The 43,705-nt window shown below is 36.5% G+C and carries 50 protein-coding genes and 1 tRNA gene; 14 read left to right on the plus strand and 37 right to left on the minus strand.

Annotated features, from left to right (window positions below; all coding sequences use genetic code 11):
- Nucleotides 1-59: 59 nt before the first annotated feature.
- On the minus strand, nucleotides 60-1,868 hold the full coding sequence (pepF, locus tag HMPREF3103_RS03445; RefSeq protein WP_070437229.1) for an oligoendopeptidase F: 1,809 nt from the start codon (nucleotides 1,866-1,868) through the stop codon (nucleotides 60-62).
- Nucleotides 1,869-1,961: 93 nt separating this feature from the next.
- Between pepF and HMPREF3103_RS03450 the strand changes: the two genes are divergently transcribed.
- The gene (locus tag HMPREF3103_RS03450; protein WP_070437231.1) at nucleotides 1,962-2,687 is read left to right on the plus strand and encodes an N-formylglutamate amidohydrolase; all 726 of its coding nucleotides are present in this window, start codon (nucleotides 1,962-1,964) and stop codon (nucleotides 2,685-2,687) included.
- Nucleotides 2,688-2,720: 33 nt separating this feature from the next.
- On the opposite strand, the gene HMPREF3103_RS03455 is transcribed toward HMPREF3103_RS03450, so the two are convergent.
- From HMPREF3103_RS03455 to trpX, 5 genes are all read right to left on the minus strand, one after another.
- Nucleotides 2,721-2,981, minus strand: coding sequence for a hypothetical protein (locus tag HMPREF3103_RS03455; protein WP_070437233.1), 261 nt, complete (start codon nucleotides 2,979-2,981; stop codon nucleotides 2,721-2,723).
- Nucleotides 2,982-3,033: 52 nt separating this feature from the next.
- Nucleotides 3,034-4,581 (minus strand): ClC family H(+)/Cl(-) exchange transporter, encoded by a 1,548-nt coding sequence (locus HMPREF3103_RS03460; protein WP_070437235.1) that lies wholly within the window; start codon nucleotides 4,579-4,581, stop codon nucleotides 3,034-3,036.
- 96 nt (nucleotides 4,582-4,677) lie between these two features.
- Entirely contained in the window at nucleotides 4,678-5,460 is a 783-nt protein-coding gene (locus tag HMPREF3103_RS03465) for an ABC transporter ATP-binding protein (protein WP_070437237.1), read from the minus strand.
- A complete protein-coding gene (locus tag HMPREF3103_RS03470; protein ID WP_049555774.1) occupies nucleotides 5,461-6,357 on the minus strand; it encodes an ABC transporter permease in 897 nt (298 codons plus the stop codon).
- A 106-nt stretch (nucleotides 6,358-6,463) separates the two neighbouring features.
- Nucleotides 6,464-7,498, minus strand: coding sequence for a tryptophan ABC transporter substrate-binding protein (gene trpX / locus HMPREF3103_RS03475; RefSeq protein WP_005606920.1), 1,035 nt, complete (start codon nucleotides 7,496-7,498; stop codon nucleotides 6,464-6,466).
- Between the two features lie 496 nt (nucleotides 7,499-7,994).
- Here trpX and HMPREF3103_RS03480 point away from each other — a divergent pair, with 496 nt between their 5' ends.
- The gene (locus HMPREF3103_RS03480) at nucleotides 7,995-9,506 is read left to right on the plus strand and encodes a flavocytochrome c (RefSeq protein WP_039849121.1); all 1,512 of its coding nucleotides are present in this window, start codon (nucleotides 7,995-7,997) and stop codon (nucleotides 9,504-9,506) included.
- 77 nt (nucleotides 9,507-9,583) lie between these two features.
- Here the strand turns inward: HMPREF3103_RS03480 and HMPREF3103_RS03485 are convergent, their stop codons facing one another.
- Entirely contained in the window at nucleotides 9,584-9,814 is a 231-nt protein-coding gene (locus HMPREF3103_RS03485) for a hypothetical protein (RefSeq protein ID WP_005606923.1), read from the minus strand.
- A 61-nt stretch (nucleotides 9,815-9,875) separates the two neighbouring features.
- Nucleotides 9,876-10,322: a flavodoxin gene (locus HMPREF3103_RS03490; protein WP_039849122.1), complete on the minus strand. Its 447-nt coding sequence runs from the start codon at nucleotides 10,320-10,322 to the stop codon at nucleotides 9,876-9,878.
- Between the two features lie 625 nt (nucleotides 10,323-10,947).
- On the opposite strand from HMPREF3103_RS03490, the gene HMPREF3103_RS03495 reads away from it, so the two are divergent.
- The gene (locus tag HMPREF3103_RS03495; protein ID WP_005606926.1) at nucleotides 10,948-11,835 is read left to right on the plus strand and encodes a cation diffusion facilitator family transporter; all 888 of its coding nucleotides are present in this window, start codon (nucleotides 10,948-10,950) and stop codon (nucleotides 11,833-11,835) included.
- Nucleotides 11,836-11,875: 40 nt separating this feature from the next.
- Here the strand turns inward: HMPREF3103_RS03495 and HMPREF3103_RS03500 are convergent, their stop codons facing one another.
- The 3 genes from HMPREF3103_RS03500 to HMPREF3103_RS03510 all read right to left on the minus strand — a co-directional run bounded on the left by HMPREF3103_RS03500 (nucleotide 11,876) and on the right by HMPREF3103_RS03510 (nucleotide 13,790).
- The gene (locus HMPREF3103_RS03500) at nucleotides 11,876-12,643 is read right to left on the minus strand and encodes a class A sortase (protein ID WP_005606927.1); all 768 of its coding nucleotides are present in this window, start codon (nucleotides 12,641-12,643) and stop codon (nucleotides 11,876-11,878) included.
- Nucleotides 12,644-12,646: 3 nt separating this feature from the next.
- Complete coding sequence (locus tag HMPREF3103_RS03505; RefSeq protein ID WP_070437239.1) at nucleotides 12,647-13,267, minus strand: class I SAM-dependent methyltransferase; 621 nt, start codon at nucleotides 13,265-13,267, stop codon at nucleotides 12,647-12,649.
- Between the two features lie 250 nt (nucleotides 13,268-13,517).
- Nucleotides 13,518-13,790, minus strand: coding sequence for a GNAT family N-acetyltransferase (locus tag HMPREF3103_RS03510; RefSeq protein ID WP_070437241.1), 273 nt, complete (start codon nucleotides 13,788-13,790; stop codon nucleotides 13,518-13,520).
- 171 nt (nucleotides 13,791-13,961) lie between these two features.
- On the opposite strand from HMPREF3103_RS03510, the gene cbiM reads away from it, so the two are divergent.
- The 3 genes from cbiM to HMPREF3103_RS03525 are packed head-to-tail and all read left to right on the plus strand — an operon-like array spanning nucleotide 13,962 to nucleotide 16,461.
- Complete coding sequence (cbiM, locus tag HMPREF3103_RS03515; RefSeq protein ID WP_070437243.1) at nucleotides 13,962-14,942, plus strand: cobalt transporter CbiM; 981 nt, start codon at nucleotides 13,962-13,964, stop codon at nucleotides 14,940-14,942.
- Complete coding sequence (locus tag HMPREF3103_RS03520) at nucleotides 14,935-15,723, plus strand: energy-coupling factor transporter transmembrane component T (protein ID WP_070437245.1); 789 nt, start codon at nucleotides 14,935-14,937, stop codon at nucleotides 15,721-15,723. The genes cbiM and HMPREF3103_RS03520 overlap by 8 nt, the downstream gene beginning before the upstream one ends.
- A gap of 12 nt (nucleotides 15,724-15,735) precedes the next feature.
- The gene (locus HMPREF3103_RS03525; protein ID WP_070437247.1) at nucleotides 15,736-16,461 is read left to right on the plus strand and encodes an energy-coupling factor ABC transporter ATP-binding protein; all 726 of its coding nucleotides are present in this window, start codon (nucleotides 15,736-15,738) and stop codon (nucleotides 16,459-16,461) included.
- A gap of 130 nt (nucleotides 16,462-16,591) precedes the next feature.
- Here HMPREF3103_RS03525 and HMPREF3103_RS03530 read toward each other — a convergent pair whose 3' ends face one another.
- The 5 genes from HMPREF3103_RS03530 to HMPREF3103_RS03550 all read right to left on the minus strand — a co-directional run bounded on the left by HMPREF3103_RS03530 (nucleotide 16,592) and on the right by HMPREF3103_RS03550 (nucleotide 21,262).
- Entirely contained in the window at nucleotides 16,592-17,644 is a 1,053-nt protein-coding gene (locus HMPREF3103_RS03530; protein ID WP_070437250.1) for a HAMP domain-containing sensor histidine kinase, read from the minus strand.
- On the minus strand, nucleotides 17,637-18,320 hold the full coding sequence (locus HMPREF3103_RS03535) for a response regulator transcription factor (protein WP_039849128.1): 684 nt from the start codon (nucleotides 18,318-18,320) through the stop codon (nucleotides 17,637-17,639). Before HMPREF3103_RS03535 ends, HMPREF3103_RS03530 begins: the two co-directional genes overlap by 8 nt.
- A 38-nt stretch (nucleotides 18,321-18,358) precedes the next feature.
- Entirely contained in the window at nucleotides 18,359-19,048 is a 690-nt protein-coding gene (locus HMPREF3103_RS03540; protein WP_371440378.1) for an ABC transporter ATP-binding protein, read from the minus strand.
- Nucleotides 19,038-20,129, minus strand: coding sequence for an ABC transporter permease (locus HMPREF3103_RS03545; RefSeq protein ID WP_070437254.1), 1,092 nt, complete (start codon nucleotides 20,127-20,129; stop codon nucleotides 19,038-19,040). The genes HMPREF3103_RS03540 and HMPREF3103_RS03545 overlap by 11 nt, the downstream gene beginning before the upstream one ends.
- Nucleotides 20,130-20,368: 239 nt before the next feature.
- Nucleotides 20,369-21,262 (minus strand): DUF2268 domain-containing putative Zn-dependent protease, encoded by an 894-nt coding sequence (locus HMPREF3103_RS03550; RefSeq protein ID WP_070437256.1) that lies wholly within the window; start codon nucleotides 21,260-21,262, stop codon nucleotides 20,369-20,371.
- Nucleotides 21,263-21,423: 161 nt separating this feature from the next.
- Here HMPREF3103_RS03550 and HMPREF3103_RS03555 point away from each other — a divergent pair, with 161 nt between their 5' ends.
- Nucleotides 21,424-21,825, plus strand: coding sequence for a GNAT family N-acetyltransferase (locus tag HMPREF3103_RS03555; RefSeq protein ID WP_070437258.1), 402 nt, complete (start codon nucleotides 21,424-21,426; stop codon nucleotides 21,823-21,825).
- Between the two features lie 255 nt (nucleotides 21,826-22,080).
- On the opposite strand, the gene HMPREF3103_RS03560 is transcribed toward HMPREF3103_RS03555, so the two are convergent.
- Complete coding sequence (locus tag HMPREF3103_RS03560) at nucleotides 22,081-22,284, minus strand: CsbD family protein (RefSeq protein ID WP_039849132.1); 204 nt, start codon at nucleotides 22,282-22,284, stop codon at nucleotides 22,081-22,083.
- Nucleotides 22,285-22,475: 191 nt separating this feature from the next.
- A complete protein-coding gene (locus tag HMPREF3103_RS03565) occupies nucleotides 22,476-22,715 on the minus strand; it encodes a GlsB/YeaQ/YmgE family stress response membrane protein (RefSeq protein ID WP_005606947.1) in 240 nt (79 codons plus the stop codon).
- Between the two features lie 285 nt (nucleotides 22,716-23,000).
- Between HMPREF3103_RS03565 and HMPREF3103_RS03570 the strand changes: the two genes are divergently transcribed.
- The gene (locus HMPREF3103_RS03570; RefSeq protein WP_070437260.1) at nucleotides 23,001-24,482 is read left to right on the plus strand and encodes an AcpB/EbpR/MafR family transcriptional regulator; all 1,482 of its coding nucleotides are present in this window, start codon (nucleotides 23,001-23,003) and stop codon (nucleotides 24,480-24,482) included.
- A 215-nt stretch (nucleotides 24,483-24,697) separates the two neighbouring features.
- Here the strand turns inward: HMPREF3103_RS03570 and HMPREF3103_RS03575 are convergent, their stop codons facing one another.
- The gene (locus HMPREF3103_RS03575; RefSeq protein WP_070437262.1) at nucleotides 24,698-24,997 is read right to left on the minus strand and encodes a hypothetical protein; all 300 of its coding nucleotides are present in this window, start codon (nucleotides 24,995-24,997) and stop codon (nucleotides 24,698-24,700) included.
- A gap of 115 nt (nucleotides 24,998-25,112) precedes the next feature.
- Nucleotides 25,113-25,352, minus strand: a complete 240-nt coding sequence (locus tag HMPREF3103_RS03580) for a hypothetical protein (RefSeq protein ID WP_246826951.1) — start codon at nucleotides 25,350-25,352, stop codon at nucleotides 25,113-25,115.
- An 82-nt stretch (nucleotides 25,353-25,434) separates the two neighbouring features.
- On the opposite strand from HMPREF3103_RS03580, the gene HMPREF3103_RS03585 reads away from it, so the two are divergent.
- Nucleotides 25,435-25,668, plus strand: coding sequence for a DUF2188 domain-containing protein (locus HMPREF3103_RS03585; RefSeq protein ID WP_070437263.1), 234 nt, complete (start codon nucleotides 25,435-25,437; stop codon nucleotides 25,666-25,668).
- Here the strand turns inward: HMPREF3103_RS03585 and HMPREF3103_RS09515 are convergent.
- Nucleotides 25,665-25,808 carry a hypothetical protein gene (locus HMPREF3103_RS09515; RefSeq protein ID WP_168132817.1) on the minus strand — a complete coding sequence of 48 codons (144 nt, stop codon included), beginning with the start codon at nucleotides 25,806-25,808 and terminating at the stop codon, nucleotides 25,665-25,667. The genes HMPREF3103_RS03585 and HMPREF3103_RS09515 overlap by 4 nt on opposite strands.
- A gap of 422 nt (nucleotides 25,809-26,230) precedes the next feature.
- Between HMPREF3103_RS09515 and HMPREF3103_RS03590 the strand changes: the two genes are divergently transcribed.
- The 5 genes from HMPREF3103_RS03590 (at nucleotide 26,231) to HMPREF3103_RS03610 (ending at nucleotide 29,565) form a co-directional block, all read left to right on the plus strand.
- On the plus strand, nucleotides 26,231-26,704 hold the full coding sequence (locus HMPREF3103_RS03590) for a helix-turn-helix domain-containing protein (RefSeq protein ID WP_070437265.1): 474 nt from the start codon (nucleotides 26,231-26,233) through the stop codon (nucleotides 26,702-26,704).
- 266 nt (nucleotides 26,705-26,970) lie between these two features.
- Nucleotides 26,971-27,663: a DUF3800 domain-containing protein gene (locus HMPREF3103_RS03595; protein WP_083278728.1), complete on the plus strand. Its 693-nt coding sequence runs from the start codon at nucleotides 26,971-26,973 to the stop codon at nucleotides 27,661-27,663.
- Nucleotides 27,664-28,176, plus strand: coding sequence for a hypothetical protein (locus HMPREF3103_RS03600; protein ID WP_210387105.1), 513 nt, complete (start codon nucleotides 27,664-27,666; stop codon nucleotides 28,174-28,176). It begins immediately after the preceding gene.
- 298 nt (nucleotides 28,177-28,474) lie between these two features.
- Nucleotides 28,475-28,690 (plus strand): Arm DNA-binding domain-containing protein, encoded by a 216-nt coding sequence (locus HMPREF3103_RS03605; RefSeq protein ID WP_070437271.1) that lies wholly within the window; start codon nucleotides 28,475-28,477, stop codon nucleotides 28,688-28,690.
- Nucleotides 28,691-28,767: 77 nt separating this feature from the next.
- Nucleotides 28,768-29,565 carry a tyrosine-type recombinase/integrase gene (locus HMPREF3103_RS03610; RefSeq protein WP_070437273.1) on the plus strand — a complete coding sequence of 266 codons (798 nt, stop codon included), beginning with the start codon at nucleotides 28,768-28,770 and terminating at the stop codon, nucleotides 29,563-29,565.
- Between the two features lie 26 nt (nucleotides 29,566-29,591).
- On the opposite strand, the gene HMPREF3103_RS03615 is transcribed toward HMPREF3103_RS03610, so the two are convergent.
- The 16 genes from HMPREF3103_RS03615 to HMPREF3103_RS09595 all read right to left on the minus strand — a co-directional run.
- Nucleotides 29,592-29,664 (minus strand) — tRNA-Lys (locus HMPREF3103_RS03615).
- A 134-nt stretch (nucleotides 29,665-29,798) separates the two neighbouring features.
- Nucleotides 29,799-30,149, minus strand: a complete 351-nt coding sequence (locus tag HMPREF3103_RS03620; protein ID WP_070437274.1) for a type II toxin-antitoxin system PemK/MazF family toxin — start codon at nucleotides 30,147-30,149, stop codon at nucleotides 29,799-29,801.
- Nucleotides 30,142-31,257, minus strand: a complete 1,116-nt coding sequence (gene alr / locus HMPREF3103_RS03625; RefSeq protein ID WP_070437276.1) for an alanine racemase — start codon at nucleotides 31,255-31,257, stop codon at nucleotides 30,142-30,144. The genes HMPREF3103_RS03620 and alr overlap by 8 nt, the downstream gene beginning before the upstream one ends.
- Before the next feature lie 18 nt (nucleotides 31,258-31,275).
- Complete coding sequence (gene acpS, locus HMPREF3103_RS03630) at nucleotides 31,276-31,665, minus strand: holo-ACP synthase (protein ID WP_083278723.1); 390 nt, start codon at nucleotides 31,663-31,665, stop codon at nucleotides 31,276-31,278.
- 50 nt (nucleotides 31,666-31,715) lie between these two features.
- Nucleotides 31,716-32,279 (minus strand): anaerobic ribonucleoside-triphosphate reductase activating protein, encoded by a 564-nt coding sequence (gene nrdG / locus HMPREF3103_RS03635; protein WP_070437280.1) that lies wholly within the window; start codon nucleotides 32,277-32,279, stop codon nucleotides 31,716-31,718.
- Entirely contained in the window at nucleotides 32,272-34,470 is a 2,199-nt protein-coding gene (gene nrdD / locus HMPREF3103_RS03640) for an anaerobic ribonucleoside-triphosphate reductase (RefSeq protein ID WP_070437282.1), read from the minus strand. Before nrdD ends, nrdG begins: the two co-directional genes overlap by 8 nt.
- A gap of 161 nt (nucleotides 34,471-34,631) precedes the next feature.
- Nucleotides 34,632-35,747 carry a phosphotransferase enzyme family protein gene (locus HMPREF3103_RS03645; RefSeq protein ID WP_070437284.1) on the minus strand — a complete coding sequence of 372 codons (1,116 nt, stop codon included), beginning with the start codon at nucleotides 35,745-35,747 and terminating at the stop codon, nucleotides 34,632-34,634.
- A gap of 262 nt (nucleotides 35,748-36,009) precedes the next feature.
- Nucleotides 36,010-37,764, minus strand: coding sequence for a flavocytochrome c (locus HMPREF3103_RS03650; protein WP_070437286.1), 1,755 nt, complete (start codon nucleotides 37,762-37,764; stop codon nucleotides 36,010-36,012).
- Between the two features lie 187 nt (nucleotides 37,765-37,951).
- Nucleotides 37,952-38,545, minus strand: a complete 594-nt coding sequence (gene clpP / locus HMPREF3103_RS03655) for an ATP-dependent Clp endopeptidase proteolytic subunit ClpP (RefSeq protein WP_070437288.1) — start codon at nucleotides 38,543-38,545, stop codon at nucleotides 37,952-37,954.
- A gap of 71 nt (nucleotides 38,546-38,616) precedes the next feature.
- The gene (locus tag HMPREF3103_RS03660) at nucleotides 38,617-38,811 is read right to left on the minus strand and encodes a DNA-directed RNA polymerase subunit beta (RefSeq protein WP_005606963.1); all 195 of its coding nucleotides are present in this window, start codon (nucleotides 38,809-38,811) and stop codon (nucleotides 38,617-38,619) included.
- Nucleotides 38,808-39,887, minus strand: a complete 1,080-nt coding sequence (locus HMPREF3103_RS03665) for a rod shape-determining protein (RefSeq protein WP_049555528.1) — start codon at nucleotides 39,885-39,887, stop codon at nucleotides 38,808-38,810. Before HMPREF3103_RS03665 ends, HMPREF3103_RS03660 begins: the two co-directional genes overlap by 4 nt.
- A gap of 14 nt (nucleotides 39,888-39,901) precedes the next feature.
- A complete protein-coding gene (locus HMPREF3103_RS03670; RefSeq protein ID WP_070437290.1) occupies nucleotides 39,902-40,543 on the minus strand; it encodes a Pr6Pr family membrane protein in 642 nt (213 codons plus the stop codon).
- Nucleotides 40,544-40,663: 120 nt separating this feature from the next.
- Nucleotides 40,664-41,224: a rod shape-determining protein MreD gene (gene mreD / locus HMPREF3103_RS03675; protein WP_005606966.1), complete on the minus strand. Its 561-nt coding sequence runs from the start codon at nucleotides 41,222-41,224 to the stop codon at nucleotides 40,664-40,666.
- Nucleotides 41,224-42,072, minus strand: coding sequence for a rod shape-determining protein MreC (gene mreC / locus HMPREF3103_RS03680; RefSeq protein WP_005606967.1), 849 nt, complete (start codon nucleotides 42,070-42,072; stop codon nucleotides 41,224-41,226). The genes mreD and mreC overlap by 1 nt, the downstream gene beginning before the upstream one ends.
- A gap of 34 nt (nucleotides 42,073-42,106) precedes the next feature.
- On the minus strand, nucleotides 42,107-43,108 hold the full coding sequence (locus HMPREF3103_RS03685) for a rod shape-determining protein (RefSeq protein ID WP_005606968.1): 1,002 nt from the start codon (nucleotides 43,106-43,108) through the stop codon (nucleotides 42,107-42,109).
- A 306-nt stretch (nucleotides 43,109-43,414) separates the two neighbouring features.
- A partial coding sequence (locus tag HMPREF3103_RS09595; protein ID WP_148128800.1) for an LPXTG cell wall anchor domain-containing protein occupies nucleotides 43,415-43,705 on the minus strand: 291 nt, incomplete at its 5' end.

The following is a 43,705-nucleotide window of genomic DNA, read 5'->3' on the forward strand; positions in this document are numbered from 1 at the left end:
AAAATGTGTCCAGGATTCTGGGTACATATCAATTGTAGCGCGTTTTTTATTTACTATGATTATGCTTTTAATTCTGCTGTTAAGCTTTCTAATTGGTCTACTAAATGTCCAACGTAAGCAATGGCTTGTTTTAATGGTTCATCTGTTGAAACATCACAACCCGCATGAATCGCTAAGTCTTTGGCAGACATGCTTCCACCTTTAGATAAAGTATCTAACCACACTTTAGCGTGTTCAGGATTCTCTTCGATTTGGTTGGCAATTGCAGTACCGATTGTAAGCCCTGCTGAATACGTATATGGATATAATCCCATGTAGTAGTGCGGTTGACGCATCCAAGTTAATTCTGCACCTTCATTGACAACTAAGCTGTCTCCGAAGAATTCTTGCATCACTTCTTTTTTCACATTTGATAATACATCCGCATTCAACATTTCGTTATTATCAATCATCTTGTAAATACGATCTTGGTACACAGCTTCCATATAATGCGTTACCATGTTGTGGAAGTACGTACGGCTAATCATATTGCTGATCACCCAACGTTTAAAACGAGCGTCTGTACTTGTCTTGAGTAAGTAGTTCGAAACAATCACTTCATTACATGTTGAAGGAGCTTCAACGAAGTATAATGAACATTCATTGTTTAAAATCGATTGATGTTTCCCTGTTGACATGAAGTGGTATGCATGCCCTAATTCGTGCGCTAACACGAACACTTCGTTCATTTTACCTGTCCATGATAATAGGATAAATCCGGCAACGTTAGGAACAGTCGCACAGAATCCACCAGTGCTCTTACCAATGTTTTGTGGGAAGTCTGTCCAGCGTTTGTCATAACTTTCGTCAATCATCGCCTTGTAGTCTTCGCCTAGAATACCTAAAGCTTTCTTCAAGTATTCACGAGATTCTTCAATTGTCATATCCACTTCGAATTCTGGATCCAAGTTGATTTTGGCATCCATAAATTGCATATCAGAAATGCCGTGTTCTTTCGCTAATAATTTAATGTAGCGTTGCATATGAGGCGCTAAGTCTGTCATCAGCATACGAATTTGACGGTCGTATAATTCACGATTCCCATCTTGTTCGTCTATTAAGTAGTCAATCACACTATCATATCCACGCATTGTTGCCATCATTTTTTCTTTCTTCAATTGAGAAATGTATTCATTGGCAAGTGTATTTTTATATGCGTTTAACGTCTTGTAGAAGCTCTTAGCCGCAGCGCGACGCACTTCTTTGTCCGCGTCCATTTCGTGCAAGTTTTCGTATAATACAAAGCTATTTTCAAGTGTCTTCCCATTTGCTTCAAATGACTCGAATTGCATATCTTCATGTTTTGTTACTTCATATAATTGGTAGAAACCTGGTAAGCTGCTTAAGTTTGATAACACTTGTTCTGCATCTTTTGAGAGCGTATGTTTCTTTTGACGAATCACTTTTTCAACAAAGTAGGCTAAGTCTGGTCTCTTCTTGGCTACGAATTGATTTAAGAAATCTTCGTCTAATGAAATGAGTTCTGTCATTACAAAGCTCATATTTTCCGCATAGGATACGCTGACTGCTTCAAATGCTGTCGCATTTTCAATCACTTTCGGATTCAAGCGGTCAACCGTCATTGGGAGTTCTGCATAATGAGAAGCGCGGTATACTGCTAATTCGATTGATTCATATTGGCGAATCGCTTCATCTAATACTTCTAAATCTCCTAATTTATTTTCATATTTTTCTTTGAAAGCTTTCATTTCTTTCTTTAGTTTGTCCAACTCTGCATAAAATGCTTCGTCACTTGGGTAAAGTAAAGTCATATCCCATGTAATAGAAGGATCTACTTCACTTCTTGGTACTAATTTAATTTCAGCCATAATTTCACTCCTTTTCAGTTAGTATCAATTATACACAATCTCCCTATCGTTTGCTATACTAGGACTATTAGAAAATCGAAAGCAGGTGGCTCTTTGTATATTCAAAACGAACTTTCTAATAGTTCTCTTTTACTGTCTATTCCTCATAGTGGGCTCCATATTCCAGAAGAAATAGAAATTCTTTGTAATCCACTTGCCAAACGAAATCATACCGATTGGTTTCTTCCTGAATTAGTCGATTCTAATTCTTATACAATCATCCAAGCTACTGTTTCTAGATACATTGTTGATGTGAATAGATTTAAGCCGACACAGAAACACTCCATTCAACCGATTATTCCAAGGACGGATGAAGAAGGTGTTCCTCTATTTAAAAACTTCCCTTCTAAACAGAAGCAAAGGCAATGGATTCAAGATTATTACGAGCCTTACTATCGTAAAATTCAAGAGCTCTTAACTCAAAAATTGAGCATTCATCAACAGGTTTTTCTTTTAGATTTACACAGTTATGATGATTCGCTTTTTCCTTCTCATGAAATGATACTTGGGAGCAGGAAACAGACTTCTATCAGTAAGAATTCCCTTCAGAGAATAGAAGCTCTCTTTCAAGAACAAGACCTCCCTACTCGTTTAGATACTCCTTTTTTAGGAGGATGTATTGTTGCCACATTTGGAAAACAAGAACGTGTTCAAGCTCTACAAATAGAAATTCCTTACTCCTTCTATTTAAATGGAAAGAAACCAGACGACATAAAGTTTAATAAATTGCAGAAAAAACTACATCATATTTTTGATCAACTCAATAACGAAAACACCTAGATACCTTCTTACGATTGTATCTAGGTGTTTATTCTAATTTGTGTTTTCCTGTAATTTTTTAATTTGCTCTTCGAGGAGTTGAATCTTCTCCGCTTGAGAATTAATTTGTTCTTGCATTTTCGTCATTTGATCTTGATAGTTCTCTAATGGAGTTGATGTCGTTTTCGAGAAACTTCGGAAGATAAATACTGATAAAAATATTATTACGAGCGTTAGAATAATAAATACCCAACCTTGATTTCTTCTGACGTATTGGTTAAATGTTCTTTGAAAATTTTTCCCTGAGTTACTCATTCATCTTCACCTCTTGACTTTTCAACAGTATACCATTTATTTTGAAATATCTCTAGATGGCACTTGCAATTTTGGTCATTTGTTCGGTCATTGCACCCACTATACCTTCATCACACACAACGATTAAGATGTCACCAGACAGAAGAATCGTATCTCCTTTTGCCACTATTTCTTTTGCACCACGTCTTATGGTTGCAATAATAATCTCTTTTGGCCACTCCACTTCTCGAATGGCTTTTCCAACCAGCGAGCTATCCACCATAATTGGAATTTCAAAAGTCGTTCGTTCTCCTTTGGTAGTAGTAGAATGTTCTTTATCTAAACGTTCTGCTAACACTTCATAAATTGGGTCCATCTTCAAGAAGTCAGCCACAATATACGCCACTAAAGTACAAATTCCAAGCGGCATTAATTGGTTTAAGCCTCCCACCATTTCTGTTACAAGAAGTAAAGCTGTTAGGGGCGCTTTCCCAATCGCCGCAAAATACCCTGCCATCGCAAAGAACACAAAGCTAACACGAACACTTGGATCTACCCCTAAAAATTCAATGAGGAATTCAGCATATGCCAACCCAAGAAGAGCTCCAAGTGAAAGAATCGGTAAAAAAATTCCCCCAGGAAGTCCTGTTCCGTATGAAATCATTGAGTAGACAAAACGAATCACAAATAGCCCCACTAAAAATTGTACAGTATGATTTTCTTTAACGAGTGCTAATACTAACTCACCACCTCCACCTAACACATGCGGATTCCACATTCCAAGAGGAATAATCAACATAAAGGCAATGAGACAGTAATTATATGGTGCCACTTTTGGGAAAAGCGTCTTGTAAATCTTTGGCAAAGCTAATGTGAGACGATGGTACGCTAATCCAAAAATTGCAAGGACAATGCCAAGAAGGACAACATACCCATAATATTCCATCGGAAAACGTTGGTCATTCCCAAGGTTAAGCGATGGATGCGTCCCAAATACATTTAATGAAATAAAGTTAGCCACAATTGCTGCTGTTAGAGTTGTCACGGCGACAAGTGGACTGAAAGTATGATGAACTTCTTCTAATACAAACATGAGTCCAGCAATCGGAGCATTAAACGCTGCGGCTAGTCCAGCTCCAGCTCCACTGGAAATAAATACATTCTTCTGTACACGATTTGCCTTAAAGGTCTCTGCCACTCCTTGGCCAACTGATGCTCCTAATTGAATCGAAGGACCTTCACGTCCAAGCAAGAGTCCTGAGCCAATCGAAATCGCTCCACCGACGAATTTCTTCCAACAGACAGACCACCAATTCATATCCATCTTTCCTTGAAGTTGTAATTCTACTTGTGGAATCCCACTCCCTTTTATATCAGGATCGCTCTTTACAATCTGCCCTAAAATAACCCCCATTACAAGGCTAAAGAGAATCCATGCCGGAATCCATTGCGGTTGTTCTCTTAAAAACGAATAGACGGTCACTACTTGTTCTAAAATAAAGCCAATCATATATCTAAATAAACTAACCGCACTTCCTGCTAGGACTCCGATTAATGCGCCAATAGCAATATACCCTGATTTTCGGTATCTCCGAGGGTTCAAATGACTCCAAAACTCCACTCGCACTCATCCTTTACAATTTATTCTCTTTCATTATATCAAAGTCTGCCCATAAAAAAAGGAAGAAATGAAAATTCTTTCACTTCTTCCTTTATTTTATTCACCTTGTAAGTCTGCTTCATCAAGAGCATTCATTAAACGGAATAGTTCTTCCTCTGTTAATGCTGCTTTTTCCTCTTTTGAAAAATCGCGTACAATCTCGCCACGATGCATGACAATGAGTCTGTTTCCAAAATGAATCGCGTCAGATAGATTGTGTGTAATCATAAGCGCGGTTAAGTTCTTTTCTTCGATGGTTTCTTGTGTTTTCTGCATAATTTTGCGCTGTGTTTTCGGATCAAGCGCTGCTGTATGTTCGTCTAATAGTAATAGTTGCGGAGCGTTCATCGTTGCCATGAGGAGTGAAATGGCTTGGCGTTGTCCGCCTGATAAGAGTCCGATTTCTGTATGAAGACGGTCTTCTAAGCCAAGTCCTAGCGGGGCTAGTAAGGCTTCGAATTGTTGCAATTCTTCTTTAGAAGACGTTTTAAAGAGGCTACGTTTTTGACCTCTCCGATTCGCTAAGGCTAAGTTCTCAGCAACTGTCATCCGAGGAGCCGTCCCTTGCATTGGGTCTTGGAAGACACGACTAATATAAGCCGCACGTTCAAAGTCCGCAGTCTGTTCGATTTGATGACCTCCAAACGAAATCGTTCCTTCATCTAAAGCAAAATTACCGGCAATCGCGTTTAGGAAAGTCGATTTCCCAGCACCATTTCCGCCGACAATCGTAATGAAGTCCCCTTCTTGAATCGATAAGCTGACGTTTTTTAGCGCCTTATGCTCACGAGATGTTCCAGGGAAAAATGTTTTAGATAAGTGTTGAATTTCAATACTCATTTAGTTTTCCCCCTTTCTATGACGTGTGCTTTTTTGCTGAATCCAGCTCTTTATTTGTGGCACTGTTAAACAGAAGGCAATCAGTGCTGCTGAGATAAGTTTGAAGTCATTTGCTTGGAAGACATTGAGTAATAACACAAGCATTAATAGTAAACGATAAATAATCGATCCGTACAAAATGCAGACAAGACGTCCAACGAAGGACTCGTCCGCAAAAATCACTTCACCGATGATAATCGCAGCTAGAGCAATAACGATGGTTCCAAGACCTGAGTTCACATCTGCGTATCCATTATTTTGCGCTAAAATCGCACCGGCTAAGGCGATGAGTGCATTGGAAAGCATCAAGCCAAATACTGTCATCTTACGCGTGTTAATTCCAAGTGCACGCGCCATCTTTTCGTTGTCCCCTGTTGCAATCAGCGCTTGTCCAAATTCTGTTTTGAAGAAGCAATACATCAAGAAGATTAAAATCCCAATCACGACAAGCCCCATAATGATGATGTCAAAATACTTTGGTAAGCCCAGTTTTGAAAGGACACTAAAAATGGTATCTTGCCCAAGCAGTGTGATATTGGCTTTCCCCATCACACGTAAGTTAATTGATAAGAGTGACGTCATTGTTAAAATCCCTGCTAATAAACTTGGGATTTTACAAACAGTCATCAGAAATGCCGTCACTCCACCAGCAAGCGCCCCAGCAATCATGGCTACAAGCGTTGCTAAAAATGGATTTACCCCTTGTTGAATCAAAATCACACAAGTGGCAGCCCCAAGAGGAAAGCTCCCCTCTGTCGTCATATCTGCAATATTTAAAATTCGAAAACTAATGAATAACCCTAGGGATAATACGCCCCATAATATCCCTTGAGAAATCGAAGAAATTACTAAATCCATTTCGAAAAAAATCCTCCTCTGAAACGATCATTATGACGTTTAAGTCATATTGTGTATGAATCACCACATCATATAGTCGTTATCATATCAACGTTTCTAAACTATCTTATTTAATTGTTGGTGTTACTTTTTGTGCATCTTTTAAGATACTTTCTGGAATTGTAATGCCTAATTTTTTCGATTTTTCTTCGTTGACATAAACAACACCTTTGTTTGCTAATGTGATTGGTGTATCGGCTGGGTTTGCACCTTTTAATACTTTTACAACTACTTTAGCTGTTTCTACACCGATTTGGTATTGGTCAACCCCTACTCCTAATACTCCACCATCAGCAACCATTGTATCTGCTGATGGGAATACTGGCACTTTAACTGCATCTGTTACTTGAACGACTGTTGCCATTGCACTTGCGATTGTGTTATCAATTGGAACGAAGATGGCATCTACTTGGCTTGCTAAACTTTCAGTTACTTGTTGAATATCGTTTGTGTTTGCAATTGTTGATACTTTAACTTCTAGGCCTAATTCTTTCGCTGCTTTTTGCGCTTCTTCGGCTTGTTTCACAGAGTTATCTTCGCTTGAAGTGTAAAGGATTCCCACTTTCTTCATGTTAGGAAGAACTTGTTTCATGATTTCTAATTGTTGTTTGATTGGTGTACGGTCACTCACCCCTGTGATGTTGTTTCCTGGTTTTGATTCGCTTGCGATTAGGCCTGCTTCAACTGGATAAGTAATCCCACCCATGATAATTGGTGTTTCTTTTGTATTGTTCGCCAACGCTAAAGTCGCAGGAGTTGTAATCCCTACTAAGATGTTGTTTCCGCCTGAAACTAATTTTTCAGACATGCTGGCTAAGTTACTTTGGTCTCCTTGCGCGTTTTGAAGGTCGATTTCTAAGTTTTTACCAACTTCGTATCCTTCGTTCTTCAATTCGTCTTGTAGCCCTTTATAGATGGCATCTAAAGCTGGGTGGCTAAGTAATTGTAATACCCCAATTTTAACATTTTCTGTTTGTGTAGATGAAGTGTTAGTTGTATTTGTATCTTTATTTTTATCGCCTGATTGATTGAAGAATAGTGCTCCTATCACTACTAATACTAATAATACTCCGAATAAATAAATGCCTTTGTTCTTTTTCATGATGAATTCCTCCAAAATTGAATATGATATTGCAAACTCTATTAAAAAAAGAGACTACGTATTCCACTACGAGTCTCTCATACAAATAGAAAGACCACGTCAGCTCTAGTCTATAGATCTACGTGGTCGAGTTTGCTTTAAAAGATAAATTCCACATAGATACAAGTTCACGTCAATGAAGGTTGTATCTACATGTACAAATGTACGTTAAGAACAACCTGTATCTAGTGGCTTTGCCAACGCGAATTTAATTTTAATACGATACAAATGTTTGCCATGTTCTTAACTCCTTTTCTAGTGATGTGTTCATTATGAACGCAAATGTCCTCGGTGTCAACTATTTTTTTCAAAAAGATGATCTTTTATTTTTATCAATATCTATGAACACATTGTTATTTCTTAAACAATTCTTTATTTTTTATTGAGGTTTTCTTAAATCTGTGCTATTATATCAAAGGAAATTAATAAAACATTTTTTTCACAAAGGAGAATGAAAATGAGAAAAGGAATTATAGCTAGTTTAGCTTTATCTTCCGTACTATTACTAGCAGCATGCGGAAATAATAGTTCACAATCTTCGTCTTCAGCTAAAGAAACAACTACTACAACTGCTGAAGCTGTTGCAAGTGCTTCTGCTCAAAAATACGCAGATCCTTCAACATTAAAAGAAAGCTACGATGTTATCATCGTTGGTTCAGGGGGTGCTGGTCTTTCAGCAGCCATCCAAGCTAAAGAAGCTGGCTTAAATCCAGTCATCTTGGAAAAAATGCCAACTGCAGGAGGAAATACTACAAAATCTTCAGCTGGTATGAATGCTTCTCAAACGAAATTCCAAGAAAAAGAAGGAATTCAAGATTCTAACGATAAATTCTATGAAGAATCACTAAAAGGTGGACATGGAACTAACAACCCTGAACTACTTCGTTACTTAGTAGATAATTCAGCTAGTGCCATCGATTGGTTAGATTCAATGGGAATTACACTAAGCAATTTAACAACTACTGGTGGAATGAGTCAAAAACGTACTCACCGCCCTGCTGATGGTTCAGCTGTTGGTGAATATTTAGTAAATGGATTATTACGAAATGTTTCTGAAAGAGAAATTCCATTATTCGTCAATGCAGTAGTGACAAAAGTAAATGAAAAAGACGGTAAAGTAACTGGAGTTAATGTAACTATTGACGGTAAAGAAAAAACAGTCTCTGCAAAAGCAGTTGTTCTAACAACTGGTGGATTTGGTGCAAACATGGAAATGGTTACTGAATACAAACCAGAATTAAAAGGCTTTGTTACTACAAACCAAAAAGGTTCTACTGGTGACGGAATTGTTTTAGCAAAAGAATTAGGCGCTGCTACAGTAGATATGAAAGATATTCAAATTCACCCAACAGTAGAACAATCTACTTCAACATTGATTTCTGAATCTGTTCGTGGTGAAGGTGCTATTCTTGTGAACCAAGATGGTAAACGTTTCTATAATGAAATGGAAACTCGTGATAAAGTTTCTCAACAAATTATTGGATTAAAAGAAAAATATGCTTACTTAGTATTTGACTCTGCTTTAACTGAACGTGCTAAAGCTGTTAAATTCTACGAAAAACGTGGACTAGTGAAAAAAGCTGACACGATTGAAGCCCTAGCAAAAGAGATTAATGTTCCTGCTGATGCTTTAAAAGCAACCTTAGAAACTTGGAATAAAGCTGTTGCCGATAAGAACGATGCTGAATTTGGCCGTAAAACAGCAATGGATCATGACTTATCTAAAGGTCCTTACTACGCAATCCAAATTGCTCCTGGTATCCACCATACAATGGGAGGATTGAAGATTAATACGAAAGCTCAAGTTCTTAAAGAAGACGGTTCTGCGATTCAAGGTCTGTATGCAGCTGGTGAAGTAACAGGTGGTGTTCACGGTGAAAACCGTATCGGTGGTAACGCAGTTGCTGATATCATCATCTTTGGTCGTCAAGCAGGTGCCCAATCTGCTGCATATGCAAAAGAAAACTAATTAATTTCCAATTGAACAAAAACGAAAAACTCTGAAGCTGTGCTTCAGAGTTTTTTTATGAAGTGAGCTATAAAAGACTAATCCTCATCCTTAATATCAATATCTTCTGGGATTGGTTCATCCAAGTACTTTTGATATTCTTCTAAGAGACGTTCCCGTTGTTTCAAGAAGAAGTCGAACTGCGCACTGTTCAAGAGTACCTCTCCATCCACTTCCACCGTCTTCACTTGCTTTGTTTGGATTAAATGCATGAGATACCCTAATTCGATTTCCAGATTCTCTGCAGTTTGTTGTACGGTATAATACATCCTTTTCCTCCAATAAAAAAGCTACCCTAAACGAATGGTCTAAGGTAGCCAACATTTTCAATTATGCTAAAGCTTCAACAAGGCTTTGTGCGAAAGCTTGGATATGTTCAATATCTTCTGCTTCAGCGTTTAAGTCTACTAAGACATTTTCAGCACCTTTTTTGGCACCTGTTTTTGCAAATTGAGCATCAAAATCTAATACGGATTGGCAGAACTTATCATAGAAAGTATCTCCTGAGCCAAGCGCTCCGTATACTTTTCCTGTTAAATCTTCTTCCTCTAATTCTTCATAGAAGTCAACGATTTCATCAGGTAAGTCGCCATCTGTTCCGTAAGTATATGTTGCGACAACATTAATATCATAATTATGGAATTCGCTTGCTTGTGCTGAAGTACATTCTTTCACATCTACTTCTACTCCACGTTCTTCTAATGCTTCTGCTAAAATATCCGCAATCTCTTCTGTATTACCTGTTAAACTTGCATATACGATCAATGCTGTTGCCATGATACCACTCTCTTTCTCATTCAATACAACGATTATAACAAATCCACAAAACTCCGTCTATTGTTTCTGACAAAAATAATGAAGTCTCTATACTAAACATCGAAAACTTTAAAAAACTATTCAAGCACTCCTATAATAATCCTTTACAAATTTAAAAATTAGTGGGAAGCACACATTAACTCTTTGCACTTTTTCAATTTCACGAAGGTAAATACGTAGTAAATCAATTCTTGGACCTTACGGATTTTATCATAATCATCCGTAACGATTCAAAAAATCTGTGAGCAGCACTCATTACATCTTGGCACCGGTCCATTTCACGAAGGTGAATAGCTAGTAAATCAATTCTTGGACCTTACGGATTTTATCATCACCATAATAGGGAATGATATTCAAGATGAATTAGTAGGAGTTTGAGCTTGCTCATTACTCCTACTTTGAAGATTGAAAGATGAGAGACGAAGACTCGAATCGGTATCCTATTATGGTAATGATAAAAATAATCCGTAAGGATTCCAAAGAATTGAATTAGCCACCATATTCACTGAGTTTTTTTAGGTATACTTTATCTGTTGCACCCCTTTTTCAAAAGTTTTACTATAATAAACGAATTTATTTTTAGGAGATGACAATTTTGCCATTATCAGCAACGGATCGCCTCAAACAAGCCGAACGCGGAGCCCTTTTAAGTATCGGCACATATATCTTTTTATCCGCAGCAAAACTGTTCGTTGGGAAACTCTTCAACTCCGAAGCCCTGTTTGCCGATGGTTGGAACAACTTTACAGATGTGATTTCATCAATTCTTGTATTCGTAGGGTTACGCTTGTCGCAAAAACCAAGCGACGAAAACCACCCCTACGGCCACTGGAAATTCGAAACAATTGCTAGCCTTGCGACCTCATTTATCATGTTCTTTATCGGGATTGAAGTCGTCAGAAATGCCTTCCAAGCATTCCTTAACCCAGTAACGGAGGCTCCTTCACTCATTTCTTCTGTCGTTGGATTCTTCTCAGGGATTGTGATGATTGGTGTATACTTCTACAACAAAAATCTGGCAGCACGCATTCAATCACTAGGACTTAAGGCAACCGCTAAAGATAACTTAAGCGATGCGATGACCAGTTTCTTGACAGCCTTAGCGGTGTTATTTGCTTCTCTTGGCTTACACTGGCTCGATAACATCATGGCTTTCGTAGTCGGTCTTCTCATTGTCCGCACTGCTTACGAAGTATTTTCTGAGAGTGCCTTCCAATTAACAGATGGCTTCGATCAAACTGAACTAGATAAATATATTCCAGTTATCCTACGTCATCCCGAAGTTAAAGATATTCGTGAAATCAAAGCCCGTCGTTATGGATCGAATATTTATATTGACTTAACGGTGTGTATGGACGAAGCCTTAACAGTTTTCAAAAGTCATCAAGTAACGGAATTTATTGAAAAAGAGCTTTACAACGAGTTTGCTATTTCATTTATCGATATTCATGTCGAACCGTATCCTTATGAGTAAAAAAATCCCAATCTCTTTTTGAAGAGATTGGGATTTTCTATTATTGAATCGTATTAAAGTTCAAGTTAAACGCCTGTTTTACAGAATCACTTGCTTCGCTAACGGGAGTCTTTGAAACGTATTTTCCTTTAAAACAATAACGTTTTGTCGCATTGTAATCATCACATGTAATTAAAGTAATTTCTGTAACACCAGGTTGGTCATTAATGACTTCCACTCGTGTTGGTTCGATTAATTCTACAGACGTTGTTTCATATTCATACACATACTCTAAATCTGTTGTATAAATCTTATCTCCTACCTTTAAATTGACAAGAGGTGAGAATAATAAAGTCATATCTCCGAAATAATTATGACTCGCTAATGCGTAGTTTCCTTGGCCCATTTTCTGTGTGGGTTTCATTGTTCCGGCTCCTGAGAGAAGGACTTCATTTGCTAAACCTTTATAAATCGGTAAATTCAATTTCACACTTGGAACTGCAATTTGTCCTAGTGTTAAAAATGTCCCTTTTTTCATATTGGCTTTTAAGACTTGATTTAGATCAATCGGTTCTACTTTAGAAAAGTCAAATTCCGCTTCTTGCAATTCATTGGCTTTAACCGCTGACAATGTTAACGAAGAATTGATTTCAGACTGTTCTGCTTGTAGTCTAGATAATAAGAATGTACGAATCGGATCCGCAGCTAACAAGATGGCAGCAATCACAAATAAAATTGACGCCAAAAAGATTCTCCAGTTGAATTTTTTCTTTGGCTTATGATTCTGCTGTTGGTTTCGACTATTTCTTCTTCCTTCTATTTTTTCCATACATCAATCCTCTTTCTCTTTTGTGCTCACAAGGATCCAATATCCCTTATCTAAAGCAATACGCTCTACATTTCCAAAGACTTCCAGCATTTTCTTTTGCGCACTTGGAGCACCTTGTTTCTTCTGAATTACGATGACTAGTTGGCCGCCATCTATTAAATGGTCATATGCCTCTTCTAAAATACGATGAACCACTTCTTTTCCTGCACGGATTGGCGGGTTACTAATAATGACAGAATAGTCCTTCGCATTTATTTCATCATAAATCGAGCTTTCGTGAATCAATACATTTTCAATCCCATTCGCTTTAGCATTACGTCTAGCTAATTCGAGTGCACGTTCATTGACGTCTACCATTTCTACATGCATCTTCGGATAGGCCTTTGCAAAAGACAAACCCATTGGACCATAACCACAACCAACATCTAACAGTTTTCCTTCCTGAAAAGAAGAAGGAACTTCATAAGACTCAATCAATAACTGACTTCCAAAATCAATGGTATTCTTTGAAAACACTCCATTGTCACTAACAAACTGGAAAGAGAATCCTTTTAAAACATAACGAAAATGTTTCTCTTGACTCTTACTATTTGGTTGCTGTGTATAATAGTGATTTTGATTCATGAGTATCTCCTTTTTTTGTATCTTTCTTCATACTAGCATAAATCACCTTTTTTCCAAAACAAAAAAACCCGCTGTTTGGGAACAGCGGGAAAAGGTTAGGAGGGTTTACTAATAAAAAAATGTTGGGAGTTCATTTTTTTATTTGGGAGAAGTAAACCTTAGGTGTTTTATTGGGTATGAATAGATTATAGAGGTTACTTTTGAATTTTTTGTGAATTTTACTTTGAATTTTTTTAAAATGAAACTTTTTTTATATTTTGATATCGTCGTAGTCAGTACTTTTTTTGAATAATTCGACTACATAGGAACAAGTTGGTCGAATTTTTAAATTATTCTCTCTCGCATATACAGCCAAACGATCTACCAATTGACGTGCTACCCCTTGCCCACGAAGACTAGGATCTACAAAAGTGTGATTTGCCACAATCACTCCCTCTTCTTCCGGAGTATATGTAATTTCTGCATCCACTTCTCCTGCAGCATTATAATGTCTAAACGCTTGATTTTCTTGAACAAATTCCATTAACGACTCCCCCTTTATAGTTCTATCTCTAGTATACGACTCAATGAGATAGAAATCGAAGAATGTGATTCGAAAATAGTAACATTTGTTATACCTATTTTATAACGAAGTCATTTTTTTGATTATGGTATTCTGTTAACAGAAATTATTTTTAAGAATGGAGAATTTGTTATGCATATACCCGATAATTATTTAAGCCCAACAACTTGTGCAGTTTTAGCAGTTGCTGCTGCACCAGTAGTGGGATTATCCATTACGAAAGTAAAAGCTCAATTAAAAGAGAATAAAGAATTAGCGCCTATGCTTGGAATCGCTGCTTCATTATCTTTCTTATTAATGATGTTTAATGTTCCAATCCCTGGTGGTACAACTGCTCACGCTGTTGGCGGCGTGTTACTTTCAATCTTAATTGGACCGTATGCCGCAAGTCTGGCGTTGACCGTCGCTCTTCTCTTACAAGCTCTTCTATTTGGAGATGGAGGAATTCTTGCTCTTGGCGCAAATATTTTTAACATGGCGATTGCAATGCCATTTGCCGGATATGCTGTTTACAATTTCTTCCGTAAACAAAACCATGAAACAGCCGGAGTTCTCGTTGGTTCTTACGTAGGGATCAATGTGGCGGCATTTTTAACAGCCATTGAACTTGGAATCCAACCAATCATTGCCACTCAAGGAGGAGAGCCACTGTATAACCCTTATGGATTAGCAGTTACGATTCCTGTCATGATGGCAACTCACTTAACGATTGCCGGTGCCGTAGAAGTCTTCTTTACTTATGTGATTTATCGTTTCGTAAAACAAGTCGCTCCACAAGAATTGTACACACCAACTTCAGTCAATACGACTTCTTTCGTGAAGAAAATCCGCTATGTCTTAATCGCCTTAGTTGTGTTAAGTCCATTAGGATTATTAGCAGAAGGTACTGCTTTTGGAGAATGGTCTTCTGAAGAACTTGCTGAAATGATGACCAATGTCCCAGCAGGAATCGAGAATGGATTTTCATTCGAAGCCCTCTTCAGTGACTACACCATCCCTGGGACAAACATCGCAGTTGGTTATATTTTATCGGCCATCACTGCACTATTAATCTTCTATATTTTAGGAAAAATGATTCGATCAATGAATGGAGCAAAAGTATCTCATGCGTAAGCTACCTGATTGGCTACAAACCGAAGAAGCACTCGCAGCCTCTTCAAAAAGCCATCAATATTTACAAATGAATATCAACTCATTGCGCCGTCTCCTTGGCAAAATGAAGCAAACGACACCCGCATTGAAGGCGAAATCTTCGTCCTCAATGCGGCTCGTTTACTTTGTGTGCTTAGCCATTCTGATCACACTCAGTCACTCTACTATCCAACTATGGATTTTATCGATTTTCCTATTAGCGCATATCGCCTTTCTTCCAGGTGAAGCGCTCTTCCGTCTATGGAAAGTTCTCACTCGCGTACTTATCTTTACAGCGATTGTCCTCTTACCAAGCATTCTTCTAAGAGGCTTCCAGAACAGTGGCCTCTTCCTTGGCCGCACAGGAATTCTGGTCTTAAACTTGGCGCTCTTTTTAGCCACAACGACAAGCGTTCAACTCGTTGAAGCTCTTCGCCAGTTACATTTTCCTAAAACGATGACTCAAACAATCGAACTCTCGATGAAATACACTTATATCCTCGGAAAGAATCTACAGCAACAAATCGAATGCGTCCAATTGCGAACCATCGGACAAAAAGTAAATCTCGGGTTATTTGGATCGATTCTTGGGCTCTTGTATTTATCATCGAAAAACCACACTAAAGAAGTCTACGAGGCCATGACGCTTCGAGGTTACGGAATGGATGTCAAAAATAAAGTCCCTTTCCACTGGAAGAAAGAGGACGTCTTATTATTACTCGAATTAATCGTGCTGGTTGTTGTAACAACCGTGCTACGCTAGAAAGGAACGCTTATGATTACAATTCAAGATGGAAATTATCACTACAGCGAAGACATTGGAATCCACGACATCAACCTTCATATCGAAAAAGGCGAAACAGTGGCTTTAATGGGGCCAAATGGAGCCGGTAAATCTACACTCTTTAAAATTTTGGTTGGGTTACTTCCTCTCTCTTCTGGACAATACCAATTTAACGATTGGGCGGTGGATGCAGAATTCTTAAAAGAGCCAAGTAATGCTGGTCACTTATATCAACAAGTTGGTTTAATTTTCCAAAATAGCGATATCCAATTATTCAATACGACGGTTGCTGAAGAACTTGCCTTTGGTCCACGTCAACTCGGATTAACTGAAGAAGAAATCGAACAGAGAGTGAATGATACGCTGGCGCTTTTAGAAATCGAGCACCTAAGGGACCGCATTCCCTATCACCTATCAGGCGGGGAAAAGAAACTCGTGGCGTTAGCCAGCGTGCTCACGATGAATCCAAGCGTATTGTTGTTTGATGAGCCTTTTAACGGCCTCTCACCTAAATACCAACGCCTCATTGTGGAATTACTACAAGAGTTAAAAACAGCAGGAAAAACGATGATTATTTCCTCTCATCATTTCGATCAAATTGCCTCTATCGTTGAACGTGTCCTTCTCTTTTCAGAAGAACATACGATTACTACTAGCTATTCAAAAATGGATTGGGAAAACCATCCAGAACTAAGAAAAGCATTTACTACTTGTTAAAAATCGAATGTATCATTTTTGATACATTCGATTTTTTAGCCCTATATTATAAACTTTTCTACAGTATATAAAAAATCCCGAAATTCACTTATAAGTGAATTTCGGGATCTTTTATTTTAACTTCAACAATTCATTGTTTTGGCAGTATTACTTGAAATGTACTCCCTTTTCCAATCTCGCTTTCAACTGATATACTTCCACCCAGTTGATCTACAATTGTTTTTACAATCGCTAATCCTAAGCCATTCCCTTCTTGCACATGAGAATGTTCCACTTGATAAAATTGTTCAAAAATATGTCGTTGATCTTCCTCGCTCATTCCAATTCCATTATCAGCAATCGTGACTCTAGCGGTATCCTTCTCTTCTTGGATATCAATCATCAAATGTACACTATCCGAAGAGTACTTTACTGCATTATCCAGCAAATTTGTCCACACTTGCATGCTTAAATCTGGATCCGTCACACAATGAACGGGCTGACTCGTAAAGGTCAAGTCAATCTCTTTTTGCTTCCACTTTTCCGTAATCAAAATCACTGCATGACGGATTTGTTCATCCAGTTGAAGTGGTTTTTTCTTTGGTTCAAAATCACGTTCCATCTTTGTCAATGTGACGATTCCATCACATAAACGACTTAGACGAAGGCTCTCTGAACGCAAAATACCTGTCAAATCTTTTCTAGTAGATTCATCAAGCTTTTCGTCAGCTAATAAGTCACTCACTCCTACAAGAGAAGCGATTGGTGTTTTCAGTTCATGAGAAAGATTAGCAATAAACGCAGATCGATGTTCGTCACTACGTCTCAAATCCTCGGCCATCTGATTCACATGTTGAGAAAGCTGAGCCAATTCATTGTGATATTTAGCAGTGTCTTTAGGATAATGCTTGAGAGGAATCTTACGGTTAAAATCTCCTCTTGAAATGGCCTTAACAGATTCATTCAATTCTGAAATAGGTTTCGTTAAATGAACAGACCCATACCACATGGCAAGACTCCCTACGAGAATAATGACTAAGCTAAAAATAATTAACCATGTTTGGAAGCTAACCTCTACCATAAACCAGTGTTTTAGGACAAAAACAGTCATTAAACCAATAATACTTGTGCTCACTAAGACACTACAAAACATGAAGACGAAATAGTTTCTGAGAGGAAATTGTATTTCTTTTTGTTTATCCATTTTTAATCGTCCCTTTATACCCTAATCCTCGTATCGTTACAATTTCAAAATCTTTATTCTCTTTAAATTTTTGTCGGACCCTTTTAATGCATGCATCTACTAATCTTTCGTCAAGGTCCTCTTCCATCCCCCAAATATCATCCAATAAATCCAAACGAGTAAATATTTTTTCTGGATTACTGAGTAATTTATAGAGTAAATAGAATTCTTTTCGAGGGATTTGATAGACTTCATCTCTCTCTAAATCCGTTAAAGTTAATGCATTGTAATCAAGTCGTGTATGTTCAAAAAGCAACACTTTCTCTGTTTCTAATTGAGCTCTTCTAAGTAAGGCTTGTACTCGTAGAACAAGTTCAGTTAAACGAATCGGCTTCACCATGTAGTCATCGACGCCTAACTTAAAAGCTTCTTCCAGAGATTCTAACTGAGATTTTGCCGTAATCATTAAAATGGGTAAAGTATGCTTCGTTTCTCGTAAAGCTTTTACAAGAGCGTATCCATCCATCACGGGCATCATAATATCAGAAATTAATAAATCGACTTGATGCTTCTCCATTAACGAGAGAGCTTCCTCTCCGTTTTCAGCAACGTAAATCGTGTAGTTTTCTTGTTTTAACTTGGTCGTAATCAATGTGCGAATCGCATGATCGTCTTCAGCAACTAATATACTAAACATAGCTCCACCTTCTTTCTGGAACATTATAGCATAAATGCTTACAGACGAACTAACTTCCCTTTTTTCATCTCGTAAACCGTATCTACATACTCAAGCACTGAACGGTCATGAGTCACCATGATAGCACTCTTATGTTTAGACTTCACTTCACGCTGAATTAATTGCGCGATTTCTTTTCCTTTTTCAGGATCAAGACTTGCGGTAGGCTCATCCGCTAATATTAATTGCGGATTCCCAATAAAGGCACGAGCAATCGCAGCACGCTGCTTTTGACCACCTGACATTTGATTTGGGTACTGACCGTAGCAATTCTCTATACCTAGCTCTGCCAATAATCCTTTGACTTCCTCTTTTCGTTTTGAAGCGTCTTTCTCACCTTTTAATTTTGCTACTACTTCTAATTGGTCTCCAATTTTCATATAGGGCAATAATTGATGATCCTGGAAAATAAAGCCTAATAACTCAAGTCTCTTCTTCGTCCATTCACTTTGTTTTAAATTCGTAAGATTTTGTCCCCCTATAATTACTTGACCGCTATTAGAAGATAGGAGTAGTCCTGCAATCGATAAAAGCGTTGATTTTCCTGACCCAGAAGGCCCTAGGATGGCCACAAACTCTTGTGGTTCAACGGTTAAATTCAAATCGCAAATAACATCTCTCATTTGATTTCCATCTGCATATGATTTTTTTATCTGTTGTAATTCAATCACTGACATCTTATTCACCATTTCCACCAATCACTTCGATTGGATCTACTTTCTTAATTTTTAATAGAGATAATGCTCCGCAAATAATCGAAATAACGATAAAGCTAACTGAAATGACTGCATTATCTTCTGCTTTCATATAAAACGGCATACTTACAGGTAAGAATGGCGTTAAGGCCAAGGCAAGACCTAATCCAATGCCAATCCCGATAATAGAAAGAATCCCTACTTGTGACAGTTGAATTCTAGTTATTTCTCCCATCGACATTCCGATTGCTTTTAACACACCAAATTGTTTCAGTTTTTGCAAAGCTAAGATGTAGAAGAATACTCCAAGGATTGCGGCTGAAGCGATTAATAATACCCAAGTCATTGTTTTTAAAATCATATTGGTTGCAGTATATCCTGGAATCTTATTAATAATTTGTTGCTTATTCGATACCATCAACTGTTCTGATAAATCGTCTGCTGTTACCGCTTGGCTTGTGATGATGGCCTGTGGTTGCCAAGTGTAATTTGGATTTTTCTTCTGACGCATCTCTTCTAATGTCTTAGAACTAATGAAGGCTACTGAACTATGTCCATATTTTGCATCTTGGGCAAAAGCAACGACTTTCAGTAAAATATCTGAAGTCTTATCTTTAATGGTATCCCCAACGTGAATTCCTTTTGCCTTGTACGATTCATCAAGAATCACTTCGTTATCAGATAAGTTCGCCGCTACATAACCGTCTTCTGCTTTAATGGTTAAATTCTTGTACGTATCCATCGCAAAGAACGTCACATCTTGCGAACCTTCCTCGTCCTCTTTCATAAATGTAGAACGTTGAATTACTAGCCCCGTCTGCTCTTCTAGATGGAGGTCTTCAATTTCCGTTAGTTCTGAACTTGTAAGAGTTGAGTAAGGAATGACCCCTTCTGAATCCTTTGAAAGAATATATTGAACGTCTCCAAATGTATCAATTTGTGCCATAATAATTCGTCCTAAGCCGTTCGTTAAACCTGACAAGAAAATGACCATAAACATCATGATAACAATCAGTACCTCAATTAATATAAATTTTTTCGGTTGGTATTTAATTTCATTCCATGCTATTTTCAATGTAATTTCTCCTCTTTATAAAATCATAAGCCTAGTATACGTGAGTTTTATGACCTGAATATGACATCATTTCGGAAATTAGGGCTTTCAAGCACAAATCACATCCTGATTGAGTTGGAGTTATGTGAGGACTTTTAATGGGGACTATTTTTCTTACTCGGGATTTTTTTATAATTGATGGAAGATGCAGATAACGTAAAAAGCAGTAGATTGGGTTTCTACTGCTTTTCTTTTTTACTTTAATTCCAAAATTCTTCTACTTGACTTAAAATTTCATCTGCTGTTTTTAGTGTTGCTTCTTCAATAGACATCCCTGTTTTTTTCAAATAGTACTTGATGAGATGGTACCCACAAGTATATCCAGAAGCGTAAGGAAGACCGACTGGGTTACCACCTTGCATCTTTGTAATTTCATCGCCATATAAATACGGCATTGCTTCTTGCATATTGTTAATAGAAAGACTGTCTTTTAATTTTGGTTTAATAATCGTATTTAATGTTTCAAGATCATTCTTTGTGACCCAAGGACCAATATTTTCTTGTCCAAACATTTTCTCTGCAAAATTCTCTGCAAGCCCCTCTGCAACAATCATTTCTTTTAAGGATCCCATTTCCCAATCAACGAATTGATAACGAATATTATGATTGCATTCATGCGCCATCGCAGAAGCAATTCTATTGATGGTATATTCATTTGGTACCAGGGATAGGAAAATATACCCTGGAATCCCTCCATCTCCACTGTAATTTTCATTAATCCTCATCATCGGACTTGCTTCATTTCCTAGTAAAGCCGTAACATAGTAATCTTGTTGTTTTAATGAAATTCCTTTCGATGTAAAGCTTTCGACGGAACGGTTAAAGGCTTGTTTAATAGTCTCCCAAAACTCTTTATCGAATTGATTTATCATTTGAAGGTCTTCTTCAGATAAATCTTTTGGCATCTTGTGCATATACCCCATTAGTGTCATCACATTGAATGGAATTCTTTCATCAAATGAAATCCGTTGAATAGCAAACTTTTCTTTGAAGGGTAGTAATAATTTTTCTTTGAATAAAGCATCTCTTTGATCTACAGGAAGCGTTAAGAGCTCTCTATAAACACTGTCTGATTCGATTAAATGTAATTTCATAACATATTCCTCCTTTGATTGATATTAGGAGTATATACCCTTACGTTACGTCAGAGTCAACACCTTTTCATTCACCCTTCTTAAATAAACTCTCATCAAATACAAAATGGAGGAATGATGATATAATGAACAGACAAAAAAGTTATTGGAGGAATCGTTTTATGGAATTTACTCATAAAATTCCTAGCGTTGAAGCTTACAATCGATTAAGAGTAAACGCTGGAATGAATAGCACTAAACCTCATTCTGAAGTGAAAAAGGCACTTGAAGGGACTCTTTTCTTAGTTTCTGTTTATGAAGATGATGAACTCATTGGCCTAGGAAGAATTGTTGGAGATGGCGGGGTCACTTTTGTCGTATCCGATATTATGGTAGACAAAAAGTTTCAAAGACGTGGAATTGCCAATAGAATCATGGAAATGATTGATCAGTGGTTTGACGAAAATACACATGAGAGCAGTTTTATCACTTTGCTAGCTAAAGTCCCTGCGGACAAGCTCTATCATAAGCATCATTTTGCCTATCTTGACGAAAATCGAGTGGGCATGATTCGAGAAAAATAAAAGATTTATCATCTTTTTATAGAATCGTTATCTTAGAACTCCCCGAACCATTTAGTTGCAATCAACAAAAAAACCTTGTTTTTCAAAAGAATTCAAAAAACAAAATGGATGTCCCCTGTTCAATACAGGGAAACATCCATATGTTCAGCTTAATTTAATAATGTGTCCAGGATTCTGGGTACATATCATTAAATGTTCTCTTTTTTTAAATTATAAATTACAAAGATGCTTTGCAAGAGAAACTAACTCTTAGCTTTATTTGTCATCTTTATTAATCATATTTTTAACGCCTTCGATTGCTCCTTCGACTGCATCTTTTGCATCTTCAGCAACTTCTTTAACTTTGGAAACTACTTTTTCAGCAGCCCCTTCTTTTTCTGTTTTTTTATCACCAGTTAATTTTCCAAGCCCTTCTTTAACAGAGCCTTTAGCTTGATTGAATTTTTCTTCTACAGACATAGTCTTTACCTCCATTATGAGTTTTAATTTTTTCATATATTTATAGAAAAGAAATAAAATAAGAATCTCTTTTCGTACTTAGAGTTTTAATGAACGCGAGCTTTTTGCTTAGACAAAGTATTTTTTATTTTGACCTATTGAATCCTCACATCATTAAATTTTAAATTGTATTTTGAATGTTATAAGACAATTTATGCCTTTTTACCCAAAAAGAATGATACAACAGCTACTACAATAACTGCACCAATGATAGAGGGAAACAAGGCCATTCCAGCCAAACTAGGGCCCCAAGTTCCCAAAAGTGATTGACCCACAGATGAACCGACTAAACCTGCAACAATATTTGCAATAACTCCCATAGATCCACCTTTTTTAGTGATTGATCCAGCAATAAGACCAATGACACCTCCGACAATAATAGACCAAAGCATATCGATTCTCCTTTCTAAATTTACTAAATCAAAATTCAAATCTTTTGATTAATGTGATTATATAATTTGCCAACTTGGAAGCATAATAATTCAGCTTAATTTTCCCTCCGTTTTTATGTACTTTACATACAATAAAACGATAAAACACTTATTTTAGATGGTTTCGATAGAAAATTAAGATGCCTTTTCATATATTTTGAGTTGTTAAGTGAATTAAAATATACACATTATGGTAAGATTGAATTATAATAAAACCACTATACTATAAAGAAAGATAACAATTTTATGCGAGAATTACTGTCTAAAAAAAGTCACAGACAATTAGAATTATTAGAAATACTATTTGAAAATAAGCGCTGGTTTCATATTTCTGAACTAGCTGAATTACTGAATTCTACAGAGCGTTCAGTAAAAGATGATTTATACCATATCAGGTCTTCTTTTCCTGACTTGATATTTCATTCTTCAACAAATGGTATACGTATCATTAATACCGATGATAGTGATATTGAGATGGTCTATCATCATTTTTTTAAACATTCAACTCATTTTTCAATTTTAGAATTTGTTTTTTTTAATGAAGGATATGATGCTGAGAGTATTTGCAAAGAGTTTTATATCAGTTCTTCGTCTCTTTACCGTATCATCAGTCATATTAATAAAATTATTAAGAAACAATATCATTTTGAAATTAGCCTCAATCCTGTTCGAATTACTGGAAACGAGATAGATATCCGTTATTTTTTTGCTCAGTATTTTTCAGAAAAATATTATTTCCTAGAATGGCCATTTGAAGATTTTTCGCCAGAACCACTCTCTCAATTATTGGAACTAGTTTATAAAGCAACGTCTTTCCCGATGAATTTATCAACTCACAGAATGTTAAAGTTGCTCCTAGTTACGAATTTATATCGAATAAAGTTTGGTCATTTCCTGGAAGTTGAGAAAGATTCTTTTAATAATCAATTGTTGGAAATTTTAATGCAGGAAGATGAAATGGAAGATATTGTCAAAAAATTTGAATCAGAATACAATATCTCTTTAACGAAAGAAGTAATAGGTCAATTGTTTGTATCCTATTTTCAAAAAATGTTTTTCATAGATGAAAAAGTATTTCTGAAGTATACAATGACGGACAGCTATGTAAAGAAATCATATCATTTGTTGGGAGAGTTAGTTGATCAGGTATCAAGAGAGTATAATATTAAAGTAGACAATAAGGACAATCTTATTTGGCATCTGCATAATACGGCACATCTTCATCGCCAGGAATTATCTACAGAGTTTATCCTATTTGATCAAAAAGGCAATACAATCAAGAACTTTCAAAATATTTTTCCTCGATTTGTTTCAGATTTAAAAGACGGGATTCTGCATTACTTACAGAGTTTGGACATTGATAGTAATTCAATGAAAGTCAATCATTTGGCCTATACGTTTATCACCCATAGCAAACACTTAGTGCTAAATCTTTTACAAAATCAACCTAAATTAAAGGTTTTGGTTATGAGTAATTTCGACCAATATCATGCAAAATCAGTAGCTGAGACACTTGCTTACTATTGCAGTAACAATTTTGAGCTGGAGGTTTGGGGTGAATTAGAGTTGTCCGTTGATGCTCTAAAAGAATCACCGTATGATATTATTATTTCTAATTTTATTATTCCACCTATTGAAAATAAAAGATTAATTTATTGCAATAATATTAATACAGTTGCTCTAATCTCCTTACTTAACGCGATGATGTTTATTCGACTAGACGAGTAACTTAGATTATGTTTATAACAAATTAATATCCACCTGCTAAGTGAAGTACGGAACAATACGCAAAAAAGCCTTGGTTTCCCAAGGCTTTTTGTGCCTAAAAAATGCCCCCTACAGTAAGAACGCACTAACGCAACCGAATGTGATTCCTAGCCACTTTAAATACCAAGCTAGGAATTTCTTGAATGGTACTTTGTTCTTTAATCTCCTTTCTGTTCTTATCGTTTTCTCCTTTCATCCCATATCTTCTGAATTTCATCAATCATGCTCGCTTGATATTTGTATGGGCGTGTATCTGTTCTTCTTGCTGCAACCACCACTGGATGGTTTCTAACTTCGCTTTTGTGCCAAGAACTGGTACTCGTTCCAATTGCTTCACACAACTCTTCAGTCGTTATCCACCGTTGTTTACTTCTTGAGTCAATAAACGGTTTAATTAAGCTAACAAATTTTTCAGGATTTCTTTTTACGACTTCAAAAAATATTGGTTCGTAATAATCAAGCGTTTCTCGTTCCATGGTTTCACCTCCCTTTATTTTGTTACTTCTTTCATGAGTTTGTTAGCTTCTTTAATTAACAAGCTCATGGTATTACTATCGGTTTCTTTTTTGCAACTCTCGTTAATATATCCACCTACTCTTTCCTGGTTTTGTTCTTCCACTCGACTAATTCAATAAGTAAAGTTTCTTTCTCAAAGTAGGATAAATAATCTAACGAATCATCTTCTAACCGAACACACCTTCCAGCCTTTAAATCTCTACAAGCATTAGTTCTAACTGTACTGTTGGTTGTTTTTACAGCTTCCTCAACTTCGTCATAGGTAGCAGAAGGATTCTCCTTGAAATATTCCCTAATTTGTTCTGCGTGTGTCATGGTTCTACTCCTTTCATTTTTTCATATTGTTGTAACCTTCTTTCAAACCTATAATTAGAATTAAGAAAGGAGGTGTTTTTATATGGGTAAAAATCAATGGGTTTCTCCTACTTCCGAAGGCAAATGGAAAGTTCATGGAGAAGGAAATTCTAAAGCGACTAAAGTGTTTGAAAATAAATCTCAAGCTGTGGCATTTGGAAAAGGTATTGCTAAAAATCAACAATCTGAATTAATCATCCAAAAGAAAGATGGAAAAATTCAATCTAAAGATAGTTATGGCAACGATCCACTTCCACCAAGAGATACTGAACACTAATCGTATTTAGGGGTAATTCTGACTCTAAAACCTTCTGCACTGTCAACATCATCTGCCGTTATAACAGCAATGGTTTTAGGGTCTTTTTGGTCTGTTTCTACAACAATTTTTGTTATTTCCGATAATGCTTCGACACTCATTTTTATTTCTTCCTTTCTTTTGAATATTTATCTTTTATCAACTTTTAGTTCAAAAAAATGGACTTACTTCTTCGCCGTACTTATTAATAATTGTACGAACTTTTTCCATAGTAAGACCAGCTCCAGCCCCATTAAGACTATGGCAAAGCGTCGCTGTGGTTATCCCTAACAAATCTTGCAACTCTTTGGTTTGACTTCATTAACAATCATTCATGTAATGAATTCTTTATAAAGAGCTCTTTTTCGTTGAGACATTATATCACCTCTTTCAAGAGTTTATTTTTTCGACCTTATCAACACAATATGCGCAAAACTTTTTCACATGTCAAAAACGAAATTGAAAAAAATAAACTTTTTATCGTTTCAGTTGTTTCTTGTTGAAATTAAATATATGATTCACTTGTAAACAATAGAGAAAGGTGATGTTTGGCTTGTCGTTTTCAATCAAAATCAAAGATATAAGATTAAAATATAAATTAAATCAAGAAGAATTTGCCAACAGAATCAATAATTATTCGAGCCTTAAAGACTCCCCAACAAACTTCAATAAAACAAATGTTTCTAAATGGGAAAATGGGAAAGTTGAACCAAGAATGGATACAGTACGTTTGATTGCTTCAACTTTTGAAGTATCCCCTAACTATTTAATAGGTATGTCTGATGAGCCTTATTTTAACGCTAATAATACAGAAGATAAGGATATTCAAAAAGACCTCCAAAAGATGATTGAACAATTAGAAAATGGATTGTATTCAAAAGAAACTGCTGAATATTCTGAAGAAACAAGAGAATTGATTATATCTTCTTTAGAAACCGCTGCTAAATTAGCAAGAATGGAAGCTAAGAAGAAATTCACACCAAATCTATACTTAAAAGAATCTATGGAAATGTTTTAGGATTTGGCGTGATGCTACTCTTCTATCAGGAAAAGTATGAGGATATTCCAGAAACGTTTGATACGTTAAAAGCAACGTTTGGAATAAAAGAAGAAATGAGAAAGTATTATTAGAATTAATATTACTTTTTACGAGTGATTATCGCGTGATTACAAAAATAGAGTATTACTAAAACGTTGATTTTATGCTATAAATAACGATAATTAATCGCGTGAATTTCGTGTTTTTTATATTAAGAATTTTTATGAATGAAAGGGTTTATTATAATGATAAATATTTATTGCGATGAAAGCTGTCATTTAGAAAATGATAACCAACAATCGATGGTTATTGGGGGTATATCTTGCCCAGATTACGCTAGACAAACAGTTTACAATGACATAAAAAATATAAAGATAAAACATAAGATATCTCCTTTTATTGAAATCAAATGGAATAAAGTTTCTATGTCCAAAATTGATTTTTATATGGATCTAGTTAATTATTTTTTTGATAATGAATTGTTAAATTTTAGAGCAATAGTTATCCCTGATAAGTCTATCCTTAATCATAAAAAATACGGTCAGTCTCATGATGATTTTTATTATAAGATGTATTTTTATTTATTGAGAAAGTTACTTGTAAGAAAAGATGAAATAAATGTATATCTAGATATAAAGGATACTAGAAGTAATTATAAAATAAAAAAATTAAAAGAAATTATTAATACACATGCTGATAAAAATGATTTAAAAAGACTAGAAAATATACAACATGTACGTTCCCATGAAAATTCAATTATTCAGTTAACAGATTTTATGATAGGTGCAGTATCTTATAAATGCAGAAAGTTGAATGCTAATCTGGCCAAAAAGCAGTTAATAGAACACATTCAAGAGTTGAGTGAACACGAAATTGATATAACATCTAAATATAGTGAAAATAAGTTTGATATTTTTTCAATAAAACTGGGAGAGTAGATGATGGGAAAGTGCGTAGCTTGTTCAAGTTTGAATACATTAGAACAATTCAATGGTGACTATAAAAAATATGATAAATTTCTTTATAATGAAATTTATTTAGGTGAATTAACGGAAGGAAGCCTTAGATTCAATAATAAAAAAGTTTCTTTTAAAAAACATCCGATTGAATGTGACAAAGAACAAACATATTTTCATCTTACAACTAAATCTACAAATAAAGGAATACCATTATCTGAAAGAGAGCCTGACCTAAGAAGATGTGAACGACTTCATTGGATACGTCCATCGTTGGAAACGGATCATGTAGATTTGTGTGGATTATCTTGTTTTGTAAAATATGTTGAACCATACAAAAATACTGAAAGAACACATCTTTTTAATGAACAAGAAAGATATTTAATTATATTAGAAGAACGGGAAAATTATTATTTACTAATTACTGCCTTTTATATTCATGAAAATCAATATTTACAAAGTACTAAAAAAAGAAGTCAAAGAGGTGCTAATTAGTTTATATAACAAAAAACGCCCCTATGGTAGGGACGTTTTCGTAATCTCCTTCTTCCAATTGGTAGATGAGTCAGATGTATAATATCACAATAGACTATCTAATTTCAAATGAAATGTCAAGAAAAATAATCTTTTGTTTAATATATTATACATCATATGTAAGCAGTTATCAAGATGATTTAATTAAAACACCACACTCTCAATCTTGGCGGATTCAGTGTGGTGAGTTCAAAAATTACCCTAAAATAGGGCTATTTGTTATGCTCTATTTTACCACAAATAGAAAGGTTGGTAAACTATGGCAAGCATTTATAAACGTGGCAAAACTTGGACCTACAAAGTGTATTACGATGACAATGGAAAGCAAAAGGCAGTATCTAAGAGTGGATTCAAAACGAAAGCTGAAGCAAAAGATTCGTCGATATTGCGTGAGAATGAAATGCTGCAGGGGAAGGATTTCGCCAAAGAAAGAATGCTGCTTGCAAATTATATGGAGAATTGGAAGACGTTGTAAAAGGATGGAGCCGTTTCTTTAGGCGTTCCCAAGCGTATAGATATGATCATTAGATATGTTCGAAAAACTTTAACGTCATGCTTAAAGATATAACTCATGATAATTATCAAGCATACATCAACCAATTGGCAAAAGGGTTGTCAACTGAATCTGTTGCTAAATATCACACTTATACAAGCGGTGCAATAAAGCATGCAGTTCAAACCAGAGTTCTTATGTATAATCCATGCGAATTCGTTAAAGTTAAAGGGAATGACGAAAGAGCGTTTACTCAAGAAAGTAAATTTTTGTCTTTCGAAGAATATCAAAGACTGTATGCAGCGTTAATGGATGGTATCAACCCTAGATATCAATCACGATATATTATTCTTTTAGCAATGGTAAGTGGGATGCGTTTTGGAGAATGTTTGGGTTTAACCTGGGATAATTTAGATGTAGAAACGAATACTGTAAAAATCGAAAAAGGATTCGACTCATTACACACAAGAGATTTTACTGACGGTAAAACCAAAAACGCAAAACGAACTATTATCATTCCGAGTAAAGTAATGACATTATTATTCCATCTTCCAAAGGATACAGAAAGAGTATTTCATGACATTACAAATAATGGAGTCAAAAAAACTCTCGATAATACACTAAAAAAAGCGAAAATCGAGAGAAAAATAAGATTCCATAGTTTAAGGCACACACACGCAAGTATCCTATTGTCGCAAGGAGTGCAAGTCGTTTCAGTAAGTAAAAGATTAGGACATGCAAATCCCACAGTAACTATGCAGACGTATGCTCACGTCATTAAAGAATTAAAAGTATCAGACAATGAAAAAATAATAAAGATTTTATCCCACGGAACATCCACGGAACAAAACCTTTAAAAAAGCCTATAAATAACCATAAAAAATGCCCCCTACAGGGCTCGAACCTGTGACCCATAGATTAAGAGTCTACTGCTCTACCAACTGAGCTAAGGAGGCATTTGTACTTAAGGTACTTAATCAGTATACTACCATCCCCATTGTAAATCAAGGGGATTTTCTCGAGAAATTCATATTTCATCAGACAACCGTTTATCAAAACAGCCCTCTAAATTTTCATCAGAGGGCTTTCCTTATTCCAATCCCAGACTCACTTTCAGTCCTTCGTTAATAGTTTGCATAAATTCTGCATCTACTTGTGTAATTTTCTCAAGAATTCGAATTTTGTCAATCGTTCGCAATTGTTCAAGTAAGACAACGGAGTCTCGTTCGAACCCAAATTGGTCTTTTTTGATTTCAATATGCGTTGGGATGTTCGCTTTTGTATTCTTAGCTGTTATGGCTGCTACAATAACAGTTGTGCTAAAGTGATTTCCAACATCATTTTGAATGATGAGAACGGGGCGTTTCCCACCCTGCTCACTACCAATCACTGGAGACAAATCTGCTAAAAAGACATCTCCTCTTAAGATTTTATCAACCATTGATATACTCCCTTTTCACGCGATCAGAGATCATACAAATGACTTCATAAGCAATTGTATCTGCACGTTTAGCTAATTCAATTGCTGTAATTTCCTCTTCTTTGTTTTTCCCTAGAAGAGTAACCTTTGTTCCGACTGGATATTCATGAGGCAAACGAATCATACATTGATCCATACATACTCTTCCAATAATAGGACAGCGAACTCCATCTACAATGACCTCTCCTTTATTGTAGGCGCGAATATACCCATCCGCATATCCTACTGGTAAAGTAGCCACCCATTGAGGCTCTCTAGCGGTATAGGTTGCCCCATAACTCACTGTATCCCCAATTTCTAGTTTCTTCACCTTGACCATCTCAGTTTCCCATTGCAGGGCTGGGTTTAGATGTTCTTCATCTTCAATGCATAAGTCTCCATTAGAAGGATTAATGCCATACAAGCCGATTCCGTAACGGATAATATCACTATCTCCGGCACTATGCCAAATTGCATAAGCAGAATTCGAGCAATGAATGTGAGGAGGTCTTTCTTCCAACTCTCCAATCATACCATTGAATTTTTCTTCTTGTTTTGTTAAATGTGCGGTGTCTTCTTCATCTGCTGTTGCAAAATGGGTAAACATTCCTTCGAACTCGAATGGACCGTTTCGTAAAACAGCCTCAACTTCCGTTAATTCTTTTTCGTTCACGACGCCAATACGACCCATTCCCGAATCTACAGCAACATGTACTTTTAAGGGTATCTCCTTTAATAGTGGCGCAGCTTGCAGGAGCCATTCTACAGAGTCGACCGCAGCAGTAATGTGATTACTTGCTAATAGTGGCGCATCTTCCACTCGGCTTAATCCAAGTATTAAGACAGGTTCCATAATTTCTGCTTCTCTTAAAGCCAAAGCCTCATCTACATTTGCGACACAAAATCCCTGAACCCCTGCTTCTAAAGCAGCTTTGGCAACAGGAATCATACCATGCCCATATGCATTTGCCTTTACAACTGCATAGACTTGTTTGGAGGGGTTTAATTTAGACTTTAGTTTAGAAATATTTTGTTTAATAATCGATAAATCCACTACAACTCTCGTGTTTCGATGGATTGCTTCTAACATGATGATTCATTCCTTTTTTTAATTGGATTCAAGTACGACAACGGCATAGGCATCATGACTCGTATGCGTAATCGATATCCACGTTTGATTAGAATAGCGTTCACATACAAGAACTGGTTTTCCTGTGGCATCATTCAATACTTCAATATCTTGAAATGAAATATGCTGTCCAATTCCAGTCCCAAGTGCTTTGGCATAAGCTTCTTTAGCCGCAAAGCGTCCCGCAAGGAATTCCACTTTTCGTTTAAAAGGGAGCGTATGATATTTTTCCAACTCTTTTGGTGTTAATACTTTTTCCAAAAAAGATTTAGGTTCTGCTACGATTTTTTCAATGCGTGACAATTCTACCGCGTCCATACCAAGTCCCTTAATCGCCATCCGTTTGTCGTCTCCTTCATTATGATTCATTCCTATATTTTAACAAATTTACCATCATTTGTCAGAAATTTGAACAATTCCTAAGAATCCCATAATCCAGACCACAAGATAACTTCACCCATTTTAAGAGAAGACTGTACATCAATAATGCGCTGATTACTGCTTCCCCTAAATTGCAAGGTCAAATCTTTTTTAGCGAGTTCAAATCGTCCATCCACCAAAATATCAATCAAGCTTAATAATTCTAACTTATCTTCTGTTTCTTGCATCAGCTCTTCCCAAGTATATCCTGTCCAAGACCAAATATCCTTGGTATTTCCATAAGCTTTCCGTAGCGCCTTTACTAAAGACAGACAAACTCCTGTATTCAAAAAAGGTTCTCCACCTAGAAGCGTCAACCCTTGGCAATAAGAAGCTCCAACATCTGAAACAATTTGCTCTTCTAACTCTTTAGTATATGGTATTCCGTAATTAAAATTTTGAGCAATCACATTATAGCAGCCTTCACAGGCAAAGAGGCAGCCACTCACATACAGTGAACAGCGTACCCCTTCCCCATCGACAAAATTATACGGTTTGTAACTGGCAATTTTCCCTTTGGAATATTGCTCACTCGTCCACTCCTTTGGTTTTGGATTATTCATCCTCCATCACTCCTAAAGCGTAACGTTCTTTGAGTTTTGGCATATGTTTTACGCGAGAAGAGATTTCCACATGGCGTCCGTGAACCATTGGACGCGCTTGAGGGTTTCCAAGGTATCCGCAAGTCCGTTTTACAACATCACATGTTTGCGGATCATGGTTTTTACATTGTGGACATTCAAATCCTTTAGCAGTTGGCGTAAATTCACCATCGTATCCACATTTATAACAATGATCAATTGGGGTATTCGTTCCAAGATATCCCACTCTATCATATGCATAATCCCATACGGCTTCTAAAGCTTTTGGATTTTGTCGAAGAACTGGATACTCGCAGTAGTGAATAAATCCGCCCGAAGAAAATACTGGATAATCTTTTTCAAAATCAATTTTTTCAAATGGTGTTGGATTTTTACGTACATCGTAATGGAAGCTATTCGTATAATACTCTTTCTCCGTAATATCCGGTACCAAACCAAATTTTTCGATATCGAGTTTGCAGAAACGATCAGTCAAGCTTTCACTTGGAGTCGCATAAACACTGAAATGATAACCGTATTCGTCACCCCATGCATCCGTATGCGCCTTCAACGCTTTTACAATCTCTAGAGTAAATTCCTTCGCCTCTGGGTTTGTTTCCCAGTTTGGACCAAAGAATGCTGTTGCCGCTTCATAAAGTCCAATATATCCTAAAGAAACAGTTGCACGACGATTTCTAAAGAGAAGATCCACTTCTTCCCCCTCCTTCAACCGTTGTCCAAACGCTCCATAATGATACAACACAGGCGCATTATCTCTTTGCGCTTCCTTACAGCGTTCAACGCGGTACGTTAATGCATCCCTACAGATTGCTAGTTTCTCTTCGAAAATTTCCCAGAATTTATCAATTGAGCCTTCCGCTTCTAGCGCAATTCGAGGAATATTCAAAGTAACAACCCCTAAATTCATTCGACCATCGTTCACTTCTTGCCCATTTTCATCCTTCCATCCTTGTAAGAACGAACGGCATCCCATCGGCACTTTAAAACTACCGGTTAATCGAACAATTTGATCATAGTTTAATACATCTGGATACATTCGTTTTGTTGCACATTCTAATGCTAACTGTTTTACATCATAGTTTGGATCCGTTTCTTCTAAGTTTACCCCACGTTTTAGCGTGAATACTAATTTAGGGAAAATCGCTGTTCTCTTCTCTTTGCCAATCCCTTCCATTCTCACTTGCAGGATTGCTTTTTGAATACAACGTTCAAAGCGACTCGTTCCAAGTCCAAATCCCAAAGTTGTAAAAGGGGTTTGCCCTTGAGAGGTATAGAGTGTATTGATTTCATATTCTAATGACTGCATCGCATCATAAATATCTTTTTCTGTTTTTTTCATCGCAAAAGCTTCTTGACGGTCCACTCCATCAATCCACTCTTTTGCATCTGCCAAATGTTTTTGATAGTTTAATTCCGCATAAGGGGCCAATAATTCATCAACTCGATTGGCTGAACATCCTCCATATTGGCTACTTGCGACATTCGCAATGATTTGAGCCATTTGAGCAGTTGCTGTTTGAATCGATTTTGGAGATTCTACCTCGGCATTTCCAATCTTGAATCCAAGGCCTAACATATGTTCAAAATCAATTAAGCAACAATTGGTCAGTGGCATATATGGATGATAGTCTAAATCATGATAATGAATATCCCCTTTTAAATGCGCATTGGCAACATGAGGGGGTAATAGTTTTAAACCAATAATTTTTCCAACTGTACCCGCCGTTAGATCCCTTTGCGTATTAAAAACTTTACTATCCTTATTCGCATTTTCATTAACCACACTTGCATCTTTATTCGTTAATCGAGATAGTGCCCATTGGAAATCCAGTTGATTTTTTCTACGTAAATCACGATCCACTCTGTATGAAATATATGCTTGTGCTAATTCAGATTCCCCATCTTCAATTAAAAAATGTTCAATAATACTTTGAATTTCATAAATTTGAATAGTCTCACTAAATCTTCTAGAAATTTCTTGGAGAACTTCGTCTACGATTCGATTCAATTCCGCTTCTCTTTTAGCATCCATCTCTCCATTTAACTCTGTCTCTGCTTTAAAGATTGCTCGTTCGATTTTCTCCTTTTGAAATTCAACTTCCCGACCATCTCTTTTAGTGACTAATAAGGTCTTCAATTCTTGTACACACATCACAATCCCTCCTCAAAACTCTCGAATCTATTTTATCATGCTGAATTTAAAAATCAACCCCTAAACACAATATATTGTGTTTTGAATCGTTATAATTTATATATATAGTTTTTGCAGTACAAAAAAAACCTCTTCAGTTCTCTTCTGAAGAGGCTTTGTTTTTATTTCATATTTTGGACGGCTTGAACCATTTGGTCCCAACTATTTTCCATATCTTGTACTAATTTTAATTGTGTACGTGCGCGGTCCAGATTTTGTCCTGGACGATTGGTTTGGTAGTAGACATCGCCATTGATATAGTCCGTCAAGAAACGAATCCCTTGTTCTAGCGTAATCACGCGTGCCCCCCAAGGTAAATATTCGAGTTCAGCTTCGGTTAAGATTCCGCTTGTTCCTTCGATAAAGCCTTTCACATATGTTTCGTATAAGTCGAAATCAAAGTTCACTTTTGATAAATCTGGTTCGTCCTCGGCACAATCGTTTGCCCCAAAACGAATGGAATCACCAAAATCAAATAATACTAGCCCTGGCATTACAGTATCTAAATCCACAATGCATAGTGGTTCTTTTGTTTGGCTATCGAACATAATATTATTTAATTTTGTATCATTATGCGTTACACGAAGTGGCAATACGCCTTCATCTAACAAATCATATAGTAAGAAGCAATCTGCTTTACGATTTTGAATAAAGTCGATTTCTGCTTGAACCTCTTTTACTCTTCCTACACGATCTTCTCGGATTGCTTCTTCTAATTGGCGATAACGATTTCGAGTATCGTGGAATTGTGGAATCACTTCTACTAATTGGCTTGCATCGAAGTCATTTAAATCAAAAGCAAATCGTCCAAATGCTTTTGCAGTAATATAAAATTGTTGCGGATTTTCTACTTTATCTAATGAATAACTGTTTTCTACTGAATCATAAATTCGCCAGTAAGATCCATTATCCAAGTTTGCCGTTAAATGCCCCTCTTTGGTGCGAATTACACGTAGCGTTTCACGAGAAGCGTCACGTCCTTCTGCTTCATATTTTTCACGTAGATAGCTTGTTACTTTCTCAATATTTTCCATTAATCCATGTACATTCGGAAAAATATGATGATTAATCGCTTGCAATACATATTGCTTTTCTTTATTTTCATGTGTATGAGTAATTTGATAAGTTTTATTAATTAATCCATTTCCTAAAGGTTGAATATCAACTAGCTCTCCTGGTAGTTCATAATATTCATACGCCACTTTGGCATCCTTTAATGGATTTTCTACAACTGTCATTCCTTTTTCTCCTTTAGCAATTTACAAATAATACATTCCCATTGTACCGCTTCCAAGACTAAAAAGGAAGATATAACGCGAAAAAACTTCGATGATTGAAATGCATTTACAGTTCAAATGTAAGTAGGGGGATTAAACTTGTTTATCCCCTGGAATGTTCATTTAAAAAAGGAGAAAGACCAAGTGCGTTTAAACTCCCCTGGTCTTACTCCCAAAAGAAACCTGTTAGCCTAGATTTCTTTTTCTATAAATTGGTCAATGATTAATGACTAACTTCTTTCCCAGCAATACGTCCAAAAGTGATAATATCCGTAATCGCATTTCCTCCAAGACGGTTCTTCCCTTGGATAACCCCTGTTAATTCACCAGCAGCATATAGCCCTGGGATTGCTTCGCCTTTATCATTCAAAACTTCTGCTTTTTCATTAATCACTAATCCGCCCATTGTATGGTGAACAGAAGGAACGGCTTTTTGAATGTAGTAAGGACCTTCTTCAAGAGATACTAAACCACCACGGTGATGGAAATCTTTGTCATCTTTATTTTTCGCATATTCATTTACTTTTGCGATGGTTTCTTTCAAGTTATTGATATCGATATCGAAGAATTTCGCAGCTTCTTCAATCGTATCAGCTTTCACTAACAAACCTTCACGAATCAACTCATCGTACTCTGCTTTATGCGCTTCTTTTGTTTTCGAAATCGCATCAATCTTATCGTTCCAGATTTGGTAAGTGTATCCACCTGTTTGCGCTAAAATCGCCTTCGAAATAACGTCACGACGGTCTAATTCTTCTACAAATCGTTTCCCTTCTTGGTTCACAAGTATCGCTCCGTCAAAACGTGTATCTGCCAAAAGGGAAATCATACCTGTCTTCGGATTTGCGATTGGGTATGTTTGGATATATTCCATGTTTTTTAATGCTGCTCCTGCTTTTTGAGCCATTACAATCCCATCCCCTGTAGTACCGACAGTATCTGTTGATTTATAGCGTTCGTCATATTCCTTATTGTATTGTTTACGCATTTCGATATTTGAACCGAACCCACCTGTTGTTAATACCACTCCATTAGTTGCAAGGAATGTCACTTCTTTTTTAGTCTTGTCAGTTGCTTTCACACCTGTCACACGACCGTTTGCATCTTGAATTAATTCTTCTGCTTTTACGTTCAAGAAGATTTTAACGCCAAGTTCTTCAGCTTTTGCTTTTAATTTAGACACTAATTCCGCACCAGTATGTCCCTTAGGAATCAATGCACGTTTAAATGAATGTCCACCGAATTGGAATAATTGGTCTGATAAGAACTCAACATGAATATCATCTCTTAACCATTCTGCTGATTCCAATGCTTTCTCTGCCATTAAATGAACGAGTTTAGGGTCCCCAATATTATCTCCACCCTTCATCGTATCATTATAGTATGCTTCTACAGAGTCTCCAGTAATCCCAAGATTCTTTTGTACCCAGTTACCAGGTGCATTCATTTCCCCACCAGAAATCAGAGTATTACCGCCGACCGTTGGCATTTTTTCAACAATTGCGACTGATTTGCCCGCTTCAGCAGCTTCAATTGCGGCACTAAGTCCGGCACCACCAGAACCGACGATCACTACATCAAAAGTTTGCTCAGTTGGGAGTTCACTTTTCTTCGTTTTTGTTTGTGTTGAAGCTACCAGTTTAATCCCTGATTTCGTAATAGCATCTTTGACTGCTGCCAAATACCCTTCGCTTGTTGCACTCGCTCCTGAAACGACATCTACATCAGCAGAGTTTTGAGCGATAATGGCTTCCTTTAGATCTTCATAAACAGGTTCAGATAAGCCTTTGTTTTCACCTTGTTCTATAACCTCAATATTGGTTATTTTTGCGTCTGTGATTGTAACGGCAACTTTAATCTCGCCGTGCTTACCAGTTCCTACTCCTTCAAATTTTCCACTTTGCTTGGCTGTTGAACAACCGAATAAAAGTAGAATCGACAATATACTTAGTAAAAGAACGTTTAAACTTTTTTTCATTTTCCTCACCTTTTCTATTTTGTTATTCCTTTTACAATAATTATTGTAACGCTTTCAGAAATCTTAATAAATACTAAATGAAATATTTCACATAAAAATAATATTTTTCGTCATAAATATTCAGAAACAGAAATGACAAAAACACCTTCAGTAATCATCATGATACTGAAGGTGTTTTTTGTTTCGATTATTTCATTTCTTTTGAGCTTTCCATAATCGCATCAATTAAGCCATATTCTAAGGCTTCTTGTGCAGTCATGTAGTTATCACGATCTGTATCTTTTTCGATACGTGATAATTTTTGGCCTGTTTGTTTTGCCAAGATTTTATTTAAACGTTCACGTGTTTTTAGGATTTGACGCGCTGCGATTTCGATTTCTGTCGCTTGTCCTTGCGCTCCTCCTAAAGGTTGGTGGATTAAGATTTCAGCGTTTGGTAATGCGAAACGTTTGCCTTTTGCTCCAGCTGTTAGTAGGAATGAACCCATTGAGGCTGCCAGCCCCATCGCGATGGTTTGAACGTCTGCTTTAATGAAGTTCATTGTATCGTAGATGGCTAAACCAGCTGTTACGCTTCCCCCTGGAGAGTTGATATACATGTAAATATCTTTCTCAGGATCTTGTGCATCTAAGAAAAGTAATTGCGCGATAATCGCATTCGCCATGTCATCTTGAATGGGTCCGCTCACCATGATAATACGGTCTTTTAATAAGCGTGAATAAATGTCATAAGCACGTTCTCCACGTGAAGACTGTTCAATAACTGTTGGAATTAAATTCATACTACTTCCTCCAAATCTAATATTTGTTTAAGTCTACTGCTATAGTCAATAAAGGTCAATTTATATGCTTGCTAATTAATAAATCTAAAAATCTTATCCCAAATTTCTTTAGAAAAAATATCGAGCGGATTTTTACCTTCGCCAAGAACTGCATATCCAATCATTAAACCAAGAGCAAACAAGATGATGGCAATGACAAGGAAAACTAAAATACGCAATAAAGCAGTAAATAGTAAATGTCGACTATTCTTTAATTGTTCTTTCATGATTCTTCTGTCCTTTCATCATCAATCATATGTGCGGTTGGATTCATTACCACTTTCTTCGCACTAAAAATTCTACGGATTGCAGCAAAAATGCCTCTTTCAGATTTAATTCGATTTAATAAAATTCCTGTTCCAATTGCTACGCTTTGAAGTGGATTTTCTGCAATCATGACTGGAACCTGAAGTTTTTCAGAGAGCATGCGATCAATCCCATTAATCAAGGCACCTCCACCAGTAACCATCACACCACGTTCGATAATATCTCCAGCTAATTCTGGAGGAGTAGCCTCTAGAACAAGTCTTGCTTCTTCTCCAATAGTATCTAACATTTCTTTTAGGCAATGATAGATTTCATTCGTATAAATTGTAACCGTCTTTGGAAGTCCTGTTGTCATATCTCTTCCTTTGACAATCATATCAGATTCATTTTCTACTTCCACTGCACTTCCAAGAGACATTTTAATCGCTTCAGCAGTTCGTTCTCCAATGATTAATTGATACTTGTCTTTAATATATTCGGAAATCGCAAAGTCCATATTGTCCCCAGCTAATTTAATCGAGCGACTTGTCACAGTTGAACCCATCGATAGAACGGCAATATCACTCGTTCCTCCACCAATATCAATCACCATATTTCCAATTGGCGAGAAGATATCGAGTCCAACTCCAACCGCAGCCACTTTTGGTTCTTCTTCTAAATAGATATTTCTTCCACCACATTTAATCGCCGCTTGAATAATCGCCTTTTGTTCTACAGTCGTAATATTAGTTGGCGTGCAAATTAAAATATCGGGTTTTGAAAACCAGCTATTTAAATTTAATTTTTGCATGAATAATTCTAATAATTGTTCAGTAACCGCAATATCCGCTATTACTCCGCCTTTTAATGGATGATGAACATTGATTTCTTTTGGAGTACGTCCTACCATTTGATATGCTCGTTCTCCGACTGCAATCACTTCTCCAGTACGCTCATCTAAAGCAACTAACGAAGGTTCATTTAATATAATCCCGCGATCTTTTAGAAAGACTAAAATATTCGCAGTTCCTAAGTCAATACCAATGTCTCGAAGCATGAAAGTCTCCTCTCTTATAAATATTTCTTTGTTTTAAATCCGTTTTTAAAAAGTACTAGAATATATGAGCCTACTAAAAATGCGGCTGCTAATCCTAAACTATACTGAATAACACCTAAAATTCCATATTTATCAACATTCAAAAAGAAATAAGGGAACGGTCCATCGGGGTTATTTCCAATGGGAATTCGTGTAATTAACGCAATCGCAACAGAAATAATTGCATACGCCAATGGTAAAATCGTCCATACAAACGGATCCCACCACTTATAACAATGCCCTTTATCAAAAAGTGCCCAATCTAACAATGCTCCATAAGGAACAATATAATGCACTAGAAAATTTTCTATCGTCCAAAATTCTTCAGGTGTTTTTAAAGGAGCTAGCATGAAGTGATATACCAGTCCAGTTAGAAGAATCGCAACGGTCATTCCACCTTTTAAACGAATATCCCACTGACTCCAATGGCCTTCCTTACGGTATTTTAACAGTAAGGTTATTAGAAAAATAACTACTAGTAAATTAGATTGATTGGTGTAATAGCGAATAGAATGCCATCCGTGGAGAAACATCTCCATTAAGAATCCCACTAAAGCACATGTAGCAATGACTCCTTTAGAAATTAAACTTAGTTTCAAAAATTTTTCTTTGTTCATTCCATTCCTCTTTCTAAAGACACTAATTCTCCTTATTATAGCATAAATGCCACAACAGTCGGTATTAATAGCCTAAACAAAAAAGGGCCGGCGCTCGCCAACCCTTATTAGTAAAATAGATTAACTTCTTCGATGATTGATTAAATCATGCGGACTCACTACTGGAGTCGCATTCACCCATCGTGCAAAATTACGAAGTGGAATATACAGAATATAATAAATCACGATATTGAGCATTAGCGTCGCCCCTAATCGTTCCACTAAAAACTCGTTCCACCCCATGCTGACAACGCCTCTTAACGCATATACGAAGTATACAGAAACTTCTGTCAAACTTAAGAAGAACACTAATGCTAATCCTAACGTAAATGGATTTTGCAAAATATTTGTACGTACTAAACGAATCACTCGCACAATCACTGCAAATATTCCCATATAGATTCCTAGAATACCTGCATAATAACTATCTACCAAAAATCCTGCAATCACTGAAAACCAAAACATCGCCTTATGGTCAATCATAAAATTCAGCAATACAACTGCAATGACAATAATTCTTGGCGTTAAACTATAGCCAGAACGCAAAAATAAAGTTGAAAAATGATTCGTCAATACACCGTCCACTAGGAAAGCAAGAATGAAGACAAACAATACCCAATAAACTCTTCTGGAGTTACGCATTATTGCCCCTCACTTTCGCTTGTACGAATGACTACTGTTACATAACGAACATCATTCGTATCCGCCGCTGGACGAATTTTCACTTCTTTATACAAGCCAAAACGGTCCATCGCCACTTCTTCAACCGTTCCGATATATAGCGAGTTTGGAGAAATGCCCCCAAGACCACTCGTCACAACCTTATCCCCTACTTTAATATCCTGAGTAGCTTGAATTTGGCTCATAACAAGCATATTTGTCTTTTCGTCATATCCGGTAATGGTCCCGTAGATTGGTTCTTTTTCATTTTGAATCATCGCCGCAACACGAACTAAAGTATTATCAGCATTCGATAACAAGGCAATACGTGCGCTTGTAGGATTCACATCTAAAACTTTTCCTACTAAACCATTATCACTCATTACCGACATTTGAGGTTGGATTCCATCATTTGATCCTTTATTAATCGTAATCACATCACGCCAAGTATCCGGATTACGCGCAATGACCGTAGCATTCACTAATGTATAATCATTCAGCGTATCTTGCAACTTCAGCGTTTCTTTCATTTTTTGGTTATCACGTTTTAACTCATTCAATTGAACCTCTAATTCATGAATGGTATCGATTTTTTGTTTTAAGGATTGATTCTCTTGATACGTATTTGATAAATCACCCACACTATCAATAAAATCATTAATACTATTTGCTGGATAAGAGACTAATCTTCCAAGAATATTGGTTACATCATTAACACCTTGAGTCACGATATTACTTCCGTAAGTAACGGAATACATGATTAATGCTAATGCAACAATGATTCCGATTACCCAACCAATTAGTTTCTTATTTGAAAAAATTGGATTCACATCATCACTCCTCTATAAAATTTTTCAACGGACTCTATTTTTTCATTAATGATGGGTTCGCTAGAATAGCTCCTGTTCCTAATGCCACACAATCTAGTGGGTCATTGGCAACAAACGCTGGCACTTGCGTTTCCTTCGAAATCATCTCTGCAAGATGACGAAGCATCGCTCCACCACCTGTCAGAACGATTCCATGATCAATAACGTCCGCAGAAATTTCTGGCGGTGTTTGTTCTAACACATCTTTAACAGCATCTAAAATTTGATGAATAATCTCACTCATCGCAATTGCAATTTCTTTAGCGGGAACTTCTACTACTCGTGGAAGACCTGTTACCATATCACGTCCACGAACTTGCATACTTCCTTGCGCTTTTTCGACAGAAGCAGACCCTAATTGAATCTTAAGTTCCTCTGCTGTACGCTCTCCAATCAGTAGATTATACGTTTTACGAACGTGCTGGACAATAGCTTCATTGAGCTCATCTCCACCAACGCGAATCGAACGACTATTCACGATTCCTCCTAAAGAAATCGTTGCTACGTCCGTTGTTCCTCCACCAATATCTACAATCATGCTTCCTGTTGGGTCTGTAATTGGTAAGCCCGCTCCTACTGCTGCTGCAAAAGGTTCTTCCACAACATAGGCTTCCTTCGCTCCAGCATATTTAGTAGCATCTAAAACAGCTCTTTTTTCAACGTCTGTAATTCCGCTTGGTACACAAATAATGACCACTGGTTTAAAAAATGAGCGGCCAACAATCGATTGGATGAAATATTTTAACATAGCAGTTGTCGTATTATAGTCTGCGATTACACCATCTTTCATTGGGCGTAATGCTACGATATTTTCAGGCGTTCTCCCAATCATTTCGAAAGCCGATTTCCCTACTGCGATAATTTCTTCTGTAACGATATTTTTTGCAACAACGGAAGGTTCACGTGTGACAATTCCTTCATCTTCAAGATAAACAATCGTGTTAGCTGTTCCTAAGTCAATTCCGATATTTTGTGCTTTAAAATTAAATGCAACCACACTACTTCCTCCTTCAGTAATTCTTCTACAGACCAGGCTGTAAGAATTCTATTCTAGTATATCAGAATTTGGCACTTTATTCTTGTTTTTTATAGCTTTTTAGAAAACTTTTTTATTTTGAAATATTAAAGCGGTTTCTGTAATCTGTTGGTGATTTTTACATCCGAAAGTTTCCAAAATTTAAATAGATTTTACGAAATAAAAAAAGAACCAAACAACATAAAGTTGCTTGATTCCTTTCTCTTTTTCCACTCGTCTGGCAAGGCGAGCAATTAATTTAGTAAATCCATCTATTCAGATAATGAACTAGTTAAATCTCTTTTTGCCATTTGAAGCTACCATGACAACACCTAAACCTAATAATGCCAATCCAGCTAATAGTGTTCCTTGTTCAGAAACACTACCAGTATTTGGTAAGTTTGGTTCATTTGGTTTTTCAGGTTCTGTTTGGTCTGTGATGACTAATTTGCCATCTTTGTACTCTACAGAATTTCCGTTAGCATTTAACACTTCAATCGTTCCATCAAAGTTCACTTTGAAAGTGATATCTGTTACTGCTAAGTAGCCTGTTGGTGCTGCTTCTTCATGGAATGTATA

Source organism: Granulicatella sp. HMSC30F09 (assembly GCF_001806915.1).
Classification (GTDB): domain Bacteria; phylum Bacillota; class Bacilli; order Lactobacillales; family Aerococcaceae; genus Granulicatella; species Granulicatella adiacens.

What these genes read in the sequence shown, in the direction of transcription:
- HMPREF3103_RS03505 (WP_070437239.1), bottom strand. Translation starts at nt 13,267, where the DNA reads ATGAATCAAAATCACTATTATACACAGCAACCAAATAGTAAGAGTCAA.
- HMPREF3103_RS03605 (WP_070437271.1), top strand. Translation starts at nt 28,475, where the DNA reads ATGGCAAGCATTTATAAACGTGGCAAAACTTGGACCTACAAAGTGTAT.
- HMPREF3103_RS03510 (WP_070437241.1), bottom strand. Translation starts at nt 13,790, where the DNA reads ATGGAATTTGTTCAAGAAAATCAAGCGTTTAGACATTATAATGCTGCA.
- HMPREF3103_RS03645 (WP_070437284.1), bottom strand. Translation starts at nt 35,747, where the DNA reads ATGACAGTTGTAGAAAATCCATTAAAGGATGCCAAAGTGGCGTATGAA.
- HMPREF3103_RS03490 (WP_039849122.1), bottom strand. Translation starts at nt 10,322, where the DNA reads ATGGCAACAGCATTGATCGTATATGCAAGTTTAACAGGTAATACAGAA.
- nrdG (WP_070437280.1), bottom strand. Translation starts at nt 32,279, where the DNA reads ATGAATAATCCAAAACCAAAGGAGTGGACGAGTGAGCAATATTCCAAA.
- HMPREF3103_RS03585 (WP_070437263.1), top strand. Translation starts at nt 25,435, where the DNA reads ATGGGTAAAAATCAATGGGTTTCTCCTACTTCCGAAGGCAAATGGAAA.
- HMPREF3103_RS03660 (WP_005606963.1), bottom strand. Translation starts at nt 38,811, where the DNA reads ATGAAAGAACAATTAAAGAATAGTCGACATTTACTATTTACTGCTTTA.
- nrdD (WP_070437282.1), bottom strand. Translation starts at nt 34,470, where the DNA reads ATGTGTGTACAAGAATTGAAGACCTTATTAGTCACTAAAAGAGATGGT.
- HMPREF3103_RS03465 (WP_070437237.1), bottom strand. Translation starts at nt 5,460, where the DNA reads ATGAGTATTGAAATTCAACACTTATCTAAAACATTTTTCCCTGGAACA.
- HMPREF3103_RS03590 (WP_070437265.1), top strand. Translation starts at nt 26,231, where the DNA reads ATGTTTGGCTTGTCGTTTTCAATCAAAATCAAAGATATAAGATTAAAA.
- HMPREF3103_RS03530 (WP_070437250.1), bottom strand. Translation starts at nt 17,644, where the DNA reads ATGGATAAACAAAAAGAAATACAATTTCCTCTCAGAAACTATTTCGTC.
- pepF (WP_070437229.1), bottom strand. Translation starts at nt 1,868, where the DNA reads ATGGCTGAAATTAAATTAGTACCAAGAAGTGAAGTAGATCCTTCTATT.
- HMPREF3103_RS03565 (WP_005606947.1), bottom strand. Translation starts at nt 22,715, where the DNA reads ATGCTTTGGTCTATTATTGTCGGAGGTGTCATTGGTCTTATTGCTGGA.
- cbiM (WP_070437243.1), top strand. Translation starts at nt 13,962, where the DNA reads ATGCATATACCCGATAATTATTTAAGCCCAACAACTTGTGCAGTTTTA.
- trpX (WP_005606920.1), bottom strand. Translation starts at nt 7,498, where the DNA reads ATGAAAAAGAACAAAGGCATTTATTTATTCGGAGTATTATTAGTATTA.
- HMPREF3103_RS03495 (WP_005606926.1), top strand. Translation starts at nt 10,948, where the DNA reads ATGACAATTTTGCCATTATCAGCAACGGATCGCCTCAAACAAGCCGAA.
- HMPREF3103_RS03480 (WP_039849121.1), top strand. Translation starts at nt 7,995, where the DNA reads ATGAGAAAAGGAATTATAGCTAGTTTAGCTTTATCTTCCGTACTATTA.
- HMPREF3103_RS03470 (WP_049555774.1), bottom strand. Translation starts at nt 6,357, where the DNA reads ATGGATTTAGTAATTTCTTCGATTTCTCAAGGGATATTATGGGGCGTA.
- HMPREF3103_RS03670 (WP_070437290.1), bottom strand. Translation starts at nt 40,543, where the DNA reads ATGAACAAAGAAAAATTTTTGAAACTAAGTTTAATTTCTAAAGGAGTC.
- HMPREF3103_RS03540 (WP_371440378.1), bottom strand. Translation starts at nt 19,048, where the DNA reads ATGGTGAATAAGATGTCAGTGATTGAATTACAACAGATAAAAAAATCA.
- HMPREF3103_RS03500 (WP_005606927.1), bottom strand. Translation starts at nt 12,643, where the DNA reads ATGGAAAAAATAGAAGGAAGAAGAAATAGTCGAAACCAACAGCAGAAT.
- HMPREF3103_RS03620 (WP_070437274.1), bottom strand. Translation starts at nt 30,149, where the DNA reads ATGGTTGATAAAATCTTAAGAGGAGATGTCTTTTTAGCAGATTTGTCT.
- HMPREF3103_RS03535 (WP_039849128.1), bottom strand. Translation starts at nt 18,320, where the DNA reads ATGTTTAGTATATTAGTTGCTGAAGACGATCATGCGATTCGCACATTG.
- HMPREF3103_RS03555 (WP_070437258.1), top strand. Translation starts at nt 21,424, where the DNA reads ATGGAATTTACTCATAAAATTCCTAGCGTTGAAGCTTACAATCGATTA.
- HMPREF3103_RS09515 (WP_168132817.1), bottom strand. Translation starts at nt 25,808, where the DNA reads ATGAGTGTCGAAGCATTATCGGAAATAACAAAAATTGTTGTAGAAACA.
- acpS (WP_083278723.1), bottom strand. Translation starts at nt 31,665, where the DNA reads ATGAATCATAATGAAGGAGACGACAAACGGATGGCGATTAAGGGACTT.
- HMPREF3103_RS03560 (WP_039849132.1), bottom strand. Translation starts at nt 22,284, where the DNA reads ATGTCTGTAGAAGAAAAATTCAATCAAGCTAAAGGCTCTGTTAAAGAA.
- HMPREF3103_RS03485 (WP_005606923.1), bottom strand. Translation starts at nt 9,814, where the DNA reads ATGTATTATACCGTACAACAAACTGCAGAGAATCTGGAAATCGAATTA.
- HMPREF3103_RS03650 (WP_070437286.1), bottom strand. Translation starts at nt 37,764, where the DNA reads ATGAAAAAAAGTTTAAACGTTCTTTTACTAAGTATATTGTCGATTCTA.
- HMPREF3103_RS03580 (WP_246826951.1), bottom strand. Translation starts at nt 25,352, where the DNA reads ATGACACACGCAGAACAAATTAGGGAATATTTCAAGGAGAATCCTTCT.
- clpP (WP_070437288.1), bottom strand. Translation starts at nt 38,545, where the DNA reads ATGAATTTAATTCCAACAGTTATTGAACAGTCTTCACGTGGAGAACGT.
- HMPREF3103_RS03595 (WP_083278728.1), top strand. Translation starts at nt 26,971, where the DNA reads ATGATAAATATTTATTGCGATGAAAGCTGTCATTTAGAAAATGATAAC.
- HMPREF3103_RS03575 (WP_070437262.1), bottom strand. Translation starts at nt 24,997, where the DNA reads ATGGAACGAGAAACGCTTGATTATTACGAACCAATATTTTTTGAAGTC.
- HMPREF3103_RS03665 (WP_049555528.1), bottom strand. Translation starts at nt 39,887, where the DNA reads ATGCTTCGAGACATTGGTATTGACTTAGGAACTGCGAATATTTTAGTC.
- HMPREF3103_RS03520 (WP_070437245.1), top strand. Translation starts at nt 14,935, where the DNA reads ATGCGTAAGCTACCTGATTGGCTACAAACCGAAGAAGCACTCGCAGCC.
- HMPREF3103_RS03610 (WP_070437273.1), top strand. Translation starts at nt 28,768, where the DNA reads ATGCTTAAAGATATAACTCATGATAATTATCAAGCATACATCAACCAA.
- HMPREF3103_RS03455 (WP_070437233.1), bottom strand. Translation starts at nt 2,981, where the DNA reads ATGAGTAACTCAGGGAAAAATTTTCAAAGAACATTTAACCAATACGTC.
- HMPREF3103_RS03525 (WP_070437247.1), top strand. Translation starts at nt 15,736, where the DNA reads ATGATTACAATTCAAGATGGAAATTATCACTACAGCGAAGACATTGGA.
- HMPREF3103_RS03600 (WP_210387105.1), top strand. Translation starts at nt 27,664, where the DNA reads ATGATGGGAAAGTGCGTAGCTTGTTCAAGTTTGAATACATTAGAACAA.
- HMPREF3103_RS03570 (WP_070437260.1), top strand. Translation starts at nt 23,001, where the DNA reads ATGCGAGAATTACTGTCTAAAAAAAGTCACAGACAATTAGAATTATTA.
- HMPREF3103_RS03550 (WP_070437256.1), bottom strand. Translation starts at nt 21,262, where the DNA reads ATGAAATTACATTTAATCGAATCAGACAGTGTTTATAGAGAGCTCTTA.
- mreD (WP_005606966.1), bottom strand. Translation starts at nt 41,224, where the DNA reads ATGCGTAACTCCAGAAGAGTTTATTGGGTATTGTTTGTCTTCATTCTT.
- alr (WP_070437276.1), bottom strand. Translation starts at nt 31,257, where the DNA reads ATGTTAGAAGCAATCCATCGAAACACGAGAGTTGTAGTGGATTTATCG.